Below are 45,141 nucleotides of genomic sequence, written 5' to 3' on the forward strand. Positions count from 1 at the left end.
AGGGCCCTTTTTGGATTCCTTGAGCCCAAAGGATCTCACCAGGTCATCCCAGGGAACCCCCCGATAGATCTTCCCCAGATCGCTCCTAAGGAAGCGATCGTAAAAGATGTCAAATTGTTCTGTTTGGGAAGAAAAAGAAAAGGTGTGCTGAAAATCGGATATTCTTCGTAATTTGTGCATACTTGAAGATTAAAAAAACCCCGTTTTTCGAGCTAGAGACTCATTTTCGGGGTTTTGTCATACCTAAATATACGAATTAATTATCTGATAATCAAATAATTACACTACTTCTGAACGTGCCTTTTTACCCTGTTAAAAAAGGAGAAGTGCCACAACTGAAACCTAGTGCCGAAAATGTGGAAAAATTAGGATTCTAGTTTACCAAGGCCGTATCCACCAGTTGGAGACCGTCATCAATTAAATGGCCTACCTTGGGATTGTCCAGTTTAATGTTTTCCAAGTGTTCCAAAATCTCTTGCTGATACTCTTGATTGTTGTCCTGTTTGGCCAGTTCGTACAATTCTACGGGCAGTAACCAATCTTTTGGATGTTCTTTTTTAAGGGCTTGAAAGACCTTGTTTCGTGAAATCGTGGTGTTTTTTCCTTCCCTAAAATGCCTGATTTGTTCATAATACCGCTCCAATTGCAACCTTTTTTCGTCTTTTTTGGATTTTATGGTGCTTTCTGTAATCTGATGGCTGGTTAGGTCGAAACTATTAAGGTCTGCGGGACCATTATACGCTGATACAATGTGTTGGCCAACAGCCATGTGATACAATCCCCATTCAGGTTGGAATAAGATTTTATTGTTGTGGGTAACCGTGCAATTTTCAAAAGTGATAAGAATGATTTTACCCATTAAGTTTCGGGTGCCCGTTACTATGGTTCCTTCCACTTTGATGTCCCCTTCGAACTCCAAGGCGATTTGTTCCCCCTCATAAATTTTATAGGCTTTAAGATCGCGTGGCCCCATGTCTTCAATGGCAATGTTGATGCCTTTCAACTTTCCGATAGGTGAACCAAAACCATCGGCATGGTGAGCAATACTGTGCCCGACCAACTCTTTTTCACGATAGGCAAGGGCCGTGCCGCCCTTGGTTTGTATATAGATAGGTTTCCCGTCGTTTTCAATTACATTGTTGAATTCCCCGGAGATTTGTAGCCCTGTGCTCAATTCGATGGTACCGAGCGCTTTGGAACCAATCAACTTTTTGATGCCTGAAAGTCCTCCCCTTCGCACGGCCATGGTATTGGCAAAATCTTCCAAAACCTGACTTAAAAAAGCAAAATCGGGTGTCACAAAAAGCTGTGGTTGTGGTTTGGTGATATCAAACTCGGTGCGGGCTGCTTCAATGGAGTATGGAATCTTTTTCACTTTGTCCGTCATGCACCACGTACTTTCACCAATGGACGAAAGTAGCCCTGCTCCATAAATTTTTGGGTTGTCCACCGTGCCGATCAAACCATATTCCACGGTCCACCAATGTAGGTTTCGTATTAGGGCCATTTCACTGGGTTCCCCCATATTTTCTTGTAGTTGCTCAATATGCTTTTCGGCTTCTTCTATTTCACTTTGCGGGGTGCCATGTGCTTCTTTTATTATGGAAAGATGTCGCACCGCATTGTAAAGTTCATAATCCTTGGCGCTGGAAATGGCCTTGCAGCCAATCTCACCAAAACGGCGTAAATATTCTGCGTATTCTGGATTGGCGATAATGGGAGCGTGTCCAGCACCTTCGTGAATAATATCTGGTGCAGGGGTATATTCTATATTTTCAAGCTGTCGAATATCCGAAGCGATTACGAGTACATTGTAGGCTTGGAACTCCATAAAGGCAGAAGGTGGGATAAAACCATCCACCGCAACGGCAGCCCAACCAATTTCCTTGAGGATTCTGTTCATGCCGTACATATTGGGGATATGATTTATGGAAATCCCCGTTTTTTTCAATCCATCCACGTAGGAGTTGTGGGCCACTTTACTCAAATAATCCACGTTTTTGCGCATCACGTAGCGCCAAACCGCTTGGTCAATGGCCGTGTACGCTTCATAATTTTGTGGTTTTATGAATTGTTTGAGGTGCTTAGGTAGTTTGTCCAGTATAGGATTGGATTCGTAGCTCATGAGTCAATCATTTGTGCGACTTAAAGATATGAAATAGAGCGTGGATTTTCTCTTAAGGAAAGTTAAGGGAAATAAAAAAGAAGTTGTCTGAATGGGTTTTTATTGTCAATTCGAGCGTAGTCAGTCGAGAATTTATGGCGTTGATGCCTTAAAAAGGTTTCGACTGCGCTCAACCTGACATTGTTTAATTCATTCAGACAATCTCTTGTAGGATTTAGTTGGAGGCCACTGTCATTTGCGGCGGGTACTCTTCCAAAATCTGCGAAACAAATTCTTTGATGCGTTGTTCTTTCTTTTCAATGTTTTTGGTATTGTTCAGTGTACCTACGCCACGACCTTGCCATACCAGTTCTTTTTTATTGGCATCGATCAGGTCGATGTACAAAGAACCTTCGGTACGGGTACTGACATTGTTGCCATAGCCTCCCCAGCCCCAGCCCCAACCGGGACCCCAGGCCCATGGGCTATAGAATCCGCCCCAGCCCCAACCGAAGTTGTTGTAGACGTCCACACGTTCGCGCTCTTTGGTAAAAATGCTGATCAATACATCGGGGTTGTCGGATTTTACAAATCCACGAGAACCCATTTCAGCCTCAATGGCCCTTAAAATTCTTTTCTTGTCCAAATCCGAAATTTGGGCTTTATCTATACCAGTTTTGTAAAAAGCATAGCTTTTATAGGTGTTAAAGTCAGCTTTTTGGTCGTAATCGGAAACCACCCGTACGGAAGTACAGGAGGTCAACAAACCAAAGGAAAAGACAATCAGTGCAAAACGTTTTAAACTTTTCATAGTACTTTTTTTAATTTCTTGAGATACAATTAAATAATCCACAAATATTATGCCGAATACCTAATTTTGGGTGTTTGTTTTGGCATTATATCCATAGGGACAATGGCGGCAACCACTTTCGCAACAATAACCACGTTTTAGGTGGTATTTTTCGGTAAACACCCTATACCCTTGTTTCGAAACGTAATAATCACCCTCTTCCAAGGGAATATGCTCTTTCATGTGGTTTGCGCCATTTTACTCGATAATCGAGATTTAAACCTAACTTCCATCAGGCAAGTTGCCCCGATTCCTCGTGGGGTTGCCCCGAGGTAATTTACTATATAAATTTACGGTTTTCGCGGGAATAGAACGAAGGTTTTAAGACTTTCAAAATAAGGTTATTCACCGAAAATGTTGATGGATTTCTCCTAACTACCCAATTTTGAGCACTTTTTGCAGTTATATTTGTTAGACTAACCAAAGGAATGGGATCAAGTGATACTAGTCTTTAAACATTTCTTCTATAAAAATTATGTGGGGCTCTCACTATGGCCTTTCATTATCCTAAAGGAAAATGCTCTAATGGCCGATGAGGTGCTTATCAACCACGAACGTATCCACTTAAAGCAACAGCAAGAACTGCTCATATTGCCGTTCTATTTGCTCTATGTTTCGGAGTGGTTGTTTAGGACCGTCCTTTATTTGGATAGTTACCGCGCATACCAAAACATCAGTTTTGAACGTGAGGCCTATGCCAACGAAAAGGATATGCAATATCTATCCAACCGCAAAACCTTTGGTTTTCTAAATTATTTGACGAGATAATATTCCTTGCTAAATATGGTTGGTTGCCCAGTGGTTAACTGAGAAGCTTTTCAATTTTATCAGGGTTTTGGAAATTGCCCCAAAAATACTCCACCTCGATCAGTTCATCCAAAACCCTATAAAACATTGTGGTGTGTTTGGTAATGTGGGCCTCACGGCTTGCTCCGTTATATTGGGAAACTTTGAACATTTCTGGATTGTCCTTTATTTTTTTGATGGTATCTTCTATCAGGTCAATAAAGGCCAAAGCTTCTTTTTGGGTACAGACTTCCATAAGGTAGTCCAATATGTCGTTAAAGGATTTTTTTGTCTCAAAGGTCCAGATTACTTTCACCGGGAAACTCTTTTTCTGGCATCGGCTATAACGGATTTGTGTTCCAAAACACGACCTGCGGCACTGTCCTCACGGCTGCGCTCCAAAGCTTGTTTAATTTCCATGGTCTTGACATCCTCTGGAAAAAGAAGCGTGCTCAATTTGACCATTTCGGAAACGCTGAAACTACGTTTTCTCAGTTTGTTGTAGAAAGTCGCCCTGGAAACACCAAGCTCCTTGATAATATGTTCTTTCTTGAACTTACTTTTCTCAATATATGTGTTGAGGTTTTCTAGCAAGTTTTTATAATTTAAAACAATGTCCAGCATTTTGACCTATATTTGTCTTTAAAAACAATACAAATATATTAAGATTTTTTGTATATAAAACAATCATTTTTTAGACTTAGGAACAATTTGCCTAAATAAACAATTTGATTACCCCTAATCAACATATAGATTTGACGCTGCTCCGAGAAAAGGGAGTTACCCTCAACATCAAAAGGGAAGATACCATCCATCCCTTAATTTCGGGCAATAAATACCGTAAACTCAAATACAACCTGCTTGAAGCCGAAAAAAGAGGTAAAGATACCCTGCTCACCTTTGGTGGAGCTTTTTCCAACCATATTGCGGCCACAGCCTATGCGGGACATGAACAAGGGCTAAAAACCATTGGTGTGATTAGGGGCGAAGAATTGGAAAACAAGTGGCAGGACAATCCAACCCTAAAATTGGCCCACGAACATGGAATGAAGTTCCATTTTATATCCCGAAATCATTATCGTCTCAAAAGTGAAGCATCATTTATTCAAGATTTAAAAGAGCGGTTTGGAGATTTTTACCTGTTGCCCGAAGGTGGAAGCAATGCTTTGGCGGTAAAAGGATGTGCAGAAATCTTAACGCAGCATGATGCAAAATTTGATTACATCTGTAGTGCGTCGGGTACAGGAGGCACTGTGGCAGGTCTCATCAACGCATCCCAAGGGCATCAAACAGTTTTGGGGTTTCCCGCGTTAAAGGGGAATTTTTTGATCGAGGAGATTCGTACATTTGCCGATAATAATCGTTGGAGACTCGTAACTGATTATCATTTTGGGGGCTATGCCAAGATGGATAGCGATTTGGTCGGGTTCATTAACCAATTTAGGAAGGAAACTGGGGTTCCCTTGGATCCTATTTACACGGGAAAAATGCTTTTTGGTATTTTTGACCTTGTAAAAAGGGATGTTTTTCCACCAGAAACCCAAATCTTGGCCATCCATACAGGGGGATTGCAAGGAATAAAAGGTATGAACCAAATACTGAAGAAGAAAAATTTACCGTTATTGGAGGTATGATCAGGCGAATAATATATGTATTGATTGCGGCACTTTTGCTCTCTAGTTGTGGTGCCAAAAAAAGAAGGTCAACCCAAAGAAAGGGTACGCCCGTTGTGGTGAACAGCGAAAGACCAGCCACCAGCACTAAGGATTTAGAGGCCGAAGAGGTTCGGGATCTGTATCCCATGCCCGAAGATAGGGGGCGTTTTGAGCGTTTTCCCATTTCGGACACCCAAGACTATATCGAAACCTTTGCCGAAATCGCCCAGTACGAAATGCGTGCCTTTGGCATTCCCGCCAGTATTACCCTGGCCCAGGGTATTTTGGAAAGCGGCTCTGGTAGAGGCGAACTTACGCTAAAGACCAACAATCATTTTGGGATCAAATGCCACACTGGTTGGCAGGGCGAATTTGATTTTCATGATGATGATGCCAAGGGGGAATGTTTCCGCAAGTACAACCACCCGATGTACTCCTTCCGCGATCACAGTATTTTTCTGTCCACGCGTTCACGCTATGCGTTTTTGTTCAACTACAAACGGGACGATTATAAAAAATGGGCGCATGGACTTCGACAGGCGGGGTATGCAACCGACCGCAGGTACCCACAAAAGTTAATTTCCATAATAGAGAACTACAATCTTTATGAATACGATGAAGCGGTATTGGAAAACGGTTTGCCCATAGTGCGCGAACCCAGACAATACGAAATATTTACCCATACCGTAAAAAGGGGCGACACCTTGTATGCCATTTCCAAACGCTACGATATTTCCGTAGATGAGCTTCGCCGCCTCAATAATTTAAATGATAACATTATTTCCGTAGGGCAGGTGCTCAACATTCGGGTGACGCAGTAATTGTACCCTGAGCGGAGTCGAAGGGTATAGCATTTAACATATAATGAGGTGCGGAATCCACAGGTGGTTGAATGGATTCCCGTTTTCACGGGAATGACATTGGATGTTCAACAAAATGTTCTTGACTGACTACTAATTAGTCTCACTCTTTTCTAAATGTCATTCCGCACGGATGCTGAGCGGAGGCGAAACGCGATGCGGAATCCAGTTGGTTGTACAATGGATTCCTGCTTTCGCAGGAATGACAAGCAATGAAAACAGATTCCTGCCAAAGTTTATACAGTGCATAGCCTTAGTGCAGGAATGACAAAATTGACTTCCAAGAACGAATGATCCTCATTACCTTTGCGGCACGAATGTCATTCCGCACGGATGCTGAGCGGAGCCGAAGCACGATGCGGAATCCAGCTGGTTGTACAATGGATTCCTGCTTTCGCAGGAATGACATTGGGTACTAGACAATAATTGATTAAATAGATTCCCGTTTTCACGGGAATGACATAGCATACTTATGATCTACCAACGAAGCAGTGCCTTGTTTGCAGAGGCCAAAAAGTATATCCCCGGAGGGGTAAATTCACCTGTACGAGCGTTTAAAGCGGTAGGGGGCGACCCTATTTTTATCAAGGAGGCCAAAGGCGCCTACCTGTACGATGAAGATGGCAACCAACTTATCGACTACATCGCTTCCTGGGGACCCCTTATTTTGGGTCACGCATACGAGCCGGTAATCAATGCGGTAATCGACAAGGCTAAAAAAGGAACATCCTTTGGAACACCCACCGAAATTGAGACAGAACTCGCCAAATTGGCGGTTTCCATGGTGCCGAACATTGATAAAATCCGTTTTGTGAACAGCGGTACCGAAGCCTGTATGAGTGCGGTGCGCCTCGCGCGCGGGTACGCGGGCAAGGAAAAGATCATCAAATTTGCAGGTTGCTACCACGGTCATTCCGACTCTTTTTTGATACAAGCGGGGAGTGGTGCCGTTACTTTTGGTAGCCCCAACAGCCCCGGCGTAACGCAGGGCACGGCCAAGGACACACTACTGGCTGATTATAACGATTTGAAAGGAGTGAAAGCCTTGGTGGAGGCCAACAAAGGCGAAATTGCCGCCATTATTTTGGAACCCGTAGCTGGGAACATGGGTTGCATTATCCCCAAAGATGAATTTATTAAGGGCCTACGCGACATTTGCACCCACGAGGGCATTTTGTTGTTGTTTGATGAGGTAATGACGGGTTTTCGCCTCGGAAAAGGAGGAGCGCAGGAAACCTTGGGCATTGATGCCGATATTGTGATGTTCGGAAAGGTAATCGGCGGCGGATTGCCCGTAGGGGCATTTGCAGCCCGAGCCGAGATTATGGCACATTTGGCCCCCGAAGGACCGGTGTACCAAGCGGGCACCTTGAGCGGCAACCCTTTGGCCATGAGTGCCGGACTGGCCATGCTCACTGCTTTGAACAACCAGCCTGAAATTTTTACCAGCTTGGCCGAAAAAACGGAGTATCTGCACAAGGGTATTGCCATGGTACTGACCAAAAAAGGGGTGCCACACCAGATTAACCGATATGGCAGTATGATCTCCGTACACTTTACGGACGAACCGGTGGTGGATTTTGCCAGCTCGGCAAAGGGCAACAACGATACCTTTAAGAAATATTTCCACGGGATGTTGGAGAACGGGGTGTACTTACCGCCCTCTGCTTTTGAAAGCTACTTTTTAAACGACGCCCTCAGCTATGCTGATTTGGACAGGACGATTGAGGCGGTGGGGAAAGTGTTTTAATTCGTTATTTCGAAGAAGCTAAGAGACTGAAAAACCTATGTTTTTATGACTTTCATTATCGTTGGAAAGTACTTGGCAGTTGCTAATATATAATAGTTAGTAATATTCAAATAACCACACGAAGTCTCCATTTTCATTGCTAGCAATCAGTTCAGTAGGATAGTTTGAGTCATCACTGGTATATTTATAATTTTGACGATCAATGACATTTGGTGTGGTGCCATATTCCGTATAAATATCAATATCGGTTAAATTTAAAAAATGATAATTACTTTGATTTAGTTTTTCATAGGCTACAAAAAATGGGTTGATCATTTCAAGATGGTAGGTATAATTGTTTTCTCGATTTTCTAATCTTTCACTGTCTCTTAAAACTTCTTTTATAATGTTTCCTTTTTGGTCATACCCTATGCAAAAAACCAGTGATGGGCCGTGTTTTTCCACTCCCTCGGTACCGTAAAGATGTAAAAGAACGTACCGTGAAGATAATATATCCTCACTTTAAAAGCCAAGCTTTCAACAGTTCCTTTATCGCCTCGAAGACTATCATCGGTTCTATCCTGAACACGGTGATCAATACCACCGCGATGATCAGCGATTGCCACCAGTTGGGCAACCTCAGTTTGATGGTGTTCGTTTTTTTCATAATCCCTTTAATATAAATAGTGGCCTTTTCCCCAAAAGCATAAAAAATTTTCAGTTTTGTGGATTTAAGCTACGACCATTGCCTCCCGTTTAAAAGGACAATGCCGTGAGGCAAGGTATCCATTGGGTTTCTACCAAAAAAGGACATCATGTTTGCCCGTTCCCGTGCAAGTAACAATTTCGGTTTCTAAAGACTCTTATATTGGGATTGCCACTTTCAATAGCTTCAACATTTTTTGGTTCTTGGCAAGTAAGGGATTTGTTTTGGACAGGATACGCCATTGGGCAATCCATATCGGTAGTTGCAGTAATTTTATGATGGTGCATCACAATGGCCGAACAGAGTGAGCGGGGTTTTTGTTAGCAAAAACACAACTTGCTAAATGCTTTTCCGAAGTAGGTTCCCAAAGCTATCTTTACATAATGCGGTCTTATGGTAGCATTCATTTAAATTTCTGTACCATAAGCACACTATGCAAAATAGCCAGCTACGGCCATCGCCCGCATCGGAACCACCAAAGGCACTTCGTAGGTTTGTTCCGGTAAGATTGGGACGGTGGGTGCTTGGTCGGTCCGATGGACGTATGCGCCCTTTCCCGATGTCGGCGGACCGGTTTCCCACGGGGTACGTTTTTAAAGATGGCTAACTTCGGGGGTCCTGGCGCAAAGACGTTCGCCAGCTTTAAAAATGATAGGCCAAGCGGCGATTGAGCGTCACGCCCGGGTATTAAAAAAGGAGCAAAAAGCTCCCATAATAAAAATCGGCAAGGTTAAGATTACCGGCCTTTCATCCTTTTAGCAGCTTCTCCAAGTAGGCGATTTTATCTTGCTCGGATTTTAAAAGACGCTCGTAGAGCTTTTTGTTTTCTTCATAAGCCTTTAATAGCTCGTCCAATGGGTTAAAAGTACAATGATGATTATTCAAAGGGCCGTGATTGACACTGTTGTCATTGAAGTTGTTGATATTGTTGAATATCATTTCCTCACTAAAATTTTCAATGCCCTCTTTGGTAACGCCCAATATTTTGGCTATTTGTTCCAACCTTTCTTCCTCGATGGTCTCGCTCTGTTCCAAGTTGGAGACAGATTGCTGACTGATGCCCAGCTCCTCCGCAAGCGATTCTTGTTTCATTCCCCGTAGTTCCCTTATCCGGCTTATTTTTCTTCCTATATGATTGTTCTTTGTTACTGTTTCCATATCTCAAATATATGATTTTATAGCATTTGTTATATGTAAATGGCTAGGGGCAATTATCCTCTTGCCATACGTCCCCCTTTATTTGTCATGACGCGCGCATATTTTGAATGAGACGTTTTAAAGATTTTCAATGCCAGAGAGCGAGGGTAAGCCACTGGATTATACTTCCAGATTTGCTTCTTTTAGCTTAGTACTGTTGCCCCATAAATCTTTGCGCATTGATTTTACTGTTTTAATGAATTGTCCATTTGTGGGTAACGATATAAAATCACGGACATTTTCAATTACGCCATCGGGTGCGTACAGTAACATTTCGTAATATTCAGCTTTTAATGTCTCTTTGATATTGTCCTTTGAAGTGATGTCGGGATGGGAACCACGAATGAACATGATATTATCAGGTTTTAGATAAACGTTCATAAAAATCATTGCAGATTTGTATCGACGAATCTTGTGCTCAAATTCCGATGCAGATTTCTCGCGTTTTTTATCTAAAACATATTTGATGAATAGCGTGGCGATGGAACCTAGACCAAATGAGATTAACGCAACCAGTATATTTTCAGGCATAACTTGAACTAATTGATTTACTGATACTTTATCCCAAATATAAGGAAGTATGTCCATCGTTTTAGCGTTGGGGTGACGGCTATTTTACATAGCGTTATTATGCGCCATTTTTGGAGGCATAATGCAACGTTATGTAAACATAGCTTGGGCGGTGCGGTGGCAAGCGGAGGGGCAAGGAAGACCGTGCAAGCCGTGAGGTACGAACGGCGGGGGTTCTTTGCCCTGGGGGAGTTCTATGGCAACGGTTTTTGTTTCGTTCCCCTGAAGTTGATGATCTCGATGGTTCTTTTCCTTGGGCGTATGCGGTAGACGATATAATTGTTCTTGTCCACAAGTCCCTTGCGGACGTTCGGGTATTTCCCCGTAGACGGGCAGATCTTGGGATATTTAGAGATACGTTCCATCAGGTCGAGCACTCTTTTTTCCAAGGCAAGTATTTCCTTGGTCGACCATTCTTCCTGAAGATATTCGAGAACGTTGTCAAGCCCTTTTTCGGCCTGTGGTGTCCATACTATTTCTAACGCCATTTATCGAAGCGTTTCATCACTTTGTTGTGCGGTGTGAGCTCCCCTTTGTCGGCTTGGGCGAGACCTGTCTCGATTTCCTTTTTTTCCTCCTCGTCCATATCGTCCCACCAGTCGGTGCCCTCGTCCTCGAACACTTTTTTCACCTTGGCCAACAGGCCTTCTTTCTGCGTCTGTAGGAGCAGGTGCATCAGTTCCAGTTTTGTCGCTTCGATATCCATCACGTTCGGGTTTATGTTCATAACAAAGATAATTTATATTTTATTGCTGTTTTCTTAAACTATTGTTGCTCAACTTATCGGATGGAAGTTCTCCACAATATCGTGCAGGTTTTCCAAGTCGTCCTGAACATATTTTTCCGTTGAGCTTATGTGACGGTGTCCCGCCATGTGCTGTACTTTTCTGAGACTGTGAACCTTTAACCAGTTGATGATGATACTTGTCCGAAGTGACGAACACCCCTTTACTTTTTGGTTGTTCCCTTTCATGGCCTTCAATATCCTGCTGGCAATGCTGTGCATCTGGTCAATGCTGCCAAAGAACAGTTTCTCCGGATTGCCGCCCTTGTCCCTTTCCGATAGGTAGGGACGGGCTTCCTGCATGTACTGTAAAAGTTCCATCATCTGGCAGGGCTGTAACTTCAAGGTACGTGCATTGCTCCTTCGGGTACTGGGAACATCCACTTTGCCCTTTTTCAACTGTAGGTGCTCTTCCTGCATATGGTGCAGTTCCATAACGGTGACACCTTGGAAGACCATAAGCCCGATCACTGTTTTGTCCCTCAATTTGCTTGCCCTAAAAAAAGTATCATGATGCTCCGTTCCATAACTGTAATACAGGTCTTCCAGTTTCTCTTCGTCCAGTATATCACCAATCGCCTTGGTACGGGTTCCCCTTTTGGTAATAGGTATATTCTTTGATGTTGAAGTCATCAGTACCGTCATCCCCCATTATTTTTATAATTCTACCTTTATCATATTATTGGGATAGTGTCGTTGAAAATGACCTATGCTCTGTTAAAATTTGGCTTGTTTTCCAAACACCAAACACCAAACACCAAACACCAAACTCAATCCCGCTTTTTACCACGTCCCGTCATGGTATCCACCAAGCCTTCTTTTAGGTTGATCCATAAATAATTAAAAAAGGACTTGTCCTGCTTGCGCTCCACCTTAAAATTTCCGTGGCGGAAGCCGTCCTCATCTGTTTTCTCGCCATTTTTGGTAAACAGGTTCACTACGGCGGTCAGTATTTTATTGACACCTAAACCGTCTTTTTTTAGCACGGTAAACTCAAAATCATCGTATTTCATCTTCATATCGCCCTGCGAATCCAGCTCGTTCCCGCTAATGGCAAAAAACATTTGTTGTATGGAGCCCTTTACCTCCGCATTAAGGTTGCTCTTTAAAAAAGGACTGATACTTTCTGACTGAAAATTGGAGAGCGAACCCTGCACCAAAAAATTATTGGCCTTGTTCCGGGGGTCAAAGGACCAATCCAAGGTAAAGGGGCCGTTGCCCATGAGTTTGGCATTGAGATCAACCGTTACATCGCCCTCACCTTTGGTGTGCAAGTTGTATATAGTGGCCTCAATATCCGTAAAGCTCAGGTTTTTGGAATTTATATCGGCTTCCAAACGTTCTTTGTAGGTGATGAGTCCTTTCGAAATTTGGATACTTTCCACCTGAAGGTCCAACTTAAGGTCGCGCAGTGCTTGATTATACAATTTTTTGTGTGTGGTATCATCCGGCAATAATTTATCGCGGTACACATGAAAAACCGGTTCCTGCACTTGCATTTGGCCCAAGTGGAAATAGAGGAGTTCATTTTCCATGCCAAAATCCCAATCTTTTAAGATTAGGTTGTCAATGGTGAGGTCGTAATGATCGTGTTCGAGGGCAAGTCTTTTGGAAAGTTCCGCTTTGCTATACTTACTGCGCAATACCACTTGTTGAAACTGCCCATCATTTGGGTTTAATTGCATTTGTTGAAACTCGATAAATTCCAACGGTCTCAAATCGTAGTGTCCCTTTTGGGTATTGAGCTGATATTCACCATAGGTGAAGGGAATGTTTTGTGTAGATGTCCCTTGGTTAAAGGTGATATCGGAAAGGGTAAATTCAATACCTTGTAGCGTAGCCAAGCTATCCGATGTTTGGCTCAGCATCCTTAAAGTTCCATTTTGAACGCTAAAGTTTTTAATAGTGATGTTTTTGGATGGAATTTTTTCTTTCCCTTTTGATGTGCTGTCCTTTTCCCTTTGATGATAGGTGATATTGGGCGATTCCACAGTAAGGTTGGCAATGGTAATATCGCCATTTTGAAGCAAGGTCAGGTAGTGCAAACCTGAAACCATAACGGATTTTGCTTTAAAATCGAAGCCTTTTTGCGGAGAATTGGCGGACACATCGGTTAAACTAATTTTGCCCAAAAGTACGTTGGTGCTCAAATTTGCATAGCTGAGGTTGAGTTCTTCGGGCACGTTATCGTTTAGTACCGTTTTTATTTTGTTGGTGAAAAATAGTTGAGCTGCCACTCCTGCCAAAATCAATAGTAAAATGATTCCGACCGCAATTTTTACATAGCGTGAAACTTTTGATTGCGGCATAGCTCTTTTAATGGTGTGTTTAAATATGTACGTTTAGGAGTAGAGGGTTAGTCTTTTTCTTCTTCTTTCAAGAAGGACATAACTTTTGAAGGGGTGTCTATTTGAATGACGTTATCTCCATTCACCAGTATAGGTTGGGTTACCACCTTGGGGTTGTTTACCAAAACTTTGAGCCAATCCTCATCGCCTTGGAGGTCGTGTGTTTTACCGTATTCCTTCATAAAATCAGGATGTTCGATATTGATAAGTTTCTTAATGGGCTTGTCCAAGCACTTGGCGAGTTCTGTCCATTGGGTGCCCGTTATTTTGGTCTTCGACAAGTCCACATCCAATATTTTTTTCTCGGAAGCTTTTAAATAAGCCAAGGTTTGCATGCCCACACTGGTCTCTGCATTGTAAAAAAGCTTTATTTCCCGTTTGTTTGTTGATATTACTCCCATATCGTCCTTCATTTAAATACCTTTTACTATAAAAACCCATTGTGCATTTTGAACATAAAACTTAGTTCTAGGCGTCAGTTCGAGTAATTTTGAGAAACGAAAAATCATATCGAGAACTTTTTTAGATAAAAATTCTTTTTCTCGATACAAATTTTACTCATGCTATCGTGAAATCAACTCGAAATGACGAATTTCAATCATAATGCACAATGGATTATAAAATACAATATTTATGATGATAGGGCTTAACCCAATCCATTTTTTTCGTGTCGTAAAAGAAGATATAATGGTAGTTAAAGTTCCCCCTTTATGTATAGATAACACATGCCCGAAAGTATGGCCAGGCCAAAACTTAGAAGGGTGCCGATAAGGACGTATTCCGTTAACTTTCGGTTTTTTCCCTTATTAAGGTCGCCAAAGCGAAACACGGATTTTGCCGTGATCAATAGGCCCATTGCGGCCCATTGCTGCATTAAAATAAAACCAAATACAAAGAGTCGTTCCAGCATACCAATGTAGGCCCCGGCATTTTTAAGGGAGCCACCTCCTCCTGATTCGTCGTCCTTGGCAACTTCATCAATATAAGGGGCCAACAACATCCGCATAACAATACCGGATACATAAGTGACAAAGACCAAAAACGTAATCAATAAAAGTGAACTTTCAGTAAAAAATGCGGTTACATCCAACGAAAAGGGAGATATCCAGTACAACACTCCCCCCAGCACCAAAAGGTGCAGTACTTGGTCTGCCACAAAGAGCCAACGGTAGTTTTTTGGGTTGCTAAGGTGTAGTTTTCCCAAGTCTATTAAATAGTGGGTCGCAACAATAAAAAGGATGGCGCCCACATGTTGAAATTGCAATATGATCAACAACACCAATACGTGTACTCCAATATGAAAGTATAGATATTTGGATTTACCCTTCTTAGCTAATTTATGCGCTACCCAATGTGCAGGTTGGAGGACAAAATCTCCCAAAAAGTGGGCGAGTATCAATTTTAGGGCTAAAATCGTCATAGTTGTGCGAGTTGGGTTTTGTAAAAATGAATCATTTTTTGGACTTCATCAAATCCTGCTTTGTTCAGCTCTTCACTAATGTTCCCTTGAGACTTGTTGAGTATTGATGCCAGTTCTTTTTGATTCAAATTAGGGTTTTCCATGGCAGTTTTTACCGTTTTTGAGATGGCCGGGGTCCAATTGTCCATGGTCAAAAGAGCCAGTTCTAGGAGCAGATTGATGTGTTCGTCGAATACTTTATTGGGTGTTTTTATGGCCAAGTTTAGTTTTTTGAGGTTTTCGAAACATTTACCTGAATGTACAAAAGCACCGCCATTGGACTCCGTTATTTTTCCTGCATCATACGTTTTTTCTCCCAGACCAATTGCGATGCGAACGTCCAATCCGCGTGTTTGCTTAATGCATGCCTTTATGTACACCGATGCCTCCAATGCCCGTTCCGGTGCCATCTGCAGCTGAAAACTGTCTCCCCTGTATATTTCCCATTCCGTGGGCTCTTTGCCATAATGGCCCAGGGCCTGTTTTAGCACGGGCAGCCATTTGGCTGTTTTGTATTCTGTTGAATTTTTGATATCCCCTGTAAGAATGGCAACCATTTTTCTTTTTTTTGAAACAAAATATCTTCTCTTCAACAGATAATTTAAAATATCTGTTAATTGACAGATAATCAAATATATCTGTTTAATAGCAGATAATCAAATATATCTGTAAAAATGCGGATAAAAAAGAAACCGCAACCATGGCGGATGCGGCTTCTTAAATCAACAAAAAACACTATCCTCTTCTCCCTCTCTCCTGCATTTTTTTATTGCCGTGGTGCATAGCCTTTTTGCGATTGTAAGATTTTTTCAAGTCTAGTTATTGGTACTTCTACGGTACAATCTTTTTTTTCTGGTGTTGTCGTTTTACCGACTCAAGGTGTACGTTTTTCTTTGTTCTACCTCTTTATTCTGATATAGGGTCTTTTTCCAAATCAACCTCATGCAGCATGTTTTGTGGTGCCTTGGTAAAATTCAATGTTAAGGCGGTGTGTTCTGTTTGTGATGGGGCTACTTTATTCAGCGCTTAGTTAGGGATAGCCAATAACTTTTTATGTTCGAGCTTTAATGATTTATTCTTTGGACAAAACCGTGTCCAAAGTTTTGGTCATGACAACGTAGTTCGTGAAGCCTTTAATCTCTCATTGAGGGTTTTATTCCCCGACGTTCTAAGTCGAAATGAATTAATCTTTTTTCGTTTGAATACCTCGTGGGCTTGCCCCGTGGTGGTTGATTAATAAATAGGGGGAAGTTATTTGTTTTCTTCTTCCAAATCGTCTTCTATAGACTCATCAGTATAATCGTCGGCATCCTCGAAATGGGTCTCGACGTAAGTTTTTGAATTGAGTTGATCTTGGAAATCGTCGCGCTGATCCATTACATAATATAAGGTAGCTGCTGCCACGAAACAGGAAAAGTAGATTAAGCTTTTTGTTTTGTAGTTCATGATGTGAGATTTGGAATTACTAAAGTAATCAAACCGAATGGGAATCTCAGCGATTTGTTGTGAAACGACCATGTTTGGATGTGTATGGGAAAAAAAACAAGGTGTAGCCGATAAACGAATCAGCTACACCTTTACAATTTGTACTTATCTAAAAAAGTATTTATCTAGTAGGCTCCAATATAAGGTTTATACGTTCCAGGGCATCTTGCAAATGGTATCGGCTCATGGTATCGGGAATCCGGGCAAGGCCGCCCCTAATGTCTCTTTTAAGATTATTGAGCTCGGCACGTGCCACCGAACGAATATCGGATTGGCTTGTATTGATGGGCGTGGATTTTCTATAACCGCCAAAATCAGGCAATTTATCTTGATCATCCGCTGTCATCAAATATTCCAAACGATCAATATGTGCTTTTTGAAGGTTTCTTCTATAAGTATCTATTGTTTTGCCACTTCGGGTCTCGGACCAGATGCCCCTGCGGAGGTCGCGCATCATTTCTACTAAACCATACGCATCATCACCGTTCAAGGTCTCATTTTCTATAATTCGTGCCAATTTGCCCAATTGCAGCATGGTGTTCAAGTAGCGTTCTTGCATGGAACGGATACGCTCCACAGACCCCGAATATTGAATTTTGTTGAAAATATCCTGGTCAATCAACCACTCAGGAGTCTCGAACAACTGTTCCTGCATAAAGGCCATACAATTTTTTTGATGTTCTTTGCTCACATGGGTATAAACGGCACCTTCTTGATCCGCGGTTTTGTGATACTCGTAAACACCTCCAATGTTGTTGGAAACGTGCCCCATGTATCTTTGGAACTGTGCGACCACATGTCCGTACATGGTTTCCAGGTCATCATAGTTTTCACCGTCCTCGGTAGTCCAATCGATTAATTTGGGAACAATACGCTTTAGGTTTTCAATGCCGTACAAACTAGCTTTAATGGCATCGTCCCCTAAATCCTCGGTTTGGGAGCTTGGATCGTGAATGTCGCCCACTTGTTGGTGACCAAAACGGTACATGGGATCTCCGGCATGTTCCAAGATCCAATCGTTTAAAATGGGTTTTTCTTCCTTTGCGGTTTTGTCCAAAATAGGTTTGTATCCCCATTTGATGGCATATTTATCGTAAATGCCGATGTTTGGCATTAAAGCTACACCTTTGTCACCAGGTTGTGCCACATAGTTAAAACGGGCATAGTCCATAATGGATGGAGCCGTACCATATTTTTGGGTGAAACTGGCCGAACGCAAAGAATCTACGGGATAAGCTACACTACTTCCCATGTTGTGTGGCAATCCAAGAGTGTGCCCCACTTCGTGGGATGATACAAAGCGTATCAAGCGGCCCATAATATCCTCTTCGAACTGTGTTTTTTGTGCATCGGGATTAATGGCGGCAGTCTGTACAAAATACCAACCGCGAAGCAAGCTCATTACATTGTGGTACCAGTTAATGTCGGATTCCAAAATTTCACCGCTCCTTGGATCGCTCACGTGCGGACCGTTGGCATTTGGGATAGGGGAGGCCAAATAACGTACCACCGAATATCTAACATCCTCTGGGGACCATTCCGGGTCTTCCTCTGGAGAAGGCGGGTCCTTTGCGATAATGGCGTTTTTAAAGCCTGCTTCCTCAAATGCAACTTGCCAATCCTCAATTCCTTGTTTTATATAGGGCACCCATTCTTTGGGAGTTGCACGGTCCACATAATAAACAATGGGTTTTTTGGGTTCTACCAATTCGCCGGCCTTGAATTTTTCAATGTCCTCATCTTTGACCTCAAGTCTCCAACGATCCAAGTAGGTCACGGTTTTGCTTTCTTGGGCATCCAGTCCGTAATCTACCTGCCCTCTGGCGAACCAACCAACACGTTGATCAAAATAACGACGCTTCATGGGTTCTTTGGGCAATAGGATCATGGAATTGTTGATTTCCAAAGAAATGGAACCCAAGCTGGAATTGCTCGGCGGGTCGCTGGACAAATATGTTTTTACATGGCGTGCCTCAATGTTCAAGGGATAACTTTTGATGGATTCGATATAGCTTCGGTCCCCATCCATACGGGTAACTTTAAATCTTTTTCTGTAACCATCGGGAAAACCAAGGGCTTTTACGTCCTTGGTGAACAAAGGGTCTATTTCTATTACCGTTGCAGGGTTCAAGGAATCTTTTTTGTTGATGGCCTTGATGTCAAAAGAAAAGAGCACGGGCTCAAAGTTGGAGTTGACCACCGCTTCGTGGACAGGCAATGAATCCGCAGCCACATTTTCGTAAGAAGCTACACGCACCAATACTTTTTTGTCCTTTTTTTGCCAACGCAGCACTTGTGTGTTGATTTTTCCCCCACCAAAACCAATTCCTGTGGCCGTTTTGGAGATTCGGCTCACCATGAGCATTTCACGATTGAACAAGGAATCGGGGATTTCGTAATAATGTTTGTCATCTACGGTGTGTACGCTAAAAAGGCCTTTATCCGTTTTTGCACCTTTGGTAATTACCTTGTCATAAGGTTTAATATCGTCCGATTTGGACTTGTCGTCCTTTTTTTGCTCGGTGTCCTTCTTTTTCTTTTTGAAAAGTTGGGCCTCCGTGGTTTGGAGGGTTCCCAGAAGAATAACAACTAAAATTAGTCGAGGTAGTAAATTTTTGATCATTATAGGTTTGTTTGAATAACTAAGAAGATTCAAAGAACCTAAAATTCGTGAGAACTAACTGTTAAATAAATATTAACGGTCGTTTTTTTAACGGAATGCCCCAACCTTTGGGAGTCCTTCCTTTTACTGATGGTTTGAGCTGTATTGCCCCGTATTGCGGGGCTCAAGGGGTGTTTAATTTTTGTGAAAAATTCCTAAATACTGTAACATTTTGCAACTAGGACAGTCTTATAGGCATAACATCAATCATAAAATTCAATCAAAAAATGAACAAGTTATTATTAATTTATGGTAGTGTATTATTAAGTAGTACCGCCATAGCCAACGATCAGCAAAATACCAAGGTTGTCGAGGTGCAATCCGAGACTTCAGGTAGTTTAGAAACCGGTTTAACCACATTGAACATTAGTGCTGAGTTAAACGATTCAACTTCAGAGATGGCAGGTTATGCCTTGTATGAATTGAATTTGGACGAAATAGTTTATTTAGAGGAAGAGCCAGAGGTTGACCTGGGTTTTGATACCGCAGATTATCTTCCTGAGGGCTTCGACCCTCACAAAAACTATTTTGATTTGAATTCCATCATATACTTCGAGAACAAAGTTGAACCCGCGCTAGGTTTTGATACCCAAAAGTACTTGCCGGAAAATTTTGATCCCTATACAGATGTGGTGGATGTACATGCTATCAATTACATGGAGGAAGAGGACATGGATTTAGGTTTTGATACCAAAGATTACTTGCCCGAAGGTTTTTCTCCTTATGAAGTATATGTGGATTTAAAGTCAATTCCTTATGTAGAGGAAGAAACGGAGCTTGTACTGGGCGTAAACAGCAAATATCTTTTGCCACAAGGTTTTGATCCTTACACCGATGTAATTGCAGTCACTTCCGTTAACTACATGGAAGACGAAGAAATAGATTTGGGTTTCGATACCTCTAAGTATCTCCCAGAAGATTTTGATCCATACTCAGGGTCAATACAGTAAAATGTTCATCATTTTACGAATTATTTGAGTTAGCTATAAAAACCCCTCGAACGAGGGGTTTTTTGTTTGGTAGCATATTCTTGTTAATGAAAACTTATAAATGTCTGGTTAACAAAAAAATAACATCATCTTTTTAGACGGAATTATTTTTAGTAAAACGATTTTTAGGATGCAGATTATTCAGCCTTTTGTGGGTTTTACTAAAATTATTGCATCCTTTTTGGATAAACGCACAACAAAGAATCATAAACGAGGTTTAACTGTTGCGTTAACAAAAAACTAATTACAATAAAATTCACAAAAAAGGGTTGTAACTTTATACCTAGCAAAGAGTTACGTTCCACTTGTGCAAAAGTGGGTAGCGTTGATTAAGTTAGTTTCTTACATTTTTTTGAGTTAGTTAGTTTGTGAAAATGCCCCTCCGCCCGGAGGGGCATTTTTTAGTTTAGAACAATAGCGGAATCACAAACTGGAACACCAAAATAAGCAAGACCACTGCAATCAGGTTGAGCATTACACCAACACGTACCATCTGCGGGATTTTTACATAGCCACTTGCAAAAACAATGGCGTTGGGCGGTGTGGCCATGGGAAGCATAAAAGCACAGCTACTGGCAATGGTCACAGGAATCAATAAGTGCAACATAGGAATATCCAGACCAATGGCTATACCCGCTACCACAGGAGCCAGAACGGCCACCAAGGCTACGTTGCTCATCAACTCGGTCATAAACAACATTAGAAAAATCAAAAGGGCAGCGGTGAACAAAATACTTATTTCGCTTTGAGCAATGCCATTGGCAACCAAATCCACAATACCACTAGCGGACATGCCTTGGGCCAGGGCCAGTCCCCCACCGAACAAAATCAATATGCCCCATGCCAGTCTGGAAGTATCTTTCCATACAATGATAAAATCACCTTTTTTGATGTTGTAGGGTATGGCGAAAAGTGCAATGGCCGCAAAAATACTGATCATGGTGTCGGTAAGTCCCAATTGGGGAAGAATGCCATTGATTAGGGTTCTAAAAATCCATAGAAAGACCGTTATGCCAAAAATAACCAGCACCATTTTTTCCTTACCGGAAGTCGGGCCGAGTTTTTTCAGTTCAGCATGTATTACTTCCTTGGAAGCATTGAATTTTAGGTCACGGTTGGGGAACATCCATTTTACCAGTACCAAATAACAAATCCCGACCATGATGATGGAAAACGGCAAACCTATCGTCATCCACTTTAAAAATGAAATCTCTGTGTTGTATTCATTCTCCAACAGTCCTATCAATACAGAGTTTGGCGGCGTACCGATTACTGTGGCGATTCCTCCTGCATTTGCGGAAAAGGCGATTCCCAGCATGACACTCAGGGCAAAATTTTGATCGTTTTTTGTAAAACCATCGGCATCACTGATCAATAAATTAATAACAGAAATTGCAATAGGGAGCATCACCACGGTACTGGCCGTATTGCTGATCCACATGCTCAAGGTGGCCGTTGCAATCATGAAACCTAAAATTACCTTGTTGGGGGTTGTACCGGTCAATCTGATAATATTTAGGGCTATTCGCTTATGAAGATTGACTTTTTCCAGTGCCAACGCCATTACAAACCCTCCAAAAAAGAGGAATACAATGGGGCTGCCATAATTGGCTCCTACCTCTGCAATGGACAACACCTTTAAAATAGGCAAAAGAAGTAAAGGAAGCAGCGCGGTCACGGAAATGGAGACCGCTTCGGTAATCCACCAAATCAGCATCCAGGCAGCTACAGAAATTACAGGGTCGCCTTTTTCCGATACAAGCTCAAAAGGCAGAAAGTTTAAAATAAGAAAAGCAACCGGTCCTAGGACCAGCCCAATTTTTTTGCTTAGTTCCATTGGGGTTCTAAGCTAGGATTTTTTGTTAAAAGATAAAAATATTAAAGAAGCAAAAAAAAGTTGCTCTCTGTCAATTCGAGCGCAGTCGAGAATTTATTGACTACTACTGATAATCAAAAGGTTTCGACTGCGTTCAACCTGACAAAATTCAAGCTTCATTGTTTTTTGGTCACCTCTACTTCAAGACAGTTAAATTAAAGACTGTCCCTATTTTATCTTGAAGGTCAACCTTCCAAAAACATAACCTCCGTTGGTTCCAAATAGAACGGACCTTCTGGAGTAGATAAACCGTCTGTCCGATCTAAAGGCAGGGTCGTTCTTGTCGGGATACACATCTAGCAGGTTGTTTGTTCCCAAAGTGAACCTTGTGCTGTTTGAAATATTGTAACCTATGGAAAGGTCAGTGATTACTTTAGCGCCAAACGTATAATCAATGGAAGGGTCATTTTCGTTGGTGGCTTCCCTTACTTCGCCAAAGTAGCCGTTCCTCAAAAAGAAATTCCAGTTGTCGCCCACTTTTATGTTGTGCGAAAGTTTTCCTTTGGTAGTTGGCACGGCAGATTCCAAATGAATTCTACTGGTAGGGTCAAAATAGGTATCGCTCAAGCCCGCATCGGCAATGGCTTTAGGAACTTCAACCTTTTCCACACTTGTTTCAGAAAACGTAAAGGCCAACGTATTGGTCAAGGAAACCCCATCCGAAATGTTTGCTTTGTGGTCAATCACAAAATCCAGCCCCATTGTTTGGGTATCCAACGAGTTTGTAAAGAAAGCTGCCTGGGTGGCGTTGGCCTGTTGAAACAAATTGGCCAGTTCTACATTGCCATTATCACCAAATTGGCCCGTTAGGATGACCCTATCATCAATATTGATAAGATATCCGTCCAAAGTAAATTTAAGGTTGGCGTTGGGAACTCTTGCCGTAAAACAAGCTGTGGCCCCAATGGAAGTTTCTTCCTTGAGCGATTCAATGCCCAAAGTATTGTACTGCGTATAAGAAATTTCTTCACCCGCGACAATGCCGTAGTTTTCCACGCGATGCTCGGCACCAAAGGCAATGTTCAAGCCTGCCATGGTGTCTTCATAAAAACGGTTCATATCAAAATTGGTGGTGTTCTCGCTATAGTTGAACCCACCTGAATCTGCTTCGAACGGGATGGAGTTGCCCATGGATGCATTTTTGGAGTTGGTAACGTAGTACAAAAACTCATTTTTGCCATAGGAATTGCTGAAATCCACGTTCCAATCGCCCAACACTCCCTTAATACCAAAGGTGGCCGATTGGTCCATGATGTTGGAATTGATTTCTGGTAAAAAACCATTGGGATAGGCCGGGGAATAGGTTCTGGATTGATTGGGCAAACGATAAAAACCAGCGACCTTACCATTTTTAAAGCTCAACCCTACAAAACCGTAGAGCTCCAGATTTTCGTCCAATGGAATGGAAAGGTTGGCGAAAAACTGAGAGCCCCTCACTTTGGATTGCCCTACCTGCAGGTTAAAGTCGCTGCGCTGTAACCCTCTAGCCAGTAACTCAGATTCTGTAACATCTTCACTCAAGATTCCTTGCAGCTCTTCTTTGGTTTCATCACCATTTGAAGCAATTCCAGCTGTGCCTGCATATTGAAAAATATCCGTTAGGTCATCATCTAAAAGAAGTGATGTGTCATAGTTGTCGGCAACAGCAACCCTTTCAACTGAATTATGACCATTAAAAATAGAACCTTCCCACTCTTGCATACGGTTGGTTGAACCTCTATGGTTAAAATTCCCCGTAAAATTGATGAATCCACCGTTTTTTCCAATGGATAGGCCATAATTCAATCAGAGGCTTAGCTTTTCTCCATCCACATTTTTGTCCGGGCCGTGTTCGCTGGTACAGTTGGCTCCCGTATTAACATCCACTTGCAATTCGTTCACGGTGTTTTTTAGCACAATATTGATGACCCCTGCAATGGCATCGGAGCCATACTGGGCAGCAGCACCATGACGTAAAATTTCTATTCTTGCAATGGAGTTGGATGGAATAGTGGTCATGTCGGTGCCCACGCTACCACGACCAAAAGCCCCGTTTACGTTTACGGGTCCTGTTTTGTGCCTTCTTTTACCGTTGATTAGAACCAAAACCTGATCGGGCCCAAGTCCGCGCAATGAGGCTGGGGCAATGTGATCGGTACCATCGGAAATGGATTGCGGATTGGAATTGAATGATGGCGCCGCATAGTTCAGAATTTCAGTAACGGTGACCTGCGGAGTGGATTGTGTCAATTCGGTGACATCCAAAACATCTACGGGAACTGGGGTGTCCGTTGCCGTTCTGTTGGCATAACGGGAACCAACCACTACCACATTCTCCAGTTCGAGCCCTGCTTGTAGTGTAATGTCCAAGGTACTTCCAGTTACGGTTGCTTCTTGGGCTTTGAAGCCGATGTACGAAAACACTGGAATGTCACTTGTACTTGCTTCAATGGTGTAATTGCCGTCAAAATCGGTGACGGCTCCCGTTGTGGTGCTCTTTACTTGGACCGAAGCTCCCGGCAAAGGTACATTTTGGTCGTCCTAAACGGTTCCGGTTACCTCTTGTGCCCTGCCAATAAATGATACCAACAGCACAAAAAGGAATGTTAGTTTCATTCTTTTCATACAAGTAGATTTTAGTAAGATTATTGGGGGTAGCTACTGGAAATTTCCTTCAAAAAAGAGAAAAACGATGGAAAGACAGGGTTTTTTAAAAAATGAAAACCCCTGAACTTGATCTAAGGTTCAGGGGTTTGCGTATGATTGGGATGGAACTTTCTCGGATTAACCCGTATACTTCACAAGTAGGGCGTCTTCCGTCTTTTCTACTTTGATAAGTCCATGCTTTGTAAGGCTTTTGGTGCTCTTGTCCCATTTTTTACCGCTCAGACCAGCTTTTGCTTTAAGGTCGACCAATGGCATTTCGCCTTGTGGCTTAAGAATGTCCATGATTGTTTTTTCCTCTTCGGTAAGCTCCACCTGTTTTTTCTCTGGTCGCATTTGCGGGAAGAACAATACTTCTTGAATGGATGAGTTGTTGGTCATCAACATCACCAAGCGGTCAATACCGATTCCAATGCCCGAAGTAGGAGGCATACCATATTCCAAAGCACGCAAGAAATCTTGGTCTATGAACATGGCCTCATCATCTCCTTTTTCGGAGAGCTTGAGTTGTTCTTCAAAACGTTCGCGCTGATCAATGGGGTCGTTGAGCTCCGAGTAGGCATTGGCCAATTCCTTTCCGTTTACCATCAACTCAAAACGCTCCGTAAGCCTTGGATTGGTACGGTGCTCTTTGGTCAGCGGGCTCATTTCCTTCGGATAATCTATAATAAAGGTGGGCTGAATGTAGTGGTGCTCACATTTTTCGCCAAAAATCTCATCGATCAATTTACCTATACCCATGGTCTGATCCACTTCAATATCCAATTTCTTGGCTACTTCACGAAGTTCATCCTCTTCCATTCCAGCTACATCGTAACCGGTATGGATTTTAATGGCTTCCAAAATAGGAACCCTTGGGTAAGGGGCTTTAAATTCAATTTCGTGATCGCCCACTTTTACTTTGGAGCTTCCGGTAGCATCAATAGCTACTTTCTCCAACAGCTTTTCGGTGGTATCCATCATCCAGTTGTAGTCTTTGTAGGCCACATAGAGTTCCATTACGGTAAACTCTGGATTGTGGGTGCGGTCCATCCCTTCATTACGGAAATCTTTTGAGAATTCATAAACACCATCGAATCCGCCCACAATCAATCGCTTCAAATAAAGCTCGTTGGCAATCCGCAGGTACAAGGGCACGTTCAATGCATTGTGATGCGTTAAAAAAGGACGGGCCGCCGCCCCTCCTGGAATGGGTTGCAAAATGGGGGTCTCCACTTCCAAATATCCTTTTTGGTTGTAAAACTCCCGTATGCTGTTGGTGATTTTTGTTCTTTTGATGAAAGTGTCCTTTACGTGGGGGTTCACGACCAAATCCACGTACCGCTGACGGTAACGCAATTCGGGGTCGTTGAAGGCATCGTACACTTTTCCCTCATCATCTACCTTTGGTAGCGGCAATGGTTTTAAACTCTTGCTCAAAAGCGAGAAGTTCTTCACCATCACGGTTTTTTCCCCTACTTGCGTAGTGAAAAGCTCTCCCTCTATACCGATGATGTCCCCGATGTCCAACAATTTTTTGTACACATCATTGTACAAGGTTTTGTCGTCATCCGGACAGATTTCATCGCGGTTAAAATAGACTTGGATACGGCCCTCGCTGTCCTGTAATTCAGCAAAAGAGGCTTTTCCTTGGATCCTGCGTGACATCAATCTACCGGAAATTACTACTTTCCTTCCTTCTTCAAAATCATTCTTGATGCTCTTGGAAGTGGCATCAACAGGATATAATGCTGCGGGATATGGGTCGATGCCCATTTCCCTGAGTTTGGTCAATTTTTCCCTTCGAACGATCTCTTGTTCCGATAGTTGCATAGTCTGTAAAAAATTTAAAGCGCAAAATTACACTTTTGCGCTTTAAATCCTTGCCTTGGTCAAACTTAATATGCATAATTGGGCACATAGTCCTTTTTAAATACTATTTGGACAATGTCTTCCTCCAAAGTTTCCAAAGGACTTTCCACGATTCGGTTGACTTCTTTTCCATCTTTAAAAAAGATGATGGTCGACACTTTTATAATGTTCAACCCCTTTTGTTCTCCGGTCGGACTGGTTTTGTAGTGACCCTTTCGGTAATCTAAGGCGATGATTTCCAGTTGCTCCATGGGAAAATCTGCCGCTTCCAATATTTTGATGAATTTTGGGCTTTCCCGCTTACTTTCGCCGCACCAGGTTCCCACAAAGAGTTTGATATGGTATTCGGCCAATTTTTCTTTTGATAGAGTTGTCATGGTTTCATCCACAGTATAGTGTTTGGAACCATTTGTTGTATGGTTGGGATTGCAACCCTTCCAAATTGATTTGCCCCACCAAAAACTTCAATCCATTTTCGATGGTGATTTCCTTGTTGAATTCTTGTGCCGAAACACAGAAGATGCCTAGCATAAGCAATGCGGGTAAAACTTGTTTCATGATTTTATGTGATTTATGGTTAGGTAGCCAAATTCAATAAAATCAATTGTTGAGAGAACTTTTACGCGTTGGAAATCGGGACTAGACCGGGGGTTGAAATTTATTTTTTGAAGCGAACAACCATCTCTTCGCGGGAGGAAATACCCAGCTTTTTGTACAGGTTGTTGATGTGTGTTTTTATAGTACTGACGCTTACAAAAAGTTCAGAAGCAATCTCTTTGTTGGTCTTGTTTTCCAGCATCAGGTTGGTGATTTTTTGCTCCTGTGGGGTTAGCTTTTCAAGTAGCTGGGAGGTGTTGTCCTTTTTCTTTCTTCCTAGGAAAAACATAACATTGCCCAAAACGGAAACAGCCAAAAGGGCAATGATGGTGCGGTTCCATTTGGATGATTTTGTACGATTGAAACTGGCCAACTCTTTGTCGGTAGTGATTTCGGCCCTGTATTGTTGCGTGAATTCTGCCTCGGGGTAGGTGCTGGTCAATCTTTCGGACAAGTTTTCGTAATAATCATTGTTCGTAAGGTCTTCCAGATAAAACCTAAAGGTTTCGTTTCTTTTGTCGGATATAAAATCATAAATGTAAAGCTCGGCCAAAGGTTCGTTGATCTGCCGTCCAAAGCTGTGCAAGTTTTTAAACCATTTAACCAAGTTCAATTTTTTGTTGGTCTTGCTGGGGTAGTCCACAAAATCGTAGGCCATCTGATCTTTTAGGTTTTCTATTTCCAATAACAGTCCCGAATTGGGGTTTTTGGAAGAAATAGTGCAGAGGGATTGATCTTCAAAAGAAGTAGGGAACTTGAGCGTATCTTTATTGTTGGCTATAAAAAGCACATTTTTGCTGTTGTTGCACTTACCCAAAAAGTGATTGGTGCCCGTGTTGTCCGAACAACCATCCAAATGAATGCGATAAATTCGGTTTTGTTCGTTGAGATTATTTCCTTCAAAATAAAAATGGCCCAAGGAATCCACTTTTGTCTTTTGAACGATTTGGTCGAGGTACACTCGGGAAGATTTACGGTAATCCTCTACCAATGACAAGTAAATGGCATTACCGGTATTTTCCCTGGAAACTTCTCCAGAAAAACGGTATTGCCCCAAAAGGGCAGATGAGTTTATTACTAATATGATAAGGACAATAAACCGCATTTGATATCCGATTCGGGCTAAAAATAGTGGTTTTTATGTAACAAAAATGTTATTTTAACTACTTATAGGTATCATCAATCAAAATCAAAAAAAATGAGTTTCTGGAGAGTTTTGTTGGCCATATTGTTTCCGCCTTTGTCAGTTATCGGAAAGGGTTGTGGCTCTATTCTTATTGTATTACTTTTAACCCTTTGTGGATGGGTTCCGGGTGTAATAGGAGCCCTGGTTATTTTAAACAACACTAACTAAATATCTTATGAAAAAAATCCAAATCTTGTTGATGGCAATGGGGGTTGCCCTGACCTATTCATGCAATTTTACGGAGGAAATCCATCTGAAAGAAGATGGTTCGGGAAAGTTGTCCATCAATTTTGATGGGTCCGAACTTATGCAAATGGCTGGCGAAGAAATGGCCAAGACCAACGAAAAGCCAGTAGATTCCATTATTTCCTTTAGAGAATTGTTGAAAGATAAAAAAGACAGTATTGCCCAACTGCCACCAGAGGAACAGGCCAAATTGAAAAAATTGGAACCGTTTAACATGCGAATGGTGATGGACCCCGAGAAAAGTGTGATGATGTTCGACCTTTTCAGCGATTTTAAGGATGTAAGCGAAATGAACGATGCTTTCAGCACCTTTCAAGAAGCTAGTGCAATAGGGGGCAATACCAATCCGCAGCAAGAAAAGATAAAGCCTGCCGATCAGGCAACAGAGGTGAATTACTCATTCAAAAAAAATACATTTACCCGAACCTCCAAAATTGTGGACCAAGAGCTGTTTCAGCAGCAATTGGACAGTCTGCAAGGCGCCGAAATGTTCCTGTCGGGCTCTACCTATACACTTAAATATCATTTTCCGAAAAAGGTGAAATCCACTACAGTGGAAGAGGCCACCTTTAGCGCCGATGGAAAGACGCTGATCTACGAGGTGAACTTTTTGGATTTGATGAAAGACCCCTCGGTTTTGGATCTTGAGGTGGAACTGGAGCGATAGTTTTCCATTACAATGCTTTGTATCTTTGTGGCATGAACAAGAAAGTTGCCCTGCAAGATCTAGGATGTAAGGATTACAAGGAAACTTGGGATTACCAAGAAACGCTGTTCAAGGACATTGTGGACACCAAGGTGCGTAACCGACGGGAGGATACAGGCCTTGAAACCCCAAACCACTTTTTGTTTGTGGAACACCCGCACGTGTACACTTTGGGGAAAAGTGGCGACATCAACAATTTATTGGTGGATGAAAAAGTTTTGGAAGCCAAAGGGGCCACATTTTATAAGATCAACCGAGGCGGGGACATTACTTATCATGGTCCGGGGCAAGTGGTTGGCTATCCTATTTTGGATTTGGACAATTTCTTCACGGACATTCACAAATACCTTCGTTTTTTGGAAGAAATGGTTATTCTCACCTTGACCGAATATGGACTAAAGGGACAGCGCTCCGAAGGAGAAACAGGTGTTTGGCTGGATGTGGGCACTCCCTTTGCCCGAAAAATTTGTGCCATGGGTGTACGCGCGAGCCGTTGGGTGACCATGCACGGTTTTGCCCTAAACGTAAATACCGACCTTGGTTATTTTGATATGATGATTCCCTGTGGCATCAAGGATAAGGCAGTTACTTCTCTTAACGTGGAACTGGGCCAGAAGGAAGTGGATATGGAGGAAGTAAAAGTAAAATTGCTGAAGCATTTTACTGATCTTTTTGAGGCGGAGATGGTCAAGGAAGGGGCTGGGGTTTAGGGTTTTGTGTCCTCACGCTTTTTGACTTTATTGCTTGGTTCGGTGATCTATGAGCGTCATTCAATTGAAAATGACCATATCTTTAGTGTCGATTCTCAATGAGAAACGGTATCCAATAAAAATGAAGTACACAGAAAAAAAACCACATAAAGAATTGGAACCATTTATCCACTCCTTTTGGGAACTGAATGGAAGTGAGTTGGATAGTCAATGGGAGCGAAATTTTCCAGATGGTTGCGGAGGCTTGGTAATAAACTTGGGGGAAACCTGTTTGACGGATAATGGATCCGTTTCCATGGAATTCGGAAAAACCTATATTGTCGGTACAATGACTTCTTTTAAAGATAGTTTTATCAGCAGCCAGACACATTTGATAGGAGTTTGCCTCAAGCCAGGGGCGTTTTCTAACTTTTATGATTATGCACAACAGCATGAACTGACCGACAGCACCATTGAGTTTGAGAAATCAAATTCATTCAATACGGACAAGGTTCTTGAAGGTTCCTTTGGCTACTTAAACCGATTTTTTGCCGATAGAATACAAAGTGGAAACAACCAATTGCAATCAGTACTGGAAGATATACAAAAGGCAAACGGACAATTGAGTATTTACGAGCTTTCCAAAAAGAATTGTATGACCGTAAGACAATTGGAACGAAGTTTTAAGGCACAAATAGGGCTTTCGCCAAAGAAATATTCAAATATTGTCCGTTTTCAAAATACTTTGAATATTATCAAAAACTCAAGTAAGGATAGGAGTCTGCTTGATATTGCTTTTGAATGCGGCTATTATGACCATTCGCATCTAGCCCATGAAATCAAACAAAATACTGGGCTTTCTCCATAGCAACTGTAAATTGTCGCATTTTTACAAAGTGTCATTGGTTAATTCAAAACAATTTTGCAAAGACATAAAAATTTGACTCAAATGCGAAAAATTTCACTTTTCATCGCGGTAAGTTTGGACGGCTACATCGCAAAACCCAATGACGATCTCAGTTTTTTGAAACTTGTTGAAAAGGAAGGGGAAGACTACGGATATGCAAAATTCACGGGGACAATAGACACGTTGATTGTTGGCAGAAAAACGTATGATTATGTGCTCAAGGAAATCGGTTCGTCACATTACGACAATGGGCAAAGGGATGTATATGTCATTACCAGGACCCAAAGACCAAACGTGGGCAGGACAACTTTTTACAATGGAAACTTGACCGATTTGGTCGCCAAACTAAAATCGGTAAAAGGGAAAAACATTTATTGTGACGGTGGTGCCGAAGTAATAAATGAACTCTTAAAAAATGACTTGGTCGATGAGTTTATCATTTCAGTTGTTCCGGTATTATTGGGCAATGGTACACGATTATTCAAAAACGGACGACCCGAACAACTACTTGAATTTTTATCTGTAAAAACATTTGATACAGGATTGGTGCAAATGCATTATAGGAGAAACAAATAACGACCGCCAACATTGTTGCCCCAGTGGTCAGCGCAAACCTCTAGACTCGTACCTTATATAAATAATAAGAGATTCTGCAAATATTTCTTACCTTACTACGTGCACATTTTGGCCACAGGTGGGTTTTAAACCGTGAAATAAATTTCAGTTTAGGGGGTTCCCGTCATGTCGCCGATAACTAAATTCAATATACCATGAAACAAATTCTCATAACCATTGCAATAGCAGGAGTCCTGGTTTCCTGCAAGAATACCAGCGAAAACAAAAAAGATGCAGACGACTCAGCTGTTGTGGAAACCGTTGAGAATAGCACAGATCAAGTTGAAACCAACTATGTTCCAATTGACTCTGACGAAGCCTTGATCGCAGCATCATTAATGGCCGCACCAGAGGCAAGCAGAGATGGGTGCACAATCATTGGGTATAATATGGCCGGTGACTTTGTAACACTTCGGGAAGGAGATAACGAATTCATTGTCCTTGCGGATGACCCTAAAAAATCGTGATTCAATGCAGCCTGCTATCACAAAAGCCTTGAACCTTTTATGGCAAGAGGCCGAGAATTACGAGCTGAGGGAAAAACAGGACCCGAAATCTTTGATATTAGAGAGGAAGAAGCAAAATCGGGCAAACTGGATATGGGAAAACCGGGGTCCACCCTTCATATTTATTATGGAGAAAGTGATTTGTACAACTCCAAAACAAATGAGGTTGAAGGAGCGCAATACCGTTATGTGGTCTATTTGCCATTTGCTACCGCCGAATCCACGGGACTACCTGAAAAACCCGTGGGCCCAAATCATCCTTGGATCATGAACCCCGGAACGCACAGGGCCCACATTATGATTTCGCCTTTACCCGATAAAAATAAGAATTGATTTAATATTAAAACCGAGGCTCGCACCTCGGTTTTTTTATAAAGCAATGACCTATTTACTGTACTGGGTCAATACCATGCTGCCTGTTAACTTTCCTTTTTTGTTGTACGATTCTTGTTTTACCATGCCAACCCCTTTAGCAAACCATGTGCGGGAAGGAAAGGTTTGGTTGGCCATCATCATTTTGGTCTTGGTTTCGCTATAGATTACATAGCAGTCAAAAGTACCGGCCGGAGTGGTCACGCTTTCTTGCTTTTCCACTTTGCGGTTGATGGTCTCTACATTGGTGTTCATGTTGATTGCTCCGCCCATTTTCATTTTAAGCTCCATATTGGCATCGGGCAACTCTTGTCCCACGGAAAGATTGTTGGGCAATTCCACATCGGTGCCCGACATATCCATTTCAACATCGCCCATTTGGCTGAGCATTTGGTCGTTCATCAAAGATTTAAAATCAATTTTCACCACATCTCCGTCGCAAGCAATCTCATAATCCGAAGTATAGGTGTTCCCTTTTCTGTCCACCATTTCCATCATCATGGTGGCGCTTACATTGTCGCCACTGCTTTCCACATTGGTGACTGTGTAGTTGATTTGTCCATCCTCTTTCCCCTTTTTGTTATAATTGGTGTATTGAAGGTTGGCCCCATCAACCAGCGGATAGTATGTGCTGCAAGTGGATTGTGCCTGTGATATGGGTGCTGCTAATGCGGCAAGTACTAGTAATAGAAAATACCGTTTCATGTTTTATTAAAGTTTAATGAATTCAACTCGTCGGTTTTGTGCTTTGCCTTGTGAGGTGCCATTGTCGGCAACAGGTTCCGCTTCTCCTTTTCCTTCGGAGTTCAATCGGTTCTCGGAAATCCCATAAACGGATACCAGCGCTTTTTTAACGGCCTCGGCCCTGTCTTTGGAGAGTTTCATGTTGCTTTCGTCCGAACCATCGGAATCGGTATGTCCCACAATGTTGAGGCTCATAGCGGAATCTTGATTTAACACTTGGGAGATTTGGCGGATTATACCCATGGATTGTGGTAAAATATCCGCCGAGCCGGAGTTGAAACGTATGCCGTTGGTGGAGATTTTTCCTTCGGCCATGAGTTTTCTGCGTAAATCAACCCCACCTTCTGCAATTTTCAGGTTGCTGATCAATACTTGTTCCTGTCTCTTTTGTTTGTCGATACCGTTCACATAAAACTTTACATAGTTGATCAATTCTGGTTTTACGATGAATTGGGGAAGATCGGCAACCTTTATCTCGTTTAGCCAAAGACGGTATCTATTCTTGTTTACGGCTATGGACACATGGACCACATCTTTGTAAACCTCTCGTAAGTCTTGTTGTAAAGTGTTCTGTATGGGAACTGGATCTCCCTTAAAATTGTTGTCCACTCTTACTCCGATCGCTATGTATTGGCAAAAGTTTAGGTTGGCCAATACATTGTTTTCGTTAGTGGTAAGTCCCGAGGTTTCGGAAAAATAGATGCCCAATTTGGCACCAGAACCCGTATTTCTGCTTAAGTTGACCACTTTAAGGTCAAACTCCATAGTAAAATCCTCGGGAAGGGTGGTGCCCAAATTGGGCACGGTAATACTTCTACTGGCCACGGAATACCATTTGCCAGGTATTGAGCCAATGGTGACCACTTCCCCGGAACCGTTGGTATTCCATTTGGAGGGAAAATCACCGATAAACTCATCGTTGAAGTCATCAAAGAACAAAGGCTTGTCACCCGGTACAAAATCAAATTTACTGTAGACTTCAATAGTTTTTGGACTGCCCGCTACTGGACGGGTTGAGGTACTGTTTTCGGTATTGGTACCCGTTGGGTTTCCATTTTCCGAAGGGGCTCCCGGAGCTTGTTGCCCTCCAGAACCCGGCTCCAAGATACTGTCGAGTGCTTGGTCGGTTTTTTTAGAGGTTTCCCTTTCTACTCTTCTTTCAACTGTGCGTTCAGCCGCCTTTTCCGCTTTTTTGGCCAATTTTTTAAAGAACTGAGCCTCTCCGCTGGTGCCCAGCAATAGGGCAAAGGACAAACAGTAGAATAGTTTGTTTGAGGTTTTCATTTAAAAGTGTTTTTTAGTTTGTTGATAAAGCAATACTGTCCAAACTACTCAAATAAAACCCTCTTTCAGACTAAAAATGTATGTTTCGTAACAATTATTGTACAGGTTGCAATAACAAAGCAAACTAGTTTATTTTGTATACGATCAGGGAGTTTTCCTGATCTTTGGCCACCAATTCCAGTCTTCTGTCATTGTCCATATCGGTAAGGTCGATCAACGAGCTGCCAAATACGGGGAAATTTGGGATGGGTTTCGCTTGGCTATCGTACAAATAGATCTGATGGTTCTGTATATCGGTAACCCCTACATATATTTTATCGTAGATGTAAAAGATTTTAGGTTTGGAGTATACGCCCAGTTCCAATTCTACTTTCTTTCCTTTAATACTGAGAATATTGTCATCCATAAAAACCAAGGTATTGCTTGTGGCATAAAACCCGTGATCGGGATTTAGGTTAAAATTGGTAGCTGTCAATTTTCCGTTCGTATCAATTTGATGCAGCACACCAGTTTTGTTGGTTACCGAGAACTTGTTTTTATACAGGAATACTTCATTGCTGGAAAAATCTATCTTTTCAGGTACCTTGATCCGGTCGCTTCCCACCCGGTGTAAAATTCTGAGGGTACTGTTGTCCTGTTTAAATACCAAGTAATCCTTGTTGCCTACCCTAAAATGTTTGGGAGCATCCAAAATATTGCTAGGAGCATCGGTAAAGGTAAATCCGCGAACTATCTTGCCCTGATTGTTGTACATGTATACTTTTTGGCCTTGGGTGACAACAAAGCGGTAATTTCGACTGCCATCATAATCAAAAACGGCCAATGGGTTCAGGTTGCCACCTTCAAAATCAATAGTAAAGGGAGGAACTTCATCGCCATTGCGATCCAAAATCAAAAATTGGTCGTTTGTGGTGAAGGCGAGCTGTAGTTTTCCATTTTTGTAAATGTCAACTTGTTCTATCTCACCTTGGATTCTGCCGTCCAACTGTTTCGTCCAAAGTACTTTTCCATCGGTAGAGATGAGATAGAGGACATTATTTTGGTCCTGTACCACAATTTCCTGTTGTTTGGTCCTGTGGTTTTTTACAAACTGGGGGTCTGTGGCCAAATCGGTGTTCAACTCCAAAGTAAATAGGGGGGACACTGTGTTTCTTTCCTGGTTCTTTTCAATTTTTGATACCAACAGATTGAAATGCCCAAAACCATTGTCCATTACCATTTGTGATGCAAAAACCTGCTCCTTGAAATCCTTATCTTTAACGTCCTCGAATACCTCTGTGGAAAGCTCCTGTTCGGCAAAAAAATCAATTCCCGCTGCATTGGAAACAAAAAGCATGCTGGATTCGCTCGCCAAGGATGCCTTTGCTGTTTTAAAACCTTGGTCACCGTCAAAAGAAGAAGCACTTTTATGATTGCTGATAATGGTCTGTAGTGCTTCTTTCTGTTCCGAAAAAATAAAGCTGTTCTCCAAGATCGTGCAAAAATTGGATTGAAAATCTTTGACCAAGGGCGTAAAACCTTCTTCAACAATATTTGGATTTTCGAGCTCTATAATTTCACTGCCCTGATAGTCCTGAGAAGCCGTTTTTTTACTATCCAAATAATCATACAAACTTTCGGTGCCATAAGACTTTAAAAGGACGACCTTTTCGTTGTTCAAATAGATTATCCCAACTTCTTCAATGGTATTAAATAGGGAATCGGTTTTCTTCGCTCTGTCCAAATAGGTGTTTTGGTTGTTGGCGAACACTTGGTAATCGTCAAAAGTATAGGATAGTATGGCCTGTGCTGTTAATGGTGCGTAGGAAGGTGTTTTGTTCGCCAAGGGAGATGTGCCCTTGAATAAATTAATGAAATTTTTTGTAGAATCGGGAGCCATGGCTACGCCACTCAAATTAACTTTGTCGGAATTTGCTGTGAAATCCAAAGAAATCCAAGAAGAAAATGGAGTGTCCATGGTTTTATCCTGCTCTTTTAGTGCTAACAAAGATGTGTTGCCACTAGGGTTGATAAATATGGTGGCCGACTTATCGAGCGAACTTGCCTGATAAAGTTTTTTCAGGGTAGGGTCCACAGGTGTATTTTCACTAACTCTGATGAGGTTTTCCATCAGCATCATGGAGGAACTCAATAAGATGTCATTGTTTTTGCGTAGACTATAGACTTCTAGGCCATCAAGATTAAATTTGGTGACTTTGGTTTTTTCGTAGGTCAATGTCTCCACTGTTTTGTTGGACACGCTGTCTACATTAAAAATACCGGAATCATTTTTGGTGGCTAAAATATAGTCGTGGTTGTCCTTGCCTACTTCGTAAAGTGCTAGCACACAGGTTTTGTCGGTAGAAAGATGTTCCAGTCCCTGAATTTTATCGGCAATCTCTTTTATGTTGGAAAAACCCTCAATACTTTTAAGGTTGGAGTTGTTTTTGAGCTCGCTCTTAAAATTGGTCAGGTTGGTAATCTTTAAAACGAGCGAAGGGTTGGGCGGCAAATGTTCCAAAAGGGAATCTTTGGTCTTTACCTCTTTTGTACAGGAAGCGATAAATATGGGCAGCAAACAAAAAAATGCCTTTGATCTCATTCTTGAAGTTTGTCACAAAGTTAGGATTTTTAAATATCCAGTGTCAATTGTTCGGGCAGTTGCCTAAAGCTTTTTCTGTGATATTTGGTAATGCCGTATTTTTTGATAGCCTCCCTGTGTTCCTTGGTCGGGTATCCCTTGTTCTTTTTCCAGTTGTACATGGGGAATTCTTCATGGATTTTGGCCATATACTCGTCTCTGTATGTTTTTGCTAGTACAGAGGCAGCGGCGATGCTTATGTATTTGCCATCTCCTTTAATTATGCATTCGTGGTCAATGTTGGGGTAGGGTCTAAAACGGTTGCCATCCACTATTAAAAATGAAGGCAAAGGTTCCAATTTGTCTATGGCGCGGTGCATGGCCAAGAAAGAGGCGTTTAAAATGTTTATTTCATCGATCTCGTCTTCGAATACGTGGCAAACAGAGAAAGAAACCGCTTCTTTTTCCAAAATTGGTCTCAACATGTTCCGTTTGACTTCAGAAAGCTGTTTGGAATCATTTAATATGTCATTATTGAAGTTTTTTGGCAATGTAATCGCTGCTGCAGTAACGGGACCGGCTAAACAGCCTCTTCCAGCTTCATCGGTTCCAGCTTCAAAGAAAGAACGGTAACATGGTTTTAACATACTTCTTGAAAATTTAACAAATGGTTTCTGCAGAAAAACATAATTACCAATAAAAAGTTAAAAAAAATCCTACATACCCAGTAAACAAGGCCTTGGCTTGCATATAATATGTTAAAATTATGAAAAATGTTGATTAATGTTGTCGTAACATATGAAGTGCAAGGTTGTTAATTTTTTTGAATATTAACTTTTTATATTGATTTTTGAGCGGACTAATTCAAAAAATGAAATAAATGAGAGCTAAGTTAGCATGGATGCTAACACCTTTTTTGGTGTTATGCATGTCTTTCTCTTTTGGACAAGAGAAAACAGTTTCAGGTAACGTGACGGACCAAAACAGTCTGCCACTTCCTGGTGTTTCCATAGTCGTTGTAGGAACGTCTAATGGTACACAAACAGATTTTGATGGAAATTACACCATCTCGGCTTCCGAAGGACAGGTTTTGCGTTTCAGTTACATCGGTCAGGCGACCGTTGAAAGAACTGTTGGTGCTTCATCCACTATCAATGTGCAGATGGAAGAGGATGCACAGGCCTTGGAAGAGGTGGTAGTTGTAGGTTATGGTACCACAACAAAACAGGCCTTTGCGGGTACGGCATCTGTTGTTGAGGCCGAAGCCTTGGAGGTAAAATCTTTTTCCAATGTGTCTCAGGCGCTTGCTGGTGAGGTTGCGGGTGTTTCCGTAATCAATACATCCGGACAGCCGGGTACTACTTCCACTATCCGTGTAAGAGGGTATGGTTCTGTTAATGGTAACAGGGATCCTTTGTATGTTGTCGATGGTGTTCCTTTTACGGGAAGCATCAACTCCATTAACCCTGCTGATATCAAAACTACCACAGTATTAAAAGATGCCACGGCAACCGCAATTTATGGTTCTCGTGGTGCCAATGGTGTTATTTTGATTACCACTAAATCAGGTTCAGCCAATGAATCTTACATTGAGGTAGATGTGAAGTCTGGTTTCAACATGCAGTTGATACCAAGGTATGACGTGATCACATCTCCAGAAGAGTACATAGGTTATGTTTGGGAAGGTATTCGTAATGGTGCTGCATTGGATGGTGAAGAAGATCCTGTTGCTTTCGCAAACGATAATCTATTTTCCGTGAACTATGTGCATCCAGGATACAATATGTGGAACGTTGCGGATGGAGGTGAGTTAATCGACCCTGCAACCAGTACCGTTAGGCCGGGAGTGACAAGAAGATACACACCTCAGAGATATGCCGATTTGGCTTTTGATGCAGCCATTAGGACAGAAACCAACCTTAGAATGGCTGGTGGTGACGAAAAAAGCAAATACTTTACTTCAATTGGGTACTTGAACGATAACGGTTACGCCCTTAATACTGGCTACCAAAGATATACGGCCAGGTTGAATGCCGATTCCCAAGTTAAGAAATGGTTGAAAGTTGGAGTGAATGCAGGATATGCATATTCCAAAAGCCAAAACAATGGTCAAACCGTTGGTTCTGAAAATTTGTTTGAGTTTGCTGACAAAATGGCACCGATATTCCCGGTATTCTTGAGGGATGAGAACTATCAATTGGTGGAAGACCCAATATTTGGAGGTTATCAGTACGATTACGGTACAGCTTCTGGATTTAGATCAAGACCAAATGCTGACCAGTTGAACCCGATTGCTTCTGCTTTGTATGATTTTGTAGGTACAAACAGACACGAAATCAACGGTAACTTCTCCTTGGATATCGATATTGCAAAAGGATTGACCTTTGAAACCCGTTTTGGTGCACAGTTTGCCACTGAGCGTTACAAGTCGTTCACAAACCCATTCTATGGAGGTGGTATTTCCACTGGGGGTGACCTGTACCAAAGGGACAGGAATTTCTTGACGACCAACTTCTTGAAACTGTTGCGTTACCAGACTGAATTTGGAAGCCACTCCATTGAGGCCCTGGTCGCACATGAGAACAACCAGTTCGAGAGAGAGCAGAGCGTGGCCTCAAAAAGATTGGCCGTTCACCCCGATATTTATGAATTGAACAACTTTGTTGTTTCGCAAGGGCCTCCTTCCGGTTTTTCCAGAGGATATAGCATTGAGTCTTATTTTGGCCAGGTAAACTATGATTACGACAAGAAATATTTCTTGACCGCCTCGGTACGTAGGGACGGTTCTTCCAGGTTTATCAACGAAAAGTGGGGTACCTTCGGTTCGGTCGGTGCTGCATGGGTTATTACCAACGAAGACTTCATGTCAGGCAACGGTGTTTTCGATTTCTTGAAGTTGAAAGCTTCTTACGGTGTTACTGGAGATCAGGCAGTAGATGATGAAGATTATTATATCGCATATGACACTTATGACATCAATAACCTTAACGACCGGATTTCACTTTCTATTAGGGACAATGGAAACCCTGATTTGACATGGGAGACCTCCAAAATGTTCCAGACAGGTGTCGAGTTTGGTCTCGGTAGATATTTGGACGGTGTAGTTGACTTCTACAGCAAAAAGACGGACAACCTTATTTTTGAGAGAAGGGTTGGGCCATCACAAGGTATTGCTATCGTTACGGTTAACGATGGTGAATTGTTGAACCAAGGTATCGAATTCAACCTTACTAGCCACATTTTTAATAAAGAGGATTTCAAATTGGATTTCTCCATCAACGGTTCTCATATCAACAACGAGATTCTTACGATGCCTCTTGAACCTTCAACAGGTGAGCCAAGAATTTTGGATACATCGTCAACTCCTTATGGATATTCAAAAGGAAGCTCTATCTATGATTTTTACATCAGGGAGTGGGCCGGAGTCAACCCAGAAAATGGTGTTGGTCAATACTACCAATACTTTAACGACGCTAACGGTAACGGTACCCTAGATGATGGCGAAGACGGTATTGCTGATATGATGGCCTACATGGATGAAAATCCTGATGCCAACATTGAAAGGCAGATTACCGAAACCTATGCCGATGCAACACAGAAGTATGTAGGTAAATCCGGTATTCCTGATTTGTTCGGAGCATTCAGATTGGCAGCACAAGTGAAGAATTTCGATTTCTCTGCACAGTTTACCTACAGTGTTGGAGGATGGGCAATGGACAACCAGTATTCTGAGTTGATGAGTGATAACTTTGGTGCGGCCTCCACAAACCTCCACAAGGATATTTCCCAGAGATGGCAAAACCCAGGAGACGTAACTGACGTGCCCCGCTTGGATGACGCTACAGGTCAAGATCAAAGAGTTGGAACAACAAGATGGTTAACAAGTACGGATTATCTTGCCTTCAACAATGCCAAAATAGGATATACCTTGCCCAAAAAGGATATCGAGAGAATGGGATTGAAAAATGTAAACATTTGGTTGTCCGGGGATAACTTGGCAATCAAGACAGCCAGACAAGGTTTTAACCCATCTGTAAGAGAGAACGGTGCTTCAGCAAGGAGGATTTATGCTCCTTTGACTACCGTAACCTTAGGTGTAAGAGTTAAATTTTAGAAAAAAAGTTATGAAAAACAGTAATATTAAATTATCAGTTATAGCCTCGCTATTGTTGTTGGCGGGCTGTGGAAAGGACTTCTTGGATGAGCAACCGTCCGAGTTCCTAACACAAGAACAAGTTGGGGAGGCGGCGTCCGTTAATCCAGCTGTAATTGAGGGAACTATTTCCGGGATATATTCTACGATGTTTGCTACGCAAAGTGGTGGTACTACAAACCATGATGACTTTGGACATAAAGGATACGATATATACGGCGATATGCTTTCCGGCGATATGGCACTTTCCGTAAGTACCTATGGTTGGTACAGGGCCGATATTACAGAGTTCCAGTCTACGCAGGATTTTACTAGAACGAGAAATTACATGCCCTGGAGGTTCTATTACCGCGTTATCCGCTCTGCGAACTTGGTAATTGATGCATTGGGCGGTAACGAAACGGTTCCCGAAATAGAGGAGAATAAATATTTGATGGGACAGGCGAAGACACTTCGTGCCCATGCTTATTTCTATTTGACCCAATACTTTGCAAACTCCTACGACCCTTCAGCTGAGATCTTGCCTATCTACGATAGTCCTGACGACCTGAATGGGCCAAAGGTGACTACTGCTGAGATTTATGCGCTGATGGAAAAAGACCTTAATGAGTCCATTTCTCTGTTGGACGGGTTCTCCAGAAGCTCAAAGGGCCAAGTGGACAAAACCGTTGCCCAGGCCATCTTGGCATATGTGCTGGCATCCAAAGGGGACAGCCATGAGGAGGTTATGGATTTGACCGCCGATGTGATAAACAATGGTGGCTATACATTGATGAACTCAGAGGAAGTCTTGGGCGGTTTCAACGATTTGAACACATCGGGATGGATCTGGGGCGTTGACCTAACGGTTGATGCCGGTCTTGGACTTGTTTCTTGGTGGGGACAAATGGACCTTTTTACCTATAGTTATGCCTGGGCAGGTGACGCCAAGGCTATCGACTCCGACCTTTATGCGGCCATTCCAGAGGATGATGTGCGTAAGCAACAGTTTGCCGAGCCGATCGGGGAATATACGGACTTAATGCCTTTGAATAAATTCTACCACCCAGACAGGGTAATAGGTGGTCAGGCCAACATTACCACTGATTATGTTTACTTAAGGGTGGCGGAAATGTATTTATTGCACGCAGAGGCTGCTGCCAAGGCAGGTGATGCTGGGGCTGCACGAACCATGTTGAAGGATTTATTGGCAGAGAGATTGCCAAGTACGGCTTATGTCGATGGCCTTTCGGGACAGGCGCTATTGGACGAGATCTATCTTCAAACCCGTATTGAGCTTTGGGGGGAGGGAAAAAGCTACCTTTCTCTAAAGAGAAACCAAGGAACCGTTGTTAGGGGAGATAATCACCTTTCCAATGTGGGCGTTCCGATCAATTATGACGATGAAAGATTGACCTTTGAAATTCCTCAGTCGGAAATCCAAAACAATCCAAACATTTCAACTCAAAACTAGTTTTGAACTGTTATATAAATTTTAATGAAAACCCCGCCAATTGGCGGGGTTTTTTATGCGTCAACTTTTCACATTTCTTTAGTAACAAAACTTTTACCTTTGCCCAACCAATATCACGAAATGAGATTTTTAATATTGACCCTGCTTTTATTTTTTGGCCATGTTCTTATGGCGCAGCAAGACTCGCTGCCACCAACAAAACGGGCGGATTCCTTGCAACTTCAGGATAAAGACTCCCTTTTGACCAAATCGAAGGATTCAACAAAGCGAAAATTAAAAGATAAGGGAACCGGTAAGTTGAAAGCTAAAAAGGAAGATTCCATCAGCATCCGTGATTATATGATAATTTCCTATCAAAGGGACACTACCTATGTGGATACCACTTTAACCATAAAAAAAGAATACAAGTACAATTACCTTAGAAAAGATGATTTTGAGTTGATGCCTTTTGCGAATATGGGACAACCTTATAACGAGCTTGGCAAGAGCTTTTCAGGAACATCCTATTATCCCCAAATAGGAGCTACAGCAAAACATCCAGGATATTTTGAAAAGGAGGACATCAACTATTATAACGTTCCTACTCCAATGACGGAGCTTATGTTCAAGACAACCATGGAGCAAGGGCAGTTTTTGGATGCATTGCTTACCTTTAATGTGTCCAAGCGATTTAACGCATCCATAGCCTACAATGGTTTTCGCTCATTGGGAAAATACAGGTATGAAGAAGCTCAGGATGGGAAGTTTAGGGTGACCTTTAATTATCTCACACGGAATGATAAATACGGCCTTCGTGGGCATATAGCGGCACAAGAGATGCAAAGCGAAGAAAGTGGGGGGCTGTTGGATAGAACTCAGTTCGAAGACGATTTGCCCGATTTTCAGGATAGGGCAAAAATCGATTTACTGTATACCGATGCCAACAATCGAATATTAGGAAAGCGCTATTTCCTGGATCACCAATATAAATTGGTCAACCACAAAAAAGATTCAACGGACAAAGAACCAACCATCTTGGTCATCGGACATGAGTTTAGTTACGAATCAAAAATATACGATTTTGAACAAACCCGACAGAATGATGCATTTGGTCAAGATCCTTTTTTAACCCCAATTGAAGATAGGGCCCGGCTGAAAACAATGTTCAATAAGGGAACAGTAGGATTTTCAAATAGAACCTTGGGCAGATTGTCTGGTAATATAAGCCTGTACAACTATAATTACTTTTTTAACAGTCTTCTTATAACTGAAGAAGAAACCATTCAAAACAAATTGAAAGGTGAGGAAATTTCGGTAGGAGGGTCATATAGCAACACTTTGGGGCCATTTTTTCTAAAAGGCAACGTAAACTACACTGTTTCCGGAGACCTTACCGGTAATAATTTTGATGCCATGGCGAGATATCGGTTAAATGACAACAATTCAATAACGGGCGCCATACATATTTCTTCACGGATGCCGGACTTTAATTATTTGCTCTATCAAAGTGATTATCGCAATTTCAATTGGCAAAACAACAACACTTTCGAAAAGGTGCAAACACAGAGTATCAAGTTTGGTTTCGATTCAAAATATTTTGGTCAGTTGGAAGCAGTGTATAGCGCAGTGGACAATTACACCTACTTTGCATCTACCGCAAGTGAGGAAGAAAAAGGATTGGAGCAAGAAACTGCTTTTGTAAGGCCTTTTCAGGAAGCGGGAACCATAAATCACCTAAAGGCGAAGTATAAAAAAGAAGTGAAGTGGCGAAAGTGGGCCTTGATGAACACTATAATGTATCAGGAGGTAACCCAAGACAATCAAGTGCTCAATCTTCCCCAGGTGGTCACCAGGAACAGTCTGTATTTTTCAAGTGATGTCTTTAAGAAAGCTATGTTCCTGCAAACAGGAATAACCTTTAAATATTTCACATCATATAATATGGATGCTTATAATCCGCTATTGGGCGAGTTCTATATTCAGAATAACGAAGAATTGGGCGGTTATCCACTATTGGATGTTTTTATAAATGCCAAAGTAAAGCAAACCAGAATCTATTTAAAGGCAGAACACCTTAATTCCATTTTTTCAGCACCAAATTATTACTCCGCACCAAATTATCCGTATCGCGATTTTGTGATTAGATTTGGGTTGGTCTGGAATTTCTTTTCATAAAATTTGATAAGAAACAAAACAAGGGAATACTGAAAAACAAGCACTTATAATTTAATTGATTTTTTTTCGAAAAAAATATCAAAAAACATTTTGTAGAGATAAAATAACGTGCGTATATTTGCACCCGCTTAGCTGATAAGGCAGGGCGTTTGCGAGAAGGGATTTGGATTCAAATTTAGGTTTTTTCGAGCAAAAAAAGATTAAAGAAGTTCATATACATATTGTAACGACAGCGTAAAGAGAATAAGAACCATTTTGATGCAGGGACTCGGATTTCCGGGTGTCGTACAGACATTCAAGGAAATACAATGAAGAGTTTGATCCTGGCTCAGGATGAACGCTAGCGGCAGGCCTAACACATGCAAGTCGAGGGGCATCACGGAAAAGCTTGCTTTTCTGGTGGCGACCGGCGCAC

The 45,141-nt window shown here is 42.0% G+C and carries 45 protein-coding genes and 1 rRNA gene; 16 read left to right on the forward strand and 30 right to left on the reverse strand.

Features of this window, described 5'->3' with window-relative positions; genetic code table 11:
* The 4 genes from AC13CC_RS07595 to AC13CC_RS07610 all read right to left on the reverse strand — a co-directional run.
* Positions 1-180, reverse strand: a 180-nt coding sequence (locus tag AC13CC_RS07595; protein WP_482878249.1) for a hypothetical protein, incomplete at its 3' end; no start/stop codon positions are given.
* A gap of 193 nt (positions 181-373) precedes the next feature.
* On the reverse strand, positions 374-2,125 hold the full coding sequence (locus AC13CC_RS07600) for an aromatic amino acid hydroxylase (RefSeq protein ID WP_482876872.1): 1,752 nt from the start codon (positions 2,123-2,125) through the stop codon (positions 374-376).
* A 214-nt stretch (positions 2,126-2,339) separates the two neighbouring features.
* A complete protein-coding gene (locus AC13CC_RS07605; RefSeq protein ID WP_326279303.1) occupies positions 2,340-2,915 on the reverse strand; it encodes a DUF4136 domain-containing protein in 576 nt (191 codons plus the stop codon).
* A 60-nt stretch (positions 2,916-2,975) separates the two neighbouring features.
* On the reverse strand, positions 2,976-3,137 hold the full coding sequence (locus AC13CC_RS07610) for a C1orf53 family protein (RefSeq protein WP_482876871.1): 162 nt from the start codon (positions 3,135-3,137) through the stop codon (positions 2,976-2,978).
* A gap of 255 nt (positions 3,138-3,392) precedes the next feature.
* On the opposite strand from AC13CC_RS07610, the gene AC13CC_RS07615 reads away from it, so the two are divergent.
* Positions 3,393-3,722, forward strand: a complete 330-nt coding sequence (locus AC13CC_RS07615) for a hypothetical protein (protein ID WP_482876870.1) — start codon at positions 3,393-3,395, stop codon at positions 3,720-3,722.
* A 34-nt stretch (positions 3,723-3,756) separates the two neighbouring features.
* Here AC13CC_RS07615 and AC13CC_RS07620 read toward each other — a convergent pair whose 3' ends face one another.
* Together AC13CC_RS07620 and AC13CC_RS07625 are read right to left on the reverse strand one after the other, a co-directional pair.
* Positions 3,757-4,056, reverse strand: a complete 300-nt coding sequence (locus AC13CC_RS07620; RefSeq protein WP_326279308.1) for a type II toxin-antitoxin system RelE/ParE family toxin — start codon at positions 4,054-4,056, stop codon at positions 3,757-3,759.
* A complete protein-coding gene (locus AC13CC_RS07625; RefSeq protein ID WP_482876869.1) occupies positions 4,053-4,364 on the reverse strand; it encodes a hypothetical protein in 312 nt (103 codons plus the stop codon). The genes AC13CC_RS07620 and AC13CC_RS07625 overlap by 4 nt, the downstream gene beginning before the upstream one ends.
* A 104-nt stretch (positions 4,365-4,468) precedes the next feature.
* On the opposite strand from AC13CC_RS07625, the gene AC13CC_RS07630 reads away from it, so the two are divergent.
* From AC13CC_RS07630 to hemL, 3 genes are all read left to right on the forward strand, one after another.
* Positions 4,469-5,374 carry a 1-aminocyclopropane-1-carboxylate deaminase/D-cysteine desulfhydrase gene (locus AC13CC_RS07630; RefSeq protein ID WP_482876867.1) on the forward strand — a complete coding sequence of 302 codons (906 nt, stop codon included), beginning with the start codon at positions 4,469-4,471 and terminating at the stop codon, positions 5,372-5,374.
* On the forward strand, positions 5,371-6,216 hold the full coding sequence (locus AC13CC_RS07635; protein WP_482876865.1) for a glucosaminidase domain-containing protein: 846 nt from the start codon (positions 5,371-5,373) through the stop codon (positions 6,214-6,216). Before AC13CC_RS07630 ends, AC13CC_RS07635 begins: the two co-directional genes overlap by 4 nt.
* A gap of 511 nt (positions 6,217-6,727) precedes the next feature.
* Positions 6,728-8,005, forward strand: coding sequence for a glutamate-1-semialdehyde 2,1-aminomutase (gene hemL / locus AC13CC_RS07640; RefSeq protein WP_482876864.1), 1,278 nt, complete (start codon positions 6,728-6,730; stop codon positions 8,003-8,005).
* A 96-nt stretch (positions 8,006-8,101) separates the two neighbouring features.
* Here hemL and AC13CC_RS07645 read toward each other — a convergent pair whose 3' ends face one another.
* From AC13CC_RS07645 to AC13CC_RS07705, 13 genes are all read right to left on the reverse strand, one after another.
* The gene (locus AC13CC_RS07645) at positions 8,102-8,449 is read right to left on the reverse strand and encodes a hypothetical protein (RefSeq protein WP_482876863.1); all 348 of its coding nucleotides are present in this window, start codon (positions 8,447-8,449) and stop codon (positions 8,102-8,104) included.
* 52 nt (positions 8,450-8,501) lie between these two features.
* Positions 8,502-8,651: a hypothetical protein gene (locus tag AC13CC_RS07650; protein WP_474998433.1), complete on the reverse strand. Its 150-nt coding sequence runs from the start codon at positions 8,649-8,651 to the stop codon at positions 8,502-8,504.
* Between the two features lie 786 nt (positions 8,652-9,437).
* Positions 9,438-9,848: a helix-turn-helix domain-containing protein gene (locus AC13CC_RS07655; RefSeq protein WP_482876862.1), complete on the reverse strand. Its 411-nt coding sequence runs from the start codon at positions 9,846-9,848 to the stop codon at positions 9,438-9,440.
* A 159-nt stretch (positions 9,849-10,007) separates the two neighbouring features.
* Positions 10,008-10,475 (reverse strand): hypothetical protein, encoded by a 468-nt coding sequence (locus AC13CC_RS07660; protein WP_482876860.1) that lies wholly within the window; start codon positions 10,473-10,475, stop codon positions 10,008-10,010.
* A gap of 176 nt (positions 10,476-10,651) precedes the next feature.
* Entirely contained in the window at positions 10,652-10,945 is a 294-nt protein-coding gene (locus tag AC13CC_RS07665) for a type II toxin-antitoxin system RelE/ParE family toxin (RefSeq protein WP_482876858.1), read from the reverse strand.
* Positions 10,936-11,184: a hypothetical protein gene (locus tag AC13CC_RS07670; protein ID WP_482876857.1), complete on the reverse strand. Its 249-nt coding sequence runs from the start codon at positions 11,182-11,184 to the stop codon at positions 10,936-10,938. Before AC13CC_RS07670 ends, AC13CC_RS07665 begins: the two co-directional genes overlap by 10 nt.
* Positions 11,185-11,232: 48 nt before the next feature.
* Positions 11,233-11,886, reverse strand: a complete 654-nt coding sequence (locus AC13CC_RS07675; protein WP_482876856.1) for a tyrosine-type recombinase/integrase — start codon at positions 11,884-11,886, stop codon at positions 11,233-11,235.
* Positions 11,887-12,011: 125 nt separating this feature from the next.
* Complete coding sequence (locus tag AC13CC_RS07680) at positions 12,012-13,550, reverse strand: AsmA family protein (protein WP_482876855.1); 1,539 nt, start codon at positions 13,548-13,550, stop codon at positions 12,012-12,014.
* 47 nt (positions 13,551-13,597) lie between these two features.
* Positions 13,598-13,990, reverse strand: coding sequence for an arsenate reductase family protein (locus AC13CC_RS07685; protein ID WP_482876854.1), 393 nt, complete (start codon positions 13,988-13,990; stop codon positions 13,598-13,600).
* Positions 13,991-14,283: 293 nt separating this feature from the next.
* Entirely contained in the window at positions 14,284-15,009 is a 726-nt protein-coding gene (locus tag AC13CC_RS07690; RefSeq protein WP_482876852.1) for a DUF3307 domain-containing protein, read from the reverse strand.
* Complete coding sequence (locus AC13CC_RS07695; RefSeq protein WP_482876850.1) at positions 15,006-15,605, reverse strand: transcriptional regulator; 600 nt, start codon at positions 15,603-15,605, stop codon at positions 15,006-15,008. Before AC13CC_RS07695 ends, AC13CC_RS07690 begins: the two co-directional genes overlap by 4 nt.
* A gap of 694 nt (positions 15,606-16,299) precedes the next feature.
* On the reverse strand, positions 16,300-16,494 hold the full coding sequence (locus tag AC13CC_RS07700) for a hypothetical protein (protein WP_293169372.1): 195 nt from the start codon (positions 16,492-16,494) through the stop codon (positions 16,300-16,302).
* A 160-nt stretch (positions 16,495-16,654) separates the two neighbouring features.
* Positions 16,655-19,156 (reverse strand): zinc-dependent metalloprotease, encoded by a 2,502-nt coding sequence (locus AC13CC_RS07705; protein WP_482876848.1) that lies wholly within the window; start codon positions 19,154-19,156, stop codon positions 16,655-16,657.
* Between the two features lie 266 nt (positions 19,157-19,422).
* Here AC13CC_RS07705 and AC13CC_RS07710 point away from each other — a divergent pair, with 266 nt between their 5' ends.
* A complete protein-coding gene (locus AC13CC_RS07710; RefSeq protein ID WP_482876846.1) occupies positions 19,423-20,145 on the forward strand; it encodes a hypothetical protein in 723 nt (240 codons plus the stop codon).
* Positions 20,146-20,590: 445 nt separating this feature from the next.
* On the opposite strand, the gene AC13CC_RS07715 is transcribed toward AC13CC_RS07710, so the two are convergent.
* From AC13CC_RS07715 to AC13CC_RS07745, 7 genes are all read right to left on the reverse strand, one after another.
* Complete coding sequence (locus tag AC13CC_RS07715; RefSeq protein ID WP_482876844.1) at positions 20,591-22,021, reverse strand: SLC13 family permease; 1,431 nt, start codon at positions 22,019-22,021, stop codon at positions 20,591-20,593.
* 207 nt (positions 22,022-22,228) lie between these two features.
* Positions 22,229-23,845 (reverse strand): hypothetical protein, encoded by a 1,617-nt coding sequence (locus AC13CC_RS07720; protein ID WP_482876842.1) that lies wholly within the window; start codon positions 23,843-23,845, stop codon positions 22,229-22,231.
* Entirely contained in the window at positions 23,846-24,562 is a 717-nt protein-coding gene (locus AC13CC_RS07725; protein ID WP_482876840.1) for a TonB-dependent receptor, read from the reverse strand. It lies immediately after the preceding gene.
* A 261-nt stretch (positions 24,563-24,823) separates the two neighbouring features.
* The gene (lysS, locus tag AC13CC_RS07730; protein WP_482876838.1) at positions 24,824-26,515 is read right to left on the reverse strand and encodes a lysine--tRNA ligase; all 1,692 of its coding nucleotides are present in this window, start codon (positions 26,513-26,515) and stop codon (positions 24,824-24,826) included.
* A gap of 65 nt (positions 26,516-26,580) precedes the next feature.
* Complete coding sequence (locus AC13CC_RS07735) at positions 26,581-26,931, reverse strand: thioredoxin family protein (protein ID WP_482876836.1); 351 nt, start codon at positions 26,929-26,931, stop codon at positions 26,581-26,583.
* A 4-nt stretch (positions 26,932-26,935) separates the two neighbouring features.
* The gene (locus tag AC13CC_RS07740; protein WP_482876834.1) at positions 26,936-27,112 is read right to left on the reverse strand and encodes a hypothetical protein; all 177 of its coding nucleotides are present in this window, start codon (positions 27,110-27,112) and stop codon (positions 26,936-26,938) included.
* Between the two features lie 100 nt (positions 27,113-27,212).
* Positions 27,213-28,256: a response regulator transcription factor gene (locus AC13CC_RS07745; RefSeq protein ID WP_482876832.1), complete on the reverse strand. Its 1,044-nt coding sequence runs from the start codon at positions 28,254-28,256 to the stop codon at positions 27,213-27,215.
* Between the two features lie 93 nt (positions 28,257-28,349).
* Here AC13CC_RS07745 and AC13CC_RS07750 point away from each other — a divergent pair, with 93 nt between their 5' ends.
* The 7 genes from AC13CC_RS07750 to AC13CC_RS07780 all read left to right on the forward strand — a co-directional run bounded on the left by AC13CC_RS07750 (position 28,350) and on the right by AC13CC_RS07780 (position 32,339).
* The gene (locus AC13CC_RS07750; RefSeq protein ID WP_014032109.1) at positions 28,350-28,505 is read left to right on the forward strand and encodes a YqaE/Pmp3 family membrane protein; all 156 of its coding nucleotides are present in this window, start codon (positions 28,350-28,352) and stop codon (positions 28,503-28,505) included.
* Between the two features lie 7 nt (positions 28,506-28,512).
* On the forward strand, positions 28,513-29,250 hold the full coding sequence (locus AC13CC_RS07755) for a hypothetical protein (protein ID WP_482876830.1): 738 nt from the start codon (positions 28,513-28,515) through the stop codon (positions 29,248-29,250).
* 32 nt (positions 29,251-29,282) lie between these two features.
* Positions 29,283-29,999 carry a lipoyl(octanoyl) transferase LipB gene (lipB, locus tag AC13CC_RS07760; protein ID WP_482876828.1) on the forward strand — a complete coding sequence of 239 codons (717 nt, stop codon included), beginning with the start codon at positions 29,283-29,285 and terminating at the stop codon, positions 29,997-29,999.
* A gap of 121 nt (positions 30,000-30,120) precedes the next feature.
* Positions 30,121-30,846: a DUF6597 domain-containing transcriptional factor gene (locus AC13CC_RS07765; protein ID WP_482876826.1), complete on the forward strand. Its 726-nt coding sequence runs from the start codon at positions 30,121-30,123 to the stop codon at positions 30,844-30,846.
* An 81-nt stretch (positions 30,847-30,927) separates the two neighbouring features.
* On the forward strand, positions 30,928-31,461 hold the full coding sequence (locus tag AC13CC_RS07770) for a dihydrofolate reductase family protein (RefSeq protein WP_482876824.1): 534 nt from the start codon (positions 30,928-30,930) through the stop codon (positions 31,459-31,461).
* 194 nt (positions 31,462-31,655) lie between these two features.
* Positions 31,656-31,967, forward strand: a complete 312-nt coding sequence (locus AC13CC_RS07775) for a hypothetical protein (RefSeq protein WP_482876822.1) — start codon at positions 31,656-31,658, stop codon at positions 31,965-31,967.
* A gap of 39 nt (positions 31,968-32,006) precedes the next feature.
* A complete protein-coding gene (locus tag AC13CC_RS07780) occupies positions 32,007-32,339 on the forward strand; it encodes a hypothetical protein (RefSeq protein WP_482876820.1) in 333 nt (110 codons plus the stop codon).
* A gap of 51 nt (positions 32,340-32,390) precedes the next feature.
* Here the strand turns inward: AC13CC_RS07780 and AC13CC_RS07785 are convergent, their stop codons facing one another.
* The 4 genes from AC13CC_RS07785 to AC13CC_RS07800 all read right to left on the reverse strand — a co-directional run bounded on the left by AC13CC_RS07785 (position 32,391) and on the right by AC13CC_RS07800 (position 37,613).
* On the reverse strand, positions 32,391-33,083 hold the full coding sequence (locus AC13CC_RS07785) for a TapB family protein (protein ID WP_326279345.1): 693 nt from the start codon (positions 33,081-33,083) through the stop codon (positions 32,391-32,393).
* A gap of 6 nt (positions 33,084-33,089) precedes the next feature.
* Positions 33,090-34,406, reverse strand: coding sequence for an OmpA family protein (locus tag AC13CC_RS07790; RefSeq protein WP_482876818.1), 1,317 nt, complete (start codon positions 34,404-34,406; stop codon positions 33,090-33,092).
* 124 nt (positions 34,407-34,530) lie between these two features.
* Positions 34,531-36,987: a ribonuclease HII gene (locus tag AC13CC_RS07795; protein WP_482876816.1), complete on the reverse strand. Its 2,457-nt coding sequence runs from the start codon at positions 36,985-36,987 to the stop codon at positions 34,531-34,533.
* Between the two features lie 29 nt (positions 36,988-37,016).
* Positions 37,017-37,613: a ribonuclease HII gene (locus tag AC13CC_RS07800; protein WP_482876814.1), complete on the reverse strand. Its 597-nt coding sequence runs from the start codon at positions 37,611-37,613 to the stop codon at positions 37,017-37,019.
* 233 nt (positions 37,614-37,846) lie between these two features.
* Here AC13CC_RS07800 and AC13CC_RS07805 point away from each other — a divergent pair, with 233 nt between their 5' ends.
* From AC13CC_RS07805 to AC13CC_RS07820, 4 genes are all read left to right on the forward strand, one after another.
* Positions 37,847-41,080: a SusC/RagA family TonB-linked outer membrane protein gene (locus AC13CC_RS07805; RefSeq protein ID WP_482876812.1), complete on the forward strand. Its 3,234-nt coding sequence runs from the start codon at positions 37,847-37,849 to the stop codon at positions 41,078-41,080.
* A 10-nt stretch (positions 41,081-41,090) separates the two neighbouring features.
* The gene (locus AC13CC_RS07810) at positions 41,091-42,572 is read left to right on the forward strand and encodes a RagB/SusD family nutrient uptake outer membrane protein (RefSeq protein ID WP_482876810.1); all 1,482 of its coding nucleotides are present in this window, start codon (positions 41,091-41,093) and stop codon (positions 42,570-42,572) included.
* Positions 42,573-42,692: 120 nt separating this feature from the next.
* Positions 42,693-44,726, forward strand: a complete 2,034-nt coding sequence (locus tag AC13CC_RS07815) for a putative porin (RefSeq protein ID WP_482876808.1) — start codon at positions 42,693-42,695, stop codon at positions 44,724-44,726.
* 305 nt (positions 44,727-45,031) lie between these two features.
* Positions 45,032-45,141 (forward strand): 16S ribosomal RNA (locus AC13CC_RS07820); the annotation flags it as partial.

The organism is Flagellimonas sp. L-11 (assembly GCF_056857735.1).

Excerpts from the sequence above, each read along its gene's own strand:
- AC13CC_RS07600 (WP_482876872.1), bottom strand. The coding sequence starts at position 2,125 with ATGAGCTACGAATCCAATCCTATACTGGACAAACTACCTAAGCACCTC.
- AC13CC_RS07605 (WP_326279303.1), bottom strand. The coding sequence starts at position 2,915 with ATGAAAAGTTTAAAACGTTTTGCACTGATTGTCTTTTCCTTTGGTTTG.
- AC13CC_RS07610 (WP_482876871.1), bottom strand. The coding sequence starts at position 3,137 with ATGAAAGAGCATATTCCCTTGGAAGAGGGTGATTATTACGTTTCGAAA.
- AC13CC_RS07625 (WP_482876869.1), bottom strand. The coding sequence starts at position 4,364 with ATGCTGGACATTGTTTTAAATTATAAAAACTTGCTAGAAAACCTCAAC.
- AC13CC_RS07635 (WP_482876865.1), top strand. The coding sequence starts at position 5,371 with ATGATCAGGCGAATAATATATGTATTGATTGCGGCACTTTTGCTCTCT.
- hemL (WP_482876864.1), top strand. The coding sequence starts at position 6,728 with ATGATCTACCAACGAAGCAGTGCCTTGTTTGCAGAGGCCAAAAAGTAT.
- AC13CC_RS07650 (WP_474998433.1), bottom strand. The coding sequence starts at position 8,651 with ATGAAAAAAACGAACACCATCAAACTGAGGTTGCCCAACTGGTGGCAA.
- AC13CC_RS07655 (WP_482876862.1), bottom strand. The coding sequence starts at position 9,848 with ATGGAAACAGTAACAAAGAACAATCATATAGGAAGAAAAATAAGCCGG.
- AC13CC_RS07660 (WP_482876860.1), bottom strand. The coding sequence starts at position 10,475 with ATGGACATACTTCCTTATATTTGGGATAAAGTATCAGTAAATCAATTA.
- AC13CC_RS07665 (WP_482876858.1), bottom strand. The coding sequence starts at position 10,945 with ATGGCGTTAGAAATAGTATGGACACCACAGGCCGAAAAAGGGCTTGAC.
- AC13CC_RS07670 (WP_482876857.1), bottom strand. The coding sequence starts at position 11,184 with ATGAACATAAACCCGAACGTGATGGATATCGAAGCGACAAAACTGGAA.
- AC13CC_RS07675 (WP_482876856.1), bottom strand. The coding sequence starts at position 11,886 with ATGACGGTACTGATGACTTCAACATCAAAGAATATACCTATTACCAAA.
- AC13CC_RS07680 (WP_482876855.1), bottom strand. The coding sequence starts at position 13,550 with ATGCCGCAATCAAAAGTTTCACGCTATGTAAAAATTGCGGTCGGAATC.
- AC13CC_RS07685 (WP_482876854.1), bottom strand. The coding sequence starts at position 13,990 with ATGGGAGTAATATCAACAAACAAACGGGAAATAAAGCTTTTTTACAAT.
- AC13CC_RS07690 (WP_482876852.1), bottom strand. The coding sequence starts at position 15,009 with ATGACGATTTTAGCCCTAAAATTGATACTCGCCCACTTTTTGGGAGAT.
- AC13CC_RS07695 (WP_482876850.1), bottom strand. The coding sequence starts at position 15,605 with ATGGTTGCCATTCTTACAGGGGATATCAAAAATTCAACAGAATACAAA.
- AC13CC_RS07700 (WP_293169372.1), bottom strand. The coding sequence starts at position 16,494 with ATGAACTACAAAACAAAAAGCTTAATCTACTTTTCCTGTTTCGTGGCA.
- AC13CC_RS07705 (WP_482876848.1), bottom strand. The coding sequence starts at position 19,156 with ATGATCAAAAATTTACTACCTCGACTAATTTTAGTTGTTATTCTTCTG.
- AC13CC_RS07710 (WP_482876846.1), top strand. The coding sequence starts at position 19,423 with ATGAACAAGTTATTATTAATTTATGGTAGTGTATTATTAAGTAGTACC.
- AC13CC_RS07715 (WP_482876844.1), bottom strand. The coding sequence starts at position 22,021 with ATGGAACTAAGCAAAAAAATTGGGCTGGTCCTAGGACCGGTTGCTTTT.
- lysS (WP_482876838.1), bottom strand. The coding sequence starts at position 26,515 with ATGCAACTATCGGAACAAGAGATCGTTCGAAGGGAAAAATTGACCAAA.
- AC13CC_RS07735 (WP_482876836.1), bottom strand. The coding sequence starts at position 26,931 with ATGACAACTCTATCAAAAGAAAAATTGGCCGAATACCATATCAAACTC.
- AC13CC_RS07740 (WP_482876834.1), bottom strand. The coding sequence starts at position 27,112 with ATGAAACAAGTTTTACCCGCATTGCTTATGCTAGGCATCTTCTGTGTT.
- AC13CC_RS07745 (WP_482876832.1), bottom strand. The coding sequence starts at position 28,256 with ATGCGGTTTATTGTCCTTATCATATTAGTAATAAACTCATCTGCCCTT.
- AC13CC_RS07750 (WP_014032109.1), top strand. The coding sequence starts at position 28,350 with ATGAGTTTCTGGAGAGTTTTGTTGGCCATATTGTTTCCGCCTTTGTCA.
- AC13CC_RS07755 (WP_482876830.1), top strand. The coding sequence starts at position 28,513 with ATGAAAAAAATCCAAATCTTGTTGATGGCAATGGGGGTTGCCCTGACC.
- lipB (WP_482876828.1), top strand. The coding sequence starts at position 29,283 with ATGAACAAGAAAGTTGCCCTGCAAGATCTAGGATGTAAGGATTACAAG.
- AC13CC_RS07765 (WP_482876826.1), top strand. The coding sequence starts at position 30,121 with ATGAAGTACACAGAAAAAAAACCACATAAAGAATTGGAACCATTTATC.
- AC13CC_RS07770 (WP_482876824.1), top strand. The coding sequence starts at position 30,928 with ATGCGAAAAATTTCACTTTTCATCGCGGTAAGTTTGGACGGCTACATC.
- AC13CC_RS07775 (WP_482876822.1), top strand. The coding sequence starts at position 31,656 with ATGAAACAAATTCTCATAACCATTGCAATAGCAGGAGTCCTGGTTTCC.
- AC13CC_RS07780 (WP_482876820.1), top strand. The coding sequence starts at position 32,007 with ATGGCAAGAGGCCGAGAATTACGAGCTGAGGGAAAAACAGGACCCGAA.
- AC13CC_RS07785 (WP_326279345.1), bottom strand. The coding sequence starts at position 33,083 with ATGAAACGGTATTTTCTATTACTAGTACTTGCCGCATTAGCAGCACCC.
- AC13CC_RS07790 (WP_482876818.1), bottom strand. The coding sequence starts at position 34,406 with ATGAAAACCTCAAACAAACTATTCTACTGTTTGTCCTTTGCCCTATTG.
- AC13CC_RS07795 (WP_482876816.1), bottom strand. The coding sequence starts at position 36,987 with ATGAGATCAAAGGCATTTTTTTGTTTGCTGCCCATATTTATCGCTTCC.
- AC13CC_RS07800 (WP_482876814.1), bottom strand. The coding sequence starts at position 37,613 with ATGTTAAAACCATGTTACCGTTCTTTCTTTGAAGCTGGAACCGATGAA.
- AC13CC_RS07805 (WP_482876812.1), top strand. The coding sequence starts at position 37,847 with ATGAGAGCTAAGTTAGCATGGATGCTAACACCTTTTTTGGTGTTATGC.
- AC13CC_RS07810 (WP_482876810.1), top strand. The coding sequence starts at position 41,091 with ATGAAAAACAGTAATATTAAATTATCAGTTATAGCCTCGCTATTGTTG.
- AC13CC_RS07815 (WP_482876808.1), top strand. The coding sequence starts at position 42,693 with ATGAGATTTTTAATATTGACCCTGCTTTTATTTTTTGGCCATGTTCTT.